At 42.7% G+C, this 43,398-nt stretch carries 38 protein-coding genes and 2 pseudogenes; 21 read left to right on the top strand and 19 right to left on the bottom strand.

Annotated features, from left to right (window positions below):
- The 3 genes from V7L29_RS03465 to V7L29_RS03455 form a co-directional block, all read right to left on the bottom strand.
- A partial coding sequence (locus V7L29_RS03465) for a hypothetical protein (protein ID WP_334734537.1) occupies positions 1–196 on the bottom strand: 196 nt, incomplete at its 3' end.
- Positions 197–710: 514 nt separating this feature from the next.
- Positions 711–1,358: a pentapeptide repeat-containing protein gene (locus V7L29_RS03460; RefSeq protein WP_334689567.1), complete on the bottom strand. Its 648-nt coding sequence runs from the start codon at positions 1,356–1,358 to the stop codon at positions 711–713.
- 264 nt (positions 1,359–1,622) lie between these two features.
- Positions 1,623–2,117 (bottom strand): hypothetical protein, encoded by a 495-nt coding sequence (locus tag V7L29_RS03455; protein ID WP_334734536.1) that lies wholly within the window; start codon positions 2,115–2,117, stop codon positions 1,623–1,625.
- An 893-nt stretch (positions 2,118–3,010) separates the two neighbouring features.
- On the opposite strand from V7L29_RS03455, the gene aroF reads away from it, so the two are divergent.
- From aroF to V7L29_RS03430, 5 genes are all read left to right on the top strand, one after another.
- A complete protein-coding gene (gene aroF, locus V7L29_RS03450) occupies positions 3,011–3,883 on the top strand; it encodes a 3-deoxy-7-phosphoheptulonate synthase (RefSeq protein ID WP_334734535.1) in 873 nt (290 codons plus the stop codon).
- Positions 3,884–4,234: 351 nt separating this feature from the next.
- Positions 4,235–5,656, top strand: coding sequence for an efflux RND transporter periplasmic adaptor subunit (locus V7L29_RS03445; RefSeq protein ID WP_334734534.1), 1,422 nt, complete (start codon positions 4,235–4,237; stop codon positions 5,654–5,656).
- Complete coding sequence (locus tag V7L29_RS03440) at positions 5,653–8,985, top strand: efflux RND transporter permease subunit (protein ID WP_334734533.1); 3,333 nt, start codon at positions 5,653–5,655, stop codon at positions 8,983–8,985. Before V7L29_RS03445 ends, V7L29_RS03440 begins: the two co-directional genes overlap by 4 nt.
- 591 nt (positions 8,986–9,576) lie before the next feature.
- A complete protein-coding gene (locus tag V7L29_RS03435) occupies positions 9,577–10,137 on the top strand; it encodes a DUF1269 domain-containing protein (RefSeq protein ID WP_334734532.1) in 561 nt (186 codons plus the stop codon).
- A gap of 8 nt (positions 10,138–10,145) precedes the next feature.
- Positions 10,146–11,081, top strand: coding sequence for an NADP-dependent oxidoreductase (locus V7L29_RS03430; protein WP_334734531.1), 936 nt, complete (start codon positions 10,146–10,148; stop codon positions 11,079–11,081).
- Between the two features lie 331 nt (positions 11,082–11,412).
- On the opposite strand, the gene V7L29_RS03425 is transcribed toward V7L29_RS03430, so the two are convergent.
- Positions 11,413–11,790: a nuclear transport factor 2 family protein gene (locus V7L29_RS03425; RefSeq protein WP_334734530.1), complete on the bottom strand. Its 378-nt coding sequence runs from the start codon at positions 11,788–11,790 to the stop codon at positions 11,413–11,415.
- 53 nt (positions 11,791–11,843) lie between these two features.
- Between V7L29_RS03425 and V7L29_RS35375 the strand changes: the two are divergent.
- A pseudogene (locus V7L29_RS35375) lies at positions 11,844–12,327 on the top strand (hypothetical protein); the annotation flags it as partial.
- Positions 12,328–12,355: 28 nt separating this feature from the next.
- On the opposite strand, the gene V7L29_RS03410 reads toward V7L29_RS35375, so the two are convergent.
- Entirely contained in the window at positions 12,356–12,559 is a 204-nt protein-coding gene (locus V7L29_RS03410; RefSeq protein WP_334689086.1) for a hypothetical protein, read from the bottom strand.
- 124 nt (positions 12,560–12,683) lie between these two features.
- Between V7L29_RS03410 and V7L29_RS03405 the strand changes: the two genes are divergently transcribed.
- A complete protein-coding gene (locus V7L29_RS03405) occupies positions 12,684–13,061 on the top strand; it encodes a hypothetical protein (protein WP_334689085.1) in 378 nt (125 codons plus the stop codon).
- A 16-nt stretch (positions 13,062–13,077) separates the two neighbouring features.
- Here V7L29_RS03405 and V7L29_RS03400 read toward each other — a convergent pair whose 3' ends face one another.
- Positions 13,078–13,272, bottom strand: a complete 195-nt coding sequence (locus tag V7L29_RS03400) for a hypothetical protein (RefSeq protein WP_334689084.1) — start codon at positions 13,270–13,272, stop codon at positions 13,078–13,080.
- A 305-nt stretch (positions 13,273–13,577) separates the two neighbouring features.
- Between V7L29_RS03400 and V7L29_RS03395 the strand changes: the two genes are divergently transcribed.
- The 3 genes from V7L29_RS03395 to V7L29_RS03385 all read left to right on the top strand — a co-directional run bounded on the left by V7L29_RS03395 (position 13,578) and on the right by V7L29_RS03385 (position 16,620).
- A complete protein-coding gene (locus tag V7L29_RS03395) occupies positions 13,578–14,201 on the top strand; it encodes a Uma2 family endonuclease (protein ID WP_334734529.1) in 624 nt (207 codons plus the stop codon).
- An 87-nt stretch (positions 14,202–14,288) separates the two neighbouring features.
- Positions 14,289–15,233, top strand: coding sequence for a fatty acid desaturase family protein (locus V7L29_RS03390; protein WP_334734528.1), 945 nt, complete (start codon positions 14,289–14,291; stop codon positions 15,231–15,233).
- Positions 15,234–15,360: 127 nt separating this feature from the next.
- Positions 15,361–16,620, top strand: coding sequence for a bifunctional sterol desaturase/short chain dehydrogenase (locus V7L29_RS03385; RefSeq protein WP_334734527.1), 1,260 nt, complete (start codon positions 15,361–15,363; stop codon positions 16,618–16,620).
- Positions 16,621–16,816: 196 nt separating this feature from the next.
- On the opposite strand, the gene V7L29_RS03380 is transcribed toward V7L29_RS03385, so the two are convergent.
- The 3 genes from V7L29_RS03380 to V7L29_RS03370 are packed head-to-tail and all read right to left on the bottom strand — an operon-like array spanning position 16,817 to position 17,424.
- Positions 16,817–16,987: a PIN domain-containing protein gene (locus V7L29_RS03380; protein WP_334734540.1), complete on the bottom strand. Its 171-nt coding sequence runs from the start codon at positions 16,985–16,987 to the stop codon at positions 16,817–16,819.
- 9 nt (positions 16,988–16,996) lie between these two features.
- Positions 16,997–17,203 carry a type II toxin-antitoxin system VapC family toxin gene (locus V7L29_RS03375; RefSeq protein ID WP_334734526.1) on the bottom strand — a complete coding sequence of 69 codons (207 nt, stop codon included), beginning with the start codon at positions 17,201–17,203 and terminating at the stop codon, positions 16,997–16,999.
- On the bottom strand, positions 17,200–17,424 hold the full coding sequence (locus tag V7L29_RS03370) for a type II toxin-antitoxin system Phd/YefM family antitoxin (RefSeq protein WP_334734539.1): 225 nt from the start codon (positions 17,422–17,424) through the stop codon (positions 17,200–17,202). Before V7L29_RS03370 ends, V7L29_RS03375 begins: the two co-directional genes overlap by 4 nt.
- Positions 17,425–17,519: 95 nt before the next feature.
- On the opposite strand from V7L29_RS03370, the gene V7L29_RS03365 reads away from it, so the two are divergent.
- Positions 17,520–17,747 carry a hypothetical protein gene (locus V7L29_RS03365; RefSeq protein WP_334734525.1) on the top strand — a complete coding sequence of 76 codons (228 nt, stop codon included), beginning with the start codon at positions 17,520–17,522 and terminating at the stop codon, positions 17,745–17,747.
- 53 nt (positions 17,748–17,800) lie between these two features.
- Here V7L29_RS03365 and V7L29_RS03360 read toward each other — a convergent pair whose 3' ends face one another.
- Together V7L29_RS03360 and V7L29_RS03355 are read right to left on the bottom strand one after the other, a co-directional pair.
- Entirely contained in the window at positions 17,801–17,941 is a 141-nt protein-coding gene (locus tag V7L29_RS03360) for an element excision factor XisH family protein (RefSeq protein ID WP_334689090.1), read from the bottom strand.
- Between the two features lie 137 nt (positions 17,942–18,078).
- Positions 18,079–18,708, bottom strand: coding sequence for an NAD(P)-dependent oxidoreductase (locus V7L29_RS03355; protein ID WP_334689077.1), 630 nt, complete (start codon positions 18,706–18,708; stop codon positions 18,079–18,081).
- A gap of 366 nt (positions 18,709–19,074) precedes the next feature.
- On the opposite strand from V7L29_RS03355, the pseudogene V7L29_RS03350 reads away from it, so the two are divergent.
- A pseudogene (locus V7L29_RS03350) lies at positions 19,075–19,266 on the top strand (DUF4277 domain-containing protein); the annotation flags it as partial.
- A gap of 141 nt (positions 19,267–19,407) precedes the next feature.
- Here V7L29_RS03350 and ahcY read toward each other — a convergent pair.
- Positions 19,408–20,685, bottom strand: coding sequence for an adenosylhomocysteinase (gene ahcY, locus V7L29_RS03345; protein ID WP_334734523.1), 1,278 nt, complete (start codon positions 20,683–20,685; stop codon positions 19,408–19,410).
- A 387-nt stretch (positions 20,686–21,072) separates the two neighbouring features.
- Here ahcY and V7L29_RS03340 point away from each other — a divergent pair, with 387 nt between their 5' ends.
- The 4 genes from V7L29_RS03340 (at position 21,073) to V7L29_RS03325 (ending at position 28,495) form a co-directional block, all read left to right on the top strand.
- Entirely contained in the window at positions 21,073–22,719 is a 1,647-nt protein-coding gene (locus V7L29_RS03340; RefSeq protein ID WP_334734522.1) for a mechanosensitive ion channel family protein, read from the top strand.
- A gap of 738 nt (positions 22,720–23,457) precedes the next feature.
- A complete protein-coding gene (locus V7L29_RS03335; protein WP_334689073.1) occupies positions 23,458–24,279 on the top strand; it encodes a polysaccharide lyase in 822 nt (273 codons plus the stop codon).
- A gap of 571 nt (positions 24,280–24,850) precedes the next feature.
- Positions 24,851–25,084, top strand: coding sequence for a hypothetical protein (locus V7L29_RS03330; RefSeq protein WP_334734521.1), 234 nt, complete (start codon positions 24,851–24,853; stop codon positions 25,082–25,084).
- Positions 25,085–25,147: 63 nt separating this feature from the next.
- Positions 25,148–28,495: an efflux RND transporter permease subunit gene (locus tag V7L29_RS03325; protein WP_334693684.1), complete on the top strand. Its 3,348-nt coding sequence runs from the start codon at positions 25,148–25,150 to the stop codon at positions 28,493–28,495.
- Positions 28,496–28,878: 383 nt separating this feature from the next.
- Here the strand turns inward: V7L29_RS03325 and V7L29_RS03320 are convergent, their stop codons facing one another.
- Entirely contained in the window at positions 28,879–30,498 is a 1,620-nt protein-coding gene (locus V7L29_RS03320; protein WP_334693685.1) for an ArnT family glycosyltransferase, read from the bottom strand.
- Positions 30,499–31,094: 596 nt separating this feature from the next.
- Between V7L29_RS03320 and V7L29_RS03315 the strand changes: the two genes are divergently transcribed.
- Entirely contained in the window at positions 31,095–32,279 is a 1,185-nt protein-coding gene (locus V7L29_RS03315; RefSeq protein WP_334734520.1) for a hypothetical protein, read from the top strand.
- A gap of 59 nt (positions 32,280–32,338) precedes the next feature.
- On the opposite strand, the gene V7L29_RS03310 is transcribed toward V7L29_RS03315, so the two are convergent.
- The 3 genes from V7L29_RS03310 to V7L29_RS03300 form a co-directional block, all read right to left on the bottom strand.
- Complete coding sequence (locus tag V7L29_RS03310) at positions 32,339–32,887, bottom strand: hypothetical protein (protein WP_334734538.1); 549 nt, start codon at positions 32,885–32,887, stop codon at positions 32,339–32,341.
- Between the two features lie 89 nt (positions 32,888–32,976).
- Positions 32,977–34,293, bottom strand: coding sequence for a recombinase family protein (locus V7L29_RS03305; protein ID WP_334693688.1), 1,317 nt, complete (start codon positions 34,291–34,293; stop codon positions 32,977–32,979).
- A gap of 100 nt (positions 34,294–34,393) precedes the next feature.
- A complete protein-coding gene (locus V7L29_RS03300; RefSeq protein ID WP_334693689.1) occupies positions 34,394–34,753 on the bottom strand; it encodes a VOC family protein in 360 nt (119 codons plus the stop codon).
- Positions 34,754–34,947: 194 nt separating this feature from the next.
- On the opposite strand from V7L29_RS03300, the gene V7L29_RS03295 reads away from it, so the two are divergent.
- A complete protein-coding gene (locus V7L29_RS03295) occupies positions 34,948–35,403 on the top strand; it encodes a hypothetical protein (protein WP_334693695.1) in 456 nt (151 codons plus the stop codon).
- Between the two features lie 227 nt (positions 35,404–35,630).
- On the opposite strand, the gene V7L29_RS03290 is transcribed toward V7L29_RS03295, so the two are convergent.
- The gene (locus tag V7L29_RS03290; protein WP_334693690.1) at positions 35,631–36,035 is read right to left on the bottom strand and encodes a GFA family protein; all 405 of its coding nucleotides are present in this window, start codon (positions 36,033–36,035) and stop codon (positions 35,631–35,633) included.
- A gap of 533 nt (positions 36,036–36,568) precedes the next feature.
- On the opposite strand from V7L29_RS03290, the gene V7L29_RS03285 reads away from it, so the two are divergent.
- The gene (locus V7L29_RS03285; RefSeq protein WP_334693691.1) at positions 36,569–36,811 is read left to right on the top strand and encodes a type II toxin-antitoxin system HicB family antitoxin; all 243 of its coding nucleotides are present in this window, start codon (positions 36,569–36,571) and stop codon (positions 36,809–36,811) included.
- Positions 36,811–37,029, top strand: coding sequence for a type II toxin-antitoxin system HicA family toxin (locus tag V7L29_RS03280; protein WP_334734519.1), 219 nt, complete (start codon positions 36,811–36,813; stop codon positions 37,027–37,029). Before V7L29_RS03285 ends, V7L29_RS03280 begins: the two co-directional genes overlap by 1 nt.
- A gap of 19 nt (positions 37,030–37,048) precedes the next feature.
- Here the strand turns inward: V7L29_RS03280 and V7L29_RS03275 are convergent, their stop codons facing one another.
- Both V7L29_RS03275 and V7L29_RS03270 read right to left on the bottom strand, forming a co-directional pair.
- Complete coding sequence (locus V7L29_RS03275) at positions 37,049–38,866, bottom strand: tetratricopeptide repeat protein (protein WP_334734518.1); 1,818 nt, start codon at positions 38,864–38,866, stop codon at positions 37,049–37,051.
- Positions 38,817–40,160, bottom strand: a complete 1,344-nt coding sequence (locus V7L29_RS03270; protein WP_334734517.1) for a P-loop NTPase fold protein — start codon at positions 40,158–40,160, stop codon at positions 38,817–38,819. Before V7L29_RS03270 ends, V7L29_RS03275 begins: the two co-directional genes overlap by 50 nt.
- 1,016 nt (positions 40,161–41,176) lie before the next feature.
- Between V7L29_RS03270 and V7L29_RS03265 the strand changes: the two genes are divergently transcribed.
- Complete coding sequence (locus V7L29_RS03265; protein ID WP_334693694.1) at positions 41,177–43,081, top strand: adenylate/guanylate cyclase domain-containing protein; 1,905 nt, start codon at positions 41,177–41,179, stop codon at positions 43,079–43,081.
- The last annotated feature ends 317 nt before the right edge of the window (positions 43,082–43,398 follow it).

Raw genomic sequence — 43,398 nt, 5'->3', positions numbered from 1 at the left:
TTCTCATTTCGGTAGATTCAGCAAGCAAAAAGGCATATTGCTTTCTCAAAATGCTTGAATGCTTTCTCATTTCGGTAGATTCAGCAAGCAAAAAGATATATTGCTTTCTCAAAAGCCTTGAATGCTTTCTCATTTGAGTAGATTCAGCAAGCAAAAAGGCAGATTGCTTTCTCATTTCAGTAGATTGCGTATTCATTTTGGTGTTTTTGGTAAGCAAACAGGCATTTAGTGGTTGTCAACTGCATGGAATACAGACCTGACAATTCAGGTCATGTAGAAAAGCCCAGAAAAACCTAACCCCCATTGGTGTCAACTTACAGTGATTTTCAGGTAAATAGACCACGATGCAGGGCACAGCAGTGCTGTGCCCCTACAATGGATGTGGTTCAAATACGTGAAAACTGCTGTCAGGTGAAAACCAGTCTAGACAAAGCTTTGAGAGATTGCCTCGTTAATAGCCTCTGGCTATTAATGCTCCCTAGTAGGCTCTGTCTTCCTTACTCGCAGCAGAGCCGCAATCAGGTGCATTTCCAGCCTCTGGCTGGAAACGAGGTTTTAAAGGGGTTTGGGCTTAAGTTGACATTCATGAGCAATGCTGTACCCCTACCATGTGTTGCATCTAAACGAGAACTGTTATATTGCTTTCTCAATATGCTTGAATGCTTTTTCATACAGTAATTCATACACTCTGTGTCATAGCGCAACCTCAGTTATTCATAAATTGAACCATCAGGCATAATTGCCCCTGCTAAGTTAGTACCAATTAATTTAACCAGAAGACGCTCACCAGAGCGAATCCGCGCTCCCGTCAAGTCGGCTCCTCGCAAGTCGGCCCCACTGAGATCTGCTCCAATCAAATTAGCAGCGCGTAAATTCGCCTCCCTGAGATCCGCTAAAAGTAGGTTTGCCCGAAATAAATTTGCTTCAGATAAATTCGCACCTCTGAGGTTGACTTTGTGCATAAAAGTGTCGCTGAGATTAGCACCACTCAAATTGGCATAACTCAAATTTCTGCCAGATAAATCTTTATTGCTCAAATTTGCCCGACTGTAGTCTTTACCACTCAAGTCTGAGCTTTGCTTTGGTGGTTGCTGGGTTGTTTGAGATGGTTTTTTCTGTTGAGGTGGCGGTGAGTTAGGTGTGGTTTGAGCTTTGGTTTTTAGAGAGCGCAACTTTTCACGAGCTTCATTTATAGCTTTCAGCTTGTCTTGTGCTTTCTGCTGTAAACGGAGATTGTCTTTGGGAATGCGATCGGGATGCCAAACAAAAACTAAATCTTTGTAAGCCTGATTCACTTCTTCAAGTGTTGCCCCAGGCTCTAATTCCAAAACTCTATAGTACCGCTCCAGATCGCTCATACGATATTTTGATGGACAATCAACTTAATTATCAGTGATGAAGTCGTCTATTCGCTGCATCATTATGTCATTGATCATGGGGCATTAAGCATTAAGCATTGGGCATTGGGGAGCCACTGCGCCCTTGCGGTTTCCCGACTTGTTCGCTCTTAGCGTTCTCGCTATGATAGCAAGTGGCGTCATTGGGCATTGGACATTGGTTTCTCCCACTCCCTCATCTCCCCCTGCTCCCCCTGCCCCTCTGCTCCTCTGCCCTCCACTCTCTCATCTCCCCATCTCCCGATTTCTCCATCGAGCGATCGCTCTCAAATATGCTGCAACTGGAATCTGATAGACTTCAATAAAAATCCAAACAATAATTGATAAATGTGATAAGAAAGTTAATATCGTCCAAATATATGGCATCCAGGTAATCGGTTCCTTGAGATTAGCAGGAAAATAGTAAGCTACTATGGCAATTAAAGTAGTGGGAAGAATTACAAAAACTACTGCTGCTAGTCCATAACCCCAACCTAATTCCACACCTTCCAACTGGGCTTCTGTCCAACTAAACCCATTCCAACGCCAAATTAAGGGTGGTTGCCTAGAAGGCATCTTGATTTGCTGTAGTTCTAGGTTAACTGTAAAAATCTCATGGCAAAAGTCACAAGCCATAGCTTCCATCAATGGCATATGATAAATCTTACCTATCCGACAGACTGGGCAGGGGTAAACTCCATGATAGTCGAAAGATTGGGCTAAGATTTTGGAACTAGGCATAATGAAACTGATGATCCTAAAAAGTTGATCTGGTTAATGAGGACTTGGGTAAGAATAATGTATGGCGATTGTCAATTGTCTACAATCAGCTTTCGCAAAGTGAGGTAACAAGTCAGGAGAATTATATATTTTAACTTCTCAATCTTGGCTCTTTGAACTTTTGAGTTACGGAAGTCACCGCTTAGAGTTCTTTCGGATTACCTTGAGTTGGCTATGTTCTATTCATTAGAGAATGGGCATATTCGGAATTTTTTGATTTTTCACCATTGATTTTTGATCATTTACACTACGCATTAGTCATGACACAACAATATTTGTCAACTTATATAACTATGGTAATATTTAATGAAAAGCTGCTTTCTTAGTCTACGCAAACAAGCAACTAGTACTTCACCACACAACCAGAACAGGGCGTGATTTTGAATTTTGCAAAGCGTTACTAGTTTTGACTCCCACAGTTGTACTGAGTCTATCGCTTTTTTTATGGTTTGTGGGGTCTTGACACCGCCTACTCTTCGTGTTAATGTTACTTTATCATAGAGTATAGTTTTTAAGTTTTCCAGCAAAAGCGCCGCAAATGCTTAACACAAATTCCTATTTTTATTTTTGGTTTAGGGTGGTTCACCGGGAGTGAATCGAGTTTCCTAACGGAAACCGCCCGGTGAACCGCAGAGCGAACTCTGCGGTTTTTGTTTTTTTAAGGAGAATTTCATCGTCATGACTTATTTGAGTAGCTGGTTTTATGGCTTTTACTTTTGGCCCAGAATAAGTTCCGGGTAAATAGCGTCATGCCGATGAATCAGAACGCGCCCGGAACTGCTCAAAGGTTCCGGGCTTTTTTGTTGTGATCAAGGAATAGTGCCCAATACTTAATTTTTTAGGAGAATGAAACCATGATTAATGCCAAACTTGCCGCACAATCTCATCCGAACCACCAGACAATCGTTAAACTTTCAAAAAAAGTCGCTTTCGGGGGCAAAGAACTGGTAATTATCGGTGGGCCCTGCACCGTTGAAAGCTTAGAACAAATGGAGATAGTCGCCCAAAAGCTATCTACTGCATCCGTGCAGGCGTTGCGTGGCGGTGTCTACAAACCCCGCACATCTCCTTACGCTTTCCAGGGTATGGGAGAGCCAGGATTAGAGATTTTGGCAAGGGTGCGATCGCTTTACAATATGCCAGTTGTCACTGAGGTGATGTCAATTTCCCAAATTGAAGTAGTTGCCGCCCACGCTGATCTGCTTCAAGTTGGTAGCCGCAATATGCAAAACTTTGATTTGCTCAAAGCTTTGGGACAAGCTGGTAAGCCAATACTACTCAAGCGTGGTTTAGCAGCAACAATTGAAGAATTCGTCATGGCTGCTGAATATATTCTCAGCCACGGCAATCCTGATGTGGTGTTGTGCGAAAGAGGTATTCGCAGCTTCGATGATTACACTCGCAATGTCCTAGATTTAGGCGCAGTGGCAGCACTCAAGCAAATAACTCATCTGCCTGTGATTGTAGATCCTTCCCATGCCGTCGGTAAACGGGAGTTGGTAGCACCTGTGGCTAGGGCTGCAATCGCTTGCGGTGCAGATGGATTGATTATTGAATGTCACCCAGAACCAGAAAAATCTGTTTCTGATGCCCGTCAAGCGCTTTCTTTAGAAGATATGGTGCATTTAGTTGATAGTTTAAAGCCTGTAGCAACAGCCATTGGGCGCAGTATATCAGAAGCGATCGGGGCGGGTTTGTCACCTGCCCCGATTTTTTGTGCTGCTTAAATCTCAGTTGAGAGCGTAGTTTACCGCCGTAGGCATCGCTTGAATGTCTCAGTCCAAATATTCATTTTGGCTTAACGACAAACAGCGATCGCCTTCGTAAAATAAAGTTGTTGCTTAGGCTATTCCATTTGTTCTCAAACAATTTTTGCAACACAACCTTATAATAAAGTCACAAAGACTTCATACCAAAGTCACAGCCGTTAACAACAATTTCTTTCCAAAAGAGGTAGGCTAAACAAAAAATTATTAGTACACTAATGTTTAGATTAACTAATATTACGCTTCTCTAATTAGAATTAATCGCAACCAACCATTTTACGAAAAATGCGATGTCTAACAACAAGCTAATACGTGTCTGTGCTTTCCCCTTTCCCCCAAATTGTTGATATGCGCTGTTTAGCCCCTGTTGAGACGAGAAAGCCTTCGTCCTTGGCTGCTCAAATTGTTCCTCGTTTTCAGAGCATTATTCAAAGAGGGCGGTTCTCGCTACTGATATTAGGTCTAGCTTACTTGTGTAGTGCCTGTAATGCTTCCGAAGCCGAATCTAGTAAAAAAGAAGCAGGAAAAAAACGAGCTGTGCCAGTGGTGGTTGCCACTGCGACTCAAAAAACGATTCCAATACAGCTATCGGCAACGGGAACAGTAGAAGCATATTCCACAGTATCTGTCAAGTCTCAGGTGGACGGACAACTTACTGGCGTCTATTTTCAGCAAGGACAGAACGTTAACAAAGGAGACTTGTTATTTAAAATTGATTCCCGCCCTCTACAAGCTGCACTGATGCAAGCTAATGCTGCCAAAGCCAAAGATTTAGCGCTGGTGAAACAGACACAGGCAAATGTGCTCAAAGCCATTGCCGATGTGAACCAGGCAAAAGCGAATGTAGTCAAGGATAAGGCGCAGGCAACAAATGCAGATGTGCAAGCTCAACGTTATGCTAGTTTGCTCAACAAAGGGGCAATTAGTAAAGAACAAGCCCAACAGTACCAGACTACTGCTGAGGCTCAACAGGCAACGGTGAAAGCAGATCAAGGTGGAGTAGCAAATGCCCAAGCAGCAGTGGCGGCAGCCCAAGCAGATGTACAAAATGCCAAAGCAGCAGTAGCATCAGATGAAGCTGCGATCGACAATGCCAAAGTTCAGCTTTCCTACAGTTCCATCTACTCACCAATTGCCGGACGCACAGGTAGCTTGAAGCTAACTCAAGGCAATCTAGTACAGGCGAATGCCACTGATCCGTTAATTACAATCAGCCAAATTCGCCCGATTTATGTCAACTTTTACATTCCCCAGCGACTGCTACCAGACCTGAAAAAATACAGTGCTAACGGCAAGTTACAAGTTGATGCTTTACCTCCTAAAGATGCAGGGCATCCGGTACGAGGCGAACTCAGCTTTGTCGATAGTGGAGTCAATACCCAAACAGGCACAATTCAACTTAAAGGTACTTTTGCCAACGCTGACGATCGCCTTGTTCCAGGGCAGTTTGTCAATGTAGTACTTAAACTGAGCCAAGAACCAAATGCCATCACTGTTCCTTCTGTGGCAGTACAGAGTGGACAACAGGGGCATTATGTGTATGTAGTCAAACCCGACAAAACAGCAGAAATGCGTCAAATTACCGTCGGTGACACCGTTGGAAATGAAACGGTGATTCAGCGAGGGTTAAAATCAGGTGAACAAGTAGTCACTGATGGACAATTCAACCTAGTGCCTGGTGCCACAGTCCAAGTGAAACCGGAAGTAGGAAGCAAGAGGCAGGAAGCGCGATGAACATTTCCGAGCTATTCATCCGGCGTCCAATCATGACAACTTTAGTTATGGTTGGCATTTTGATATTTGGGCTGATCAGTTACCAACAGCTACCCGTTAGCGACCTGCCCAATGTGGATTATCCAACACTCCAGGTAACAGCTAACCTGCCCGGAGCTAGTCCAGAAACGATGGCTGCCTCAGTCGCAACCCCCTTAGAGCAGCAGTTTTCTAGCATAGCGGGATTGAGTTCGATGAACTCTACTAGCTCTTTGGGTAGTGCCCAGATTACGATGCAATTTGACCTGAATCGGGATATCGACGGGGCAGCACAAGATGTGCAGTCTGCTATTTCTAAGGCAGCGAAGCAGTTGCCCACGAATATGCCAAATCCCCCGTCTTACCGGAAGGTAAATCCGGCGGATCAGCCAGTCCTTTACATCTCCCTGAATTCGTCCATTCTGCCCCTCTCAAGTGTAGACAAGTATGCTGAAACATTGCTGGCACAACGCCTGTCAATGGTGGATGGAGTGGCGCAAGTGCAGGTGTACGGCTCCCAAAAGTACGCGGTACGGATTCAGCTTGACCCGGAATCGCTGAGTGTCAAGGGAATAGGAATTGATGAAGTAGCTGATGCGATCGCTAACGGAAATGTCAATCTGCCTACCGGGACACTTTACGGTCAGCAACAGAATTCTACGATTCAAGCAAACGGTCAACTCAACGATGCCGCAAGCTATCGCTCCCTGAATGTAGCTTATCAAAATGGCGCACCAGTGCAGCTAGGAGAACTAGGTCAAGTTTTAGACAGCGTGGAAAATGACAAAATAGCAAGCTGGTATTTTCCTGTCAAGAAGGACATTAAGGAGCAGGGAGCAGGAAGCAGGGGAGCAGGGGAGCAGAGGAGCAGGGGAGTAGGAGAGAAATCCTCAATCCAAAATTCTGGCGTTCGGGCGATCGTTCTGGCAGTTCAGCGCCAACCGGGAACTAATACTGTTCAAGTAGTGGATGCAATCAAGAAACTCCTACCCACCTTTCGGACACAAATTCCGGCGGCTGTGAACGTAGATATTCTCTACGATCGCTCCCAGTCAATTCGCGAGTCGGTGGATGATGTACAATTCACGCTGTTACTCACCATCGCTTTGGTGGTGCTAGTAATCTTTCTGTTTCTCCGCAATATCTCTGCTACACTCATTCCCAGTTTGGCAGTACCGCTTTCGATAGTCGCGACTTTTGCGGTCATGGTGCTACTGGGCTTCTCGCTCGATAACCTATCGCTGATGGCGTTGACCCTTTCAGTCGGTTTCGTGGTTGATGATGCCGTAGTCATGCTGGAGAATATTGTCCGCCACATGGAGATGGGTGAAAGCCGCATGGAAGCAGCCTTAAATGGTTCTAAAGAAATTGGTTTCACAATTTTATCCATGACCATCTCCTTAGTAGCAGTATTTATCCCTATACTGTTCATGGAAGGCATTCTGGGGCGACTGTTCCGTGAGTTCGCTGTTACTATTAGCGTTGCAATCTTAGTATCTGGCGTAATTTCCCTGAGCTTGACGCCAATGCTGTGTTCAAGATTCTTGAGTCCACCTGATCATGAACCGGAGAGTGAGGGAGATGAGGAGCAGGGGGGCAGGGGAGCAGAGGAGCAGAGGAGCATGGGAGAAATTCTTAACTCCCAGTCCCCATTGCCCCTTATCCCCAGAGGGGGCCCCGAGTTACCCAGTCTCCAGTCCCGAATCAAAAATTTTAACCGTCGTCTCTACAACTTTTCAGAAAACGTTTTTAATGTGATATTGGGCGGATACGATTGGAGTTTGAAGAAATCACTCAAGTATCACCGCACGACGATGGTGATTTCGGGAGCGATTCTTTTAGCAACAGTGTATCTATTTATAATTGTGCCTAAAGGGTTTGTTCCCAACGCAGATGTTGGACAAATCACTGCAACTACTCAGGCATCAGAGGATATATCCTTTGATGAGATGATAAAACATCAACAGGCAGTAGCTGCGATCGCTTACCGTGATCCGAATGTCGATTCCATCAACTCCAGCGTCGGGGCTGGCGGGCCAAATGCTTCCGCCAACGCTGGCAGAATTTTAATCGAACTCAAGCCTCGCGCTCAAGGCCGTCTGAGTGCTGATGAAGTTGTGCAGGAACTCCGACCTAAATTGTCACGTGTGCCTGGAATCAAGGTTTTCTTACAAAATCCCCCAGCTATTAATGTCGGTGGACAACAGACAAAAGCGCAGTATCAATTTACTCTGCAAACACCCAATATCCAGGAACTTTACCAGTACGCTCCAGCTTTAGAAGAAAAACTGCGATCGCTCTCAGATTTACAAGATGTCAACAGCGATTTGCAAATCAAGAATCCGCAAGTAAAAGTAAACATCAACCGCGACCACGCTTCGGCTCTAGGTTTGACCGCCAATCAAATCGAAACTGCCCTGAGTAATGCCTATGGTACTCGCCAAGTTTCCACCATCTACGCCCCCGATAATCAGTACCAAGTAATTATGGGCGTGGAACCAAAATATCAGCAAAATTCCAATGCTCTAGATTTACTCTCAGTTCGTGCCCCCAGTGGACAACTTGTACCTCTCAACGCTGTAGCAACTTTGACCAAAGATGTCGGCCCCTTGACCATCAACCACAAAGGGCAACTGGCATCTGTCACCTTCTCCTTTAATCTCAAACCAGGAGTGTCACTTGGTAACGTCACTGGAAAGATTGAACAACTCGCCCGTCAAACACTGCCACCTACTATTAGTACAGCTTTCCAAGGTTCAGCGCAGGCATTCCAGTCATCAATTCAAGGTTTAGGACTGTTACTGCTGGTTGCCATCTTGGTGATTTATATCGTGTTGGGGATTCTCTACGAGAACTTCATTCACCCGTTGACAATCCTTTCTAGCTTACCCTCCGCTGGATTTGGGGCAATACTGACTCTGTTGTTATTTCAAGTTGACTTGAATATTTACGCCTTTGTGGGCATTATCCTGCTGGTTGGCATTGTGAAGAAAAACGGCATCATGATGGTTGACTTTGCAATTATTGCCCGTCAAAACGGTAAAACTCCTTATGATGCTATCTATGAAGCCTGCTTGGTGAGGTTCCGTCCAATTATGATGACGACGATGGCAGCACTTATGGGGACTCTACCCATCGCCCTCGGTTTGGGAGCCGGAGCAGATACACGCCGCCCCCTTGGTTTAGCAGTAGTTGGGGGGTTAGTGTTCTCGCAATTTCTCACACTTTATTTGACGCCCGTTTTTTACACCTACATGGAGTCTTGGCAAACAAAGCTCAAAAAACACAACTGGCGCAAACAGTCAATTTAATTTGTAATTAAACGTGAGTTTGACGACTCATGTAGTAATCACCTAATTAGCTTAAATATTGAAACCTCTCCCTGGTTTTACTACGCAAAACCGTCCCTCTCCGACTCGGAGAGGGACAGACTTGAACGAAAGTTCAAGGCAGGGAGAGGTTTGTCGAACTCACGTTAACGTGAGTGTGAGTCCGAGGAAGTTAAAAGGCAGTCGCAGACAGAGTGCGTAAATCTTTTGGGTGGATATCTCAAGAAGGTTTCTTCTCTTGATAAGTGTAATACCATTTCACGAAATGCCTGATACAAATGATTAATCTCTAATTCTTTCCCCATGCCCCCTGCCCCCTGCTCCCTGCCCCCCTGCTACCTATTTGTATCAATCTGAAAGTGAAACGGTATAAGTCACTAATCGAGCTAAAAGGTTGACCATAAAGTTAAGTACACTCAGATGCCATCCTTGATCCGCATTTGGCTTTAATATAACTAACAGTAATCAGTAAACCCAAGGAGGTTTTTTGCTTACTGATTTCCTTACCTCGAAAAGTAGTTCGTAAGCATAAATTGGGCTTGTGACCGCAAACTTTCAACCAGGACATTAAATATGGCGCTAGAACATAAAAATGCAGCCGGGATATTTCCTGATCGCCAACACACTGAGTCAGCCCTTGATCAGCTTAAAGCGGCTGATTTTCCGATGAACAAAGTTTCAGTTGTTGGTGAACACGTCAACTCAGAAGATGTGACGCTTAAAGCAACAGAGGCAACTGTACAGTCTGAAGATAAATTTGTCCGCGATCGCATGATCGAGCGGATCGAGCATGGTGCATTAGATGCTGGAAGTTGGGGCAGTATTATCGGCTTTTTAGGAGGTGGACTAATAACCTTAGCGATTCCAGGCATTAGCTCGATCGTCTTGGCTGGAGCAAGAGCTGCCTCGGTGGGACTGGCGACAGGAGCGTTTTATGGAGCTGTAGCAGGCGGCTTACTCGGAGCCGCGATCGGCACGAACATCCCAGATGAGCAAGTCAAGCTTTACAACGAGCGGTTAGCACAAGGACAGTATTTGATAGTCCTTGAGGGAACGAACGATGAACTTCAACAAGCTGAAACCGTTTTGAAAACCCAAGGGATTCAGGATTGGATCATTTTTGACAGTTTATAACAATTTGGATGAGTAATATGATACAAGCAATCCGCATTCATAACTATGGCGAGTCAGACGTGCTGACGCTAGAAACGATCGCACAACCCGAACCACAACCGAATGAAGTACTAATTAGAGTTCAGGCTGCCGGAGTCAATCCGCTCGATTGGAAAATCCGGGCAGGCTATATGAAAGAAGTTTTTCCAATGCCTTTGCCATTTACACCCGGAATGGATGTCGCGGGCATTGTGGAAGCGATCGGCGCAGATGTCAAAGCGCTCCAAGTCGGTCAAGCAGTTTATGGCGAACTGAAAATGGGAGCTTATGCCCAGTTCGCAACGGCTCCACAAGATGCGATCGCGCTCAAGCCTATGACGCTCGATTTTGTGGAAGCGGCATCAGTGCCGATGGTAGCAATGACTGCCTATCAAGCGGTGTTTGATCATGCTGATCTGAAGCCAGCTCAAACCGTACTAATTCATGCTGCATCGGGCGGAGTTGGCATGTTCGCAGTGCAATTTGCTAAATGGAAAGGAGCGCACGTTATTGGAACTGCCTCAGCTGCGAATGCAGAATTTGTTCGATCTCTGGGTGCAGATCAAGTGATTGACTACAACGCCACACCCTTTGAACAAGTTGTTGAGAATGTTGATGTAGTTCTAGATACGTTAGGCGGTGACACCCAAGCACGTTCTTATTCAGTGGTGAAGCCGGGTGGCATTCTGATTTCAACTGCCGCTCCCCCCAATGCTCAAAAAGCTGAAGAACGAGGTATCCGTGCAGAGATGATGAATATGAAACCCTCTGCCTCGCTGCTGGAGGAGATTGCTAGTTTACTCGATTCTGGGCAGGTTAAGACGCTTGTTGCTCAGACGTTTTCTTTGTCTGAAGCCCGTCAAGCTCAGGAATTAAGTCAGGGCGGTCATGTCCGAGGCAAAATCGTGCTGCAAATCAATGCTTAATCCTCTATAGCCATTGGGAACAAGTTAAAAGTGAGTGAATTTTGTCAATATATCTTTGAACAGACCCAGTTAAGTGTTTTGCATCTCCTGAAAACTAAGATTTGGGAATTGTTAAACAGCAGCGAGGCTCGGATGAATTTTTCTTTCAAGCGTCTTCTAAAAGTCTCTTGACAACTGCTTTACAGCCTTAACTTGTTACCAATGGGCATAAGAGGTGTGGTGAAGGACATGCAGCAGGGCCTACGGCTGGAAGTTCAGCGACGGCGGGAGGAAAAGCAACCTCTTTGTGACAAGACACTACCCCGCCGTTTGTTGCAGCGCCTTGTTAGGCTCAGTGGCCGGACAATGGAGGTGGACAGATTTCCATAGTTTGAATCAAGCCATGCTCAATGGTAAAGCGATGACCAACGTGCTCATCGGAAAGAACGGCTCCAGCTAGGTCGCGCACGACCTGATGCACATCGACTAAAATACGCCCGGCATCCTCCGGGTGAAAGGCAATCGGCTCCACGTGCGGATTGATCTCAGACCATTGCTCCGTCCAGTAAGCGCGGACTGCTTGATGTCCAAGGACACAACCGCCTTTAAACGCTTTCGGCCAAGCCACGTTAGGAGTCATTGTAGCGAGGGCAGCGTCAATATCTCGCGCGTTGAAGGCAGCGTACGCTGCGCGTATCAGTTCAATTTCTGGTGCAGGTTTATCTGGCATAAGAGGTGTGGTGAAAGACATGCAGCAGAGTTTAACAATTATTATACAGAACGCTTCCGCCCTATGTAGTTGCAGATTTATATCGAAGAAGGTGGAGAATTGAATCTCGCTTTTTATTCGGTTAAACGTTTATTGGGCTTGTCTTATTTGTGGACTAGTGAGCCACTGCGTTGGACGGGTTCCCCGGCTTGTACTCCTACAAAGAAGCAAGCTACGCGCAGCGTCTCCCTTAGGAGAAGCAAGTGGCGAACCCGAAGGGCTCTATTAATGGTGTCAAATTACAGCGTCTGAGCTACTTGGTTATTTTATGCTGTCTTAGGTGATTTGGGAGATGCTGTTGCAGATGAATTATCCTTACCATTTGACCGTATTTTTCTAGAGATGATTTATCGCGGGTTGTACCATTTCAGTGTCGCTTTTGACAAAGGTAAAGCTGATGACCCCATTAAGTACTTTGCAGCCAAAGAAAATCAAGATTTAGGAGTAGTCAAAGCCCTGCGAAAACCAGTCTCTAAGCTCGATTTATCTCCTTTTCCTGCTCCCTCTTGACAAAAGTGCAATTACCTTAACCGTCACGGATGCTCTTACCCTTATTTCTATCTAGCTTCTCTTGAATAGCTTCTCTGCAAAACTCAGGAGGGTTCTCTTGTTGCTGTACCTCTTCCTTCATTTCCTTAGTCATACGTATATTCATTTTCTCAGTCAATGGTTCTTCTCTATCTGTGGTAAACGGTTTTAAACTCTTCGGGTTCCCTTTGGGATTAGGCATTGTATATAAATATGAAAATAATCTTTGAAACACAAGGAAGCAAGTGTTTAATGATTAATCAGTGGGTATGTAAGCCAACGAAACTTGTTACCCACTGATACCACTTTTGAGAAATGGTAATTCCATGTTTACACGATCGCAACTTGAAATCAAAACTGTTCCAGAGTTACGTGACTTATGCCGTCGATACGGTATCAAGCCAACAGGAAACCCCGGATACAAAGTTTCCTATATCACATCTTTGCTGGTATTCCCCCAAATAGCATTACAGCAGCTAAGACAAGGAAAGGGATTAAAATCTCCCGGTTTGAGTGTTATCCAGTTTTTTGAGGGAGTGATAGATGAGATGAACTCACCCACTGATGAGCAAGCAGCACTGATCAAAATCACAATGGAAGGTCAAAAAATGAATTACCCAGATAGGTATGACCAAGAGAACCTGCTGAACTTACACAAAGCTAAAATTCACTTGGAAATAGCTATTGGATTACTCAGTCAGTAAAGCTAATTTTTAATCACTAACTTTTGACTCCCTTCATTTTAGAGGGGAGTTTTTTATGTATCATAGGAATTTGGGATAGTTCACTTCTACTAACTTCCCCATGATTGCGATCGCCTGGGTTGGGTGGTTGGTGCGATCGCAAATCCACAGTCTCCAAACGTCGAAAATCCCTAGTGTGACACTTGAGAGTGTAGGAACTAGAATATTCCATACAAAAACTCCGTTCACGAGTATCAAAGACTCGTTAATGGAGTTCAAAGACTCATTCACGAGTATCAAAGACTCGTTAATGGAGTTCAAAGACTCATTCACGAGTATCAAAGACTCCTCAGCGAATATTAAAGACTCATTCACGAGTCTTATTAATTACTGATTGTAAATATTCTCTGCATCCTTGTGTCCCCACCTCTGGTGCAATACGCTTAAAATAAACCTTTTTTCTTGCCCTCTGCCTCCCCTGCTCCCTGGTTACTGAGCGCAGTCGAAGTATGCTCTCACTCCCTGAGGAATAAAGCCATGACTCAAGCTTTACGCAAACTAGTTACATTCGATGAATTTGTTGCTGAATACCCAGACAACCCACAACGACGTTATGAACTGCATGATGGAGTAATTGTTGAGATTGCACAACCAACAGGCGACCATGAAGAGGTCGTTGGATTTTTAGCAAGAAAACTTATTGTTGAATTAGACCGATTAAATCTTCCCTATCTCATCCCAAAAACAGTATTCGTTAAACCACTCGAAAACGAATTAGCTTATTCACCAGATGTCCTCATACTAAATCAGCCTAATTTAGTAAACGAACCTCTATGGAAAAAAGTATCTACTGTAAGCCTTGCCGCATCTATTCCTTTAGTGGTGGAAGTAGTGAGTACTAATTGGCGTGATGATTACCACAAAAAATACGCTGACTATGAACAAATGGGAATTCCTGAATACTGGATTGTGGACTATGCGGCATTGGGCGGTAGGGAATTCATTGGCAAGCCAAAACAACCTACTATTTTGGTTTGCTGTTTGAAAGAAGGTGAGTATCTAATTAATAAATTTCGAGGTAATGACCGTATCCAATCACCAACATTAACAGAGTTGAATTTAACCGCAGAACAAATTTTTTGCGCTGGTGTGGTCAACTAAATTCACGGTATCTATTAAAATTACAGCAGGAGTCAGAAGTTAGAAAGGAAGCCACGCGCAACTGTTCACGCCGACCTACTTAAAATTATGTCTAATGACGCAATTGTTCAATCTGAATTATTGGATCACAAAGCTGATAACGAGCAAAACCTCTACCAAATTCTCACTGTACAGGAATTAAGTCTTGTAAACGAACGCTCCAACAGTAAAGCACTAGTTCAACTGGCTTTTCATCTCACTGTTATGGGTTGTAGTGGCTATTTATGGGGAACAAATTTTGGCAATTGGTCGGTGGCTATACCAGCACTGGTAATCTACGGCTTCAGTCTGGCTTCGATGTTTGCACCGATGCATGAATGCGTTCACAGAACGGCTTTTGCTAACAATCGTTTGAATGATGCTGTAGCTTGGTGTTGCGGCTTGCTCTCATTTTACAACAGCACGTTTTTTCGTCGTTATCATAAGTGGCATCATCGCTATACTCGCGTTCCTGACAAAGATCCAGAACTGACCGATCTCAAGCCGAGCAACCTGGGCAAATACTTGTTGATAATTAGCGGTTTACTGTGGTGGTGGGGTAAAATACGTGGGCATTTTCAGGTTGCAACTGGTCAATTTGACGATTTTCCATTTGTATCAGAAGCAGCACGAGCCGAAGTTATTCGCTCTACACGTTGGCAATTAGGTATTTATGCAGGTGCGATCGCTCTTTCAATTGCAGTTGGTCAGCCTTGGTTTTTCCTCTATTGGCTGCTACCACTGTTTGTCGGTCAGCCGATTCTCCGGTTTATTCTGTTAGCAGAACATACAGGTTGCACTCTTGACGCCAATCTGCTTACGAATACACGCACAACCCTGACTCTCTGGCCTGTACGATTTTTCATGTGGAATATGCCATTTCATGCAGAGCATCATTTGTACGCATCAATTCCGTTCCACGCCCTACCAAAAGCACATCAGCAGTTGAGCAAACACTTTACCCATATTGAACCTGGCTATCTGAAAGTCAACTGGGATATTGTGGCTAAATAGGGGTAATTGGTAGGATGACAATAAGTCTATTTGATTTTTGTTTGCTCTAGGCTCGACCTTAATGCACCTTTATCAGATGATCATGAAGAATGATTAAGAAAAACGAGTATAGACAAACGTGATAAAAATGCTATCTGAAAACTTGATTGGAATTGAAGCAAGATTACAAATTAATTGGGTTTGGCTAAATGCCAGCTTACAGTTTGCTAGTTGGGGACTTTTTTCACTTTTACTCGCTGAGGTCTTGAGAGACAGCTACCATGTTTTGTGTCACCAAGTCAATTGGCTTGCTAAATGGCACAACAAGCACCACATGGCCTATCGCCGGGATTTATCGATAGTTTCCCTGAAAGTTTACCAAGAATCCCAGCTCTATCACGACATTTTAGAGTCGAGTCTACTGCTGATAGTATTGGTAGTCATTGCCTTAATTGTCCAGCAAATGGGGTTATGGCTGGGAGTAGCTTATGCTTGCACCTTCTTATATGGGGCGTCTGTGCGATATTTTCAGGGAAAAATTGATACAGACTATAACCACCTACCCGGCCCTTTAGAGACAATTCCATCCATTTGGTGGGTGAATCGCTCTTACCATTGGCGGCATCATTTTGATGATGTCAACGCTTACTACAGTGGTGTCTTTCCCCTAGTGGATAAAATTCTTGGTACAGGACTGTCTCTCAAGGGTAAAACCGTCGCTTTAACCGGAGCATCAGGAGCGCTGGGGCAAGCATTAACGGCTGAACTTTTAAAGAATAATGCTAAAGTCGTCGCATTAACCACTAATCCAGAAAAATTAGTAGGGCAAGTTGGGGTAAAGGTGGTTCCCTGGCAGTTGGGTAATGAAGCCGAACTGAGGGATAGTTTAGAGAAAGTAGATATTTTGATTATCAACCACGGAATCAATGTCTACGCCAGCCGCACATCGGAGGCTATCAACTCTTCTTATGAAGTGAATACCTTTTCAGCATTGCGGTTGATGGATATATTTTTGACAACTGTAACAGGGCCACAAGCAAAAGCAACTAAGGAAATTTGGGTAAACACTTCTGAGGCCGAGGTGTCTCCAGCGCTGAGTCCGCTTTATGAACTCAGCAAAAGAGCGTTAGGAGATATTGTTACCCTCAAACGTTTGGACGAGGATTGTGTAATTCGCAAGTTAATTCTTGGCCCGTTTAAGAGTCAACTGAATCCTTATGGAGTGATGTCTGCACAACAAGTTGCTCGTGCGATCTTATTTTTGGCACGGCGAGACTTCCGCAATATTATTGTGACTATAAATCCTCTCACCTATCTGCTGTTTCCCTTAAAGGAAACTAGTACGTGGCTATACTATCGAGTCTTCAGCCGAACAGCGAAAAGTGAACACGACTTACACAAACAATAGCCGAAAAAAAAGATTTTCTTCTTAGGGGCAATTCATGAATTGCCCCTGAGCGCGTATAGTATTTATTGCGTAGGCGTAGCCCGCCGCAGGCATCGCTCCAAGTGAGTGCTGATTATTTAATGTTGAAAAAAGCCTATGCTTATGCACTTTTAAAATGGAAAGGCTATTCTATTCCAGATTTTGAGCAATTATTACCCTAATATAAAACACTGACCGAGTAGGAACGAATTACCGCATCTACAGTTACAATTGTTAAATTATGTTGTAAAGCTTGACAAATTAACATTCTATCAAAAGGAGCACGATGTAATAATGGTAAATTCAAGAGTTGAGCAACACTTTCTTCATCTAGGTTAAGACTACTGATTAGATGCTGCTAACGCTGTTTGGGAAGGTAGATTTCAGATGATTCTGGTAATGGTAATTTACCTAATTGATATTTAACAGTTGCTTCCCAAACTGAAACGCAACTTAAATATACATCGTTATTTAAATCACGAATGCTATTTTGTAAATGAATTGGTAATTTTTGACCACCATTAATAAACCATAAGAAAATATGAGTATCTAATAATAGTTTCATCTACCCTCAAAACTATTCAAAATCTCTTCAGGTAAGGGACTATCAAAATCATCTGGAACAATGAACTCTCCAGCACATAAGCCATAAGGTCTGATTTGTTGAAAAGTGGCTGAAACTGGTTTAATTTCTGCAATAGGTTTACCTGCTTGCGTGATAATAATACTTTCTCCTGCTGCTACTTGGTGAAGATAGGTAGTTAGATTTTGCTGGATTTCATCAATTGTTACGGTTAATATGAGATGTGTATGTAGGAATATTTTTAGTATATCAAGTTGATGGGAACGCTATCATAATTATAAAATTTAGGCTTAATTAAGTGACTGCAAATTCAGTATACTGTCTGATATCAGCTGGCCTAGAGTTAAAAAAGAAATTTAAACTAGCTGAAGCTGGGAATAATGCTTGTGGACGTAAACCAATTAAAGAGTATCACCCAAAAATCAGAAATGAAGATGCTACGTATTATGTTGGTAAAAGTCATAGTCTGACGCAATACTTCAAATATTTACCAGAGTTAGTCAAAAATGGTTTATGGACTATGTGAAAATGCCAGCTTGGTTCAAATACAAGTAACTTTAATTTATGTTCAGCAATAACTTATTGAAGAAACTGGATCAGAAAAAATTCCCGGTACACTTCAGAAGGAACTGCTAGATATAAAAGGCGATCGGGTTGTTTTCTTCTCAAGGCGGAGCCACCCTCGACAAACTCAACGGCTTTCGCCTTTAAGTTATCCAGCTTGTTACTATCAGAACGTACAAGTCCTCATATTTGCATTTCGCCTTTGTTCAGAATCGTGTTGGCGATCTTGGTGCATAATTCGCCGCTGATGCCAGCAATCAGCACTGTTGGGTTTGCCATATTTTTTGGCTCCCTTAATAACAAATGAGGGGTGTTTGGTTCAGATAGCGATCGCTGGTGAGTTGCTGTAGGACAAAAGCCGCCACATCCGCCCGCGAAATTTTTCCTGCCGTAACCCCCGTTAAGTCAGTCAGAACTCGGTAATTCCCTTTTGCAGGGTCATTGGTTAATATTCCTGGACGAACGATCACCCAATCCAGATTGCTCTGACGAATCTCGGCTTCCTGACGATCTTTGTCGTCGTAGATTCGCTTCAATATCAGCGGTAGAATCAGCTTGTCATAGAGCAAGCCGCCGTGACCTTTACTATCGCCTGCTCCAAGTCCGGTGATACAAATTAATCGCTTGACGCTGTGACGCTTCATTGCCTGAAGCAACTTTTTTGTGCCTTCCGAAAACAGTGTCACGGATTCAAGACTGATTTTTTTAGTGCCTAATGAGCTAATGACTGCATCTTGCTGCTGCACCGCATCTAGCGAGGCGGGGTCAAGGATATCCCCCTTCACAATTTGAAGGGAGTTGTGCTGCATTTCAAACTTGTCGGGATTACGAACTAACGCAGTTACTTCGTGTCCTTGGGCTAAACCTTGCTCGACAATCTGCTGTCCCGTCGGTCCCGTTGCCCCAATGACTAAGATTCTCATCTCTGTTTCTCACTTACAAGACTCACAACATTTATCCCACATTCCGCACCCTCAACTGTCACACAGCCAAAATATAGTACAGAGGAACTAAACAAAGAACAGCAAGCAGAGGCTTAATGATCAGAAATAGCATTGAGTCCAGCAACTGTTCATTAGCGCTCTTTTATTACTCTGAAAAAATAAAATATTTGTCAAAGGTTTCTGATTTTTATCTCGTGAAAGTTATAGAAGAGCGTTAGAAGGACTTTTGTGGTGAAATTGGATTCAAGCCAAAATAAGAAAATGTAAAAAGGGCAATGAAAATTAATTTATTTAAGAAATAGAGATGAGAGAATTGAAGCAGAATTTGTGCAGAATCATGTTGAAATGTTGAGTAAACAAGAAATTGATATTCAGAACATAGACCATTTAGGCATAGTAGCAAAAATAGTAAATGCAATTGGATTGGTAGAAATAATTAATAATTTAATAGGTGAAGAAAAAGGAGAAAAAATTAACCCTGGTCATGTTGTTAAAGTCATGATTTTGAATGGATTAAGATTTATCTCTAAGCCGCTATGTATAACTACTACAAAATGAAGTACAGAATGTTGGTTGTATCTCGTATTGCATTTAACCTGCGGGTTTGCAGTATGCACGAAACACAAAAAAAGGGATAAGCCCAAAAGCCTATCCCCAAAAAAATCAATTAATCAATCATCAAGTTCCAGTAGTCCAAGAATTGATGTACTCAATTTGATCTGGTGTTAGGCTATCAATCTTAATTCCAATCGCCTCCAACTTGAGTCGAGCGATTTCTTTATCCACATCAACGGGAATTGAGTGCAAGCCAGGTTCTAACTTACCTTTATTCTTCACTAGGTATTCAACAGCTAAAGCTTGGTTGGCAAAGCTCATATCCATAACCGCGCTGGGGTGTCCTTCCGCAGCAGCCAGGTTAATCAAACGTCCTTGTCCGAGAACGACAACTGATTTACCACTTTGCAGTTTGTACTCTTCAGTGAAGGGACGCACTTCCTTGATTTCCTTAGCTTGAGAAGCTAAGTATTTCAAGTCAAGTTCAATATCAAAGTGACCGGAGTTACAAACGATCGCACCGTCTTTCATCACATCGAAATGCTCGGCGCGAATTACGTGCTTGTTACCAGTAACTGTGACAAACAAGTCGCCAACTTTAGCAGCTTCTGCCATTGGTAAGACGCGGAAACCATCCATCACGGCTTCAATTGCCTTGATCGGGTCAATTTCGGTAACAATCACGTTACCACCCAGACCACGGGCGCGGAGGGCTGTACCTTTACCACACCAGCCGTAACCAACTACGACAATGTTTTTACCAGCCAGCAGCATATTTGTGGCGCGGATAATGCCATCTAGGGTCGATTGCCCAGTACCATAGCGGTTATCAAAGAAGTGCTTGGTATCAGCATCGTTGACATTTACTGCGGGGAAGGTGAGAACGCCATCTTTGAACATAGCCCGGAGGCGGACAATTCCTGTTGTCGTTTCTTCAGTAGTGCCAATCAAATCAGCAATTTGGTGTTGGCGCTCTTGGACCAATGTCGCAACCACATCGCTACCGTCATCAATGATGATGTTGGGGCGGTGATCAAGAGCGATTTGGACGTGGCGGCTATAAGTTGCGTTATCTTCGCCTTTTTGAGCAAAGACGGGAATTTCATGATCGGCGACGAGGCTAGCTGCTACGTCATCTTGCGTTGATAAAGGATTGCTAGCAATTAAAAGCGCGTCTGCACCACCGGCTTTCAGAGCGATCGCCAAATGTGCTGTTTCGGTTGTAATGTGGGCACAAGCCACAAGCTTTAGTCCTGCAAAGGGCTTTTCTTGGGCAAAGCGATCGCGGATTTGCCGCAATACTGGCATCTCGCGTCCAGCCCATTCTATGCGCTGTCTTCCCAAGGCAGCTAGGCCGAGGTCTTTAACCTCGTGCTTTAATCGGGGAGAAGTTGCGGTCATCAAAAGTTACCTCAAAAAATTAAAAAAGCTACGTAAAGTTTACGCACTCTACTAGGTTATTCTACTACTGGCAATTTTTGCTTGTAATTAGCAAACTACTAGTCAATAGTCTTCAAAACTAGCTTGACGTTTGATCAGCGGAATGTCAACTTCACCCCCAGCTTCTTCCTTTTTGTTTTATCTTTGGTAAGAGTAAGACTCTCTCTGTCTACATAATTATTATAAATATATTGTCATCTGTCTAAAGATAGATAATAGCAAAACACATCAAAATTTAATCATCTAAAGGGAAAACCTCAACTTTAGATAGGTACATTTACAGAAAGTAATTGCGGAGGATGGCTATAGAAGTAGTCAATAGTAGATTTTACTTAAGGAGGTGTTTGAGTGCGCTTTCAATTTTTGGCGATCGCTAGTTCAATGGCTATAGCCGTTGTATCTGTGCCAAAAGCCACAGCCCAGATTCCTTTTTTACCGCAGCTGCAAGCTCCCAGCAGTGTGAGTAATGATTCAGATAACAAAATTGTTTCAGGCTGGATTTATTTAGATGGTCGTCCGTTATTTCAGATAGCGGCATCAAAAACCAACTTTCCTGAGCGTTCACAAGACATCCAAAAGAAGTTGCAGAAAATTAGCCAAAATTACTTTCAGTCACCACCAAAAACAGCAGTCGAGGTAAAAGTGCGGAAAGTAAACGAATTACCAGTGGTTTATGTCAACGACCAATACCTGATGACCATCACTTTTGAGGATGCCCGACTGCGACAGGTAGATATGTCAACATCGGCAGATCAAATCGCCGACTCATTAAAAGAAGACTTGCAACAAGCAAAACAAGAAAGACAAACTCAATTTTTAATTGACCAAGGTAAAATTGCTGCGGCTACTGGACTGGCAATGATTATCATGAGTTGCGGGGTATATAGCTGGCAGAGGCGTTCCAGAAAGGATTCAGTACACTCCATTGCCTCCCAACCCCAAAGGGAACTGTTCAACCCTTTAACACCAGCAACTCAACCAATTACAACACAATTAAATCAACGGCAACAGCACCATGTCCAAGAAGCTAAGAAACGATTGTTTGAGCTAATTCAAGCCGGAATTTGGGGAGGTGGAAGTTTCTTTATCTTGGGTTTATTTCCCTACACGCGAGCATTTCAAGTAACGATTCTCACCGCTGCCCAATTCCCTTTACGATTAGGTGTTGTGCTACTGATAACTTATGTAGCTATTCGTCTCAGCTATGCTCTGATTGACCGCTTTGCATCCACTCTAATCAGCAGTGGTGCTTTCCTAACCCCAGAAAGTTCTGAACGGCTGCAACTGCGAGTTTCCACATTTTCTGGCGTAACTAAAAGCATCGCTACTATTATCTGCATAGGAGTAGGCTTCTTGCTAGCGCTGGTGTCATTAGGGATAGATATTGTTCCCTTGCTAGCGGGTGCCAGTTTAGTTGGTGTTGCGGTGTCTTTAGCTTCGCAAAACTTAATTAAAGATGCAATTAACGGTTTCTTGATCATTATAGAAGACCAGTACGCTTTAGGGGATGTAATTTCTGTGGGAGACGTGGGAGGCTTAGTAGAAAATCTGAATCTGCGGATAACCCAACTGCGGGATTCGGAAGGGCGCTTGATCACGATTCCCAATAGTGAAATTAAAGTTGTTGCCAATCTTTCTAGTCGTTGGTCACGAGCCGATTTAACAATCCCGATCGCCTACCAAGCCGATACAGAAGAGGCTTTGAAGTTGATTGAAACTGTTGGTTCCCAGATGAATCAAGAAATGCAATGGCAGTCTCAAATTTTGGAACCGCCGCAAGTTTTGGGAATAGATCAATTTGGCGATCGCGGTTTGATTATTCGTGTATGGATTAAAACACAACCTCTCAAACAATGGGATGTAGCACGGGAGTTTCGCCGCCGCCTGAAAGTTGCCCTAGACGAAGCTGAAATTTCTATTTCTGTGCCTCAACAAGCAATTTGGGTCAATGATGATCAGTTGTTAAATTTTCACGGGAATGGCAAAGCTAATTAATAATTTTAATTTGTTAATCTGCCACTTATAAATGTACGTGGGTTACGGCAAGTCGTGATCCACCTTTCGAGATTAACATTAGACCTCTTGCAAAAGTTGGTCACTGAACAGGAAAAGGGGCAGTTCTTGCAGGGGGCAGGGGAGAAAACCCCATACATAAATGTATTTGCTCTGAAACAAGAACCGGAGGCGTAGCGGCTCCGGCTCCGCGCATTATTTCTCTGTTGCGTTTGCCCGCAGTAGGATACCTCTACCCTTATGGGGAAGCAAGCTACGCGTAGCGTCTCCTGTCTTGAGAAGGGCTGTAGGGCAAACGCGCTTTGCGTCTCGAAATAAATATTTTTACTTTGAGCAGAAATAAATAATAGTGCTTTAAACTCTTGTGGCAGGGTAATTTAAATATCTTTCCCCCTGCCCCTACCTCTTTGGTCAGCAAGATTGGGTTTGGGGGAGATAAAGCTCGTATTGTAGAGAGCAGCAATCAGATTAAACCTCACTCCCGATCTGTTAAAGGCGATTTATATAAGTAAAAGACAAAATTTTAAACAGCTTAAACTTCCGATTTATATGCTCCCTTAAAACTCTGATTCTGGCTATAACTCCTAACTAGAAAAATTCCGTAGTAGTGCAGCTAAAACTGTCCGAAATGTTGTAAAATCTCCTTAAGAAAATTTTCATGTTAACCGATGATGGTAACATAATCATAAACATAACCGTACAATCCTTGGAATGTAATATATGAGTATTTTACGCTCACGCTATTTTCACTACCTCCTGATGTTTCTCATCACCCTCTCTTTTTTAATCGCTCAAAATTTAGCATTTGCCCAGCAACTACCGTTGTTTGATGGTGATTTTGAACAAGGCTTAGGTAGCCTGTTGCGGCTTGAATCTTGTTGTTCTTATTCATTCACTAGAGTACCGATGATTGCTCGACATGGGCGTTATGGAGCACGATTTGAGTTGAGAAGAAGCGATCCTATTGTAGAAACCAGTAAGAGAGCCGAAGTAAGAACAGCTTTTCCTTTTGTTCAAGAGATGTGGTTTAATATTAATTATTTGTTTCCAGAAACTTACACACCTGATCGGTCTGCTGAAATTGTCGCCCAGTGGCATGATATTCATGATCAAGGGGAGCCTGGGCAAAAGCCATCGCTTTCTTTATGGGTTTTAAATAACAGACTTAACCTGACAAATCGATGGCAGTTTAAAAAAATTGGTGATGATAAGTTTGATGGTGAATTAAATTATGATTTAGGAAGTATCAAGCTTAATAGTTGGACAAATATTGTTGTTCATGTTCGATGGGCACTTGATAGTAACGGATTAATTGAGTTATGGCAGGATGGTGTTCAGAAGATTAAAAAAATAGGTCCTAATCGCTATAATGATGATCGCTATCCTTATTTCAAATTTGGAATTTATAAATATGATTGGAAAATCAAACCTGAAGCTTCAACGCTAAATACTCGAGAACTTTATATTGATGATGTTCGAATTGGTTCAAATAACTCAAGTTATGCCCAGATAAGTACCTTGACGAATCCCCTCCCTAAATAATATATTCACTTCAACAATAAATCCGTTTGAGGTAATAACAGGAGGGACGTGGACTCGACGTTTAGAACATTATAATCTTGTCTCGCCTGTACATTAAACGGATTACTGACTGCTAACCTTGCTATTGATAAAAAAACTATTCCTACTAATTTCAATTTAAAGATAAATGTACAAGTTAACTTCACTAATAGTGTAAGAGATTATTCAATAGTGTAGGATTTAGTAGTTCTACAAGTAGTGTGTTATTTGATAATTTATTTGTATATAAGCTTCCGTAATAAAATTCGCTTATTGGGCTGGAATAGTTGCTTTCAAATTTGCTATTCATGAACTTACTTTTTTAGGGCAAGTATTTAAAGATTTATTACCTCAGTTACAACTCAATTGGCAACAAAGACTCAGGCGACTATTGCCAGATACGTGAAATTTGGACTCTGTAATTTTGAATGCATCTGGATAGCTAAGGGATCAATGGGGAATCCGGCACTTGTACTGAGCATCTCGGCTTCGCTTGATGGAGCCGCAGCCGAAGTAACGTTGCCGTAAAGCCTGCGGCATAGCTACGCTTAGGGTGCAGCCCAAGGTAGAGAAGTATGGGGCATGGGGAAGAAGTTATCAATGCTCTATTCCCGAAGCCTGTCACCCGAAGCGACGGGGCGACTATCCCGAGACACCCGCGATTCGATTGAGTTTCCCGTCGCTTTCAATGAAAACTGCTGTAAAAGTCCCCATTGCCCCTTATCTTCAGAGAGCGTTACGTGTTCCCCAATCTCCAATTTGCGTGATCGCCTACACTAAACCTTAATAAATTCTTATATTAATAAAAAGCTACTACCTGACTAACCTGTCTTGAACTTTTTACTGATTTATGTTTGTCAATACCTTCATTAGACGTCCAGTCCTGACGACGGTCTGTACGTTCATCATTTTGCTGCTGGGAAGCATCTGTATTCCGATCCTGCCAATTTCTCAGCTACCAGACCTCGCCCCGGTGCAAATCACGGTTAGCTCCAACAATATTGGTGCGGATGCTCAAACAACAGAAAGTACTGTCACAAACATTATTGAGCGACAAATTAATGGTGTTAAAGATGTATCTTATATATCTTCTAATACGGGTAATGATGGTTCCAGCAATATAACTGTCTCTTTCCCAACTGATGTCAATAGCGATATTGCTCAAGTAAACGTTCAAAATAAAGAAGGACTTGCTGACCCTCAATTGCCAGATACTGTTCAACGAACAGGTGTCACCGTTGAAACGGCATCAAGCAGTCTCCTTCTCGTTTATGGGTTTTACTCAGAGAATAATGAGTATGACAACATTTTTATCAGCAACTATGTCGATCTGTATATTCTTGATCAGATCAAACGGCTTCCTGGTGTAGGAAAAGCGACGATTTTTGGAGAGCGCAAATATGCCATGCGTCTTTGGCTTGATCCTAACAAGCTTGCCCAACATCAACTAACTCCTCAAGATGTGACAACTGCCCTGCAAGAACAAAATATTCAGGTAGGTGCAGGGGCAATTGGTAAGGAACCAGCACCAGATAATCAAAGCTTTGAATTTGCTTTACGGGCAACCAGTCGATTTAAAGATGCGGCTGAATTTGAGGATATGGTGCTGAAGGTAAGTCAAGGTGGCACTAATAGCACTACTAATAGTACCAGCACCACTAATAGTATCAGTAATAGCACCCGCAATAGCACCCTAGTTAAGCTCAGAGATATCGGTCGAGTTGAACTAGGAGCAGAAAGCTATTTCGCTGATGCCAAATTCACCATCCCAGGAAATGCTCCCAAGCCAGCAGTGGGTTTGGGGATATATCAACTTCCTGGTAGTAATGCTCTGGACGTTGCCCATGCAGTTGAAAACCAGATCGAAATACTAAAGAAGAGTTTTCCACCTGGACTAAAAGGACAGGTGGCATTTGATACCACTCCATTTGTAGAAATTTCTTTAGAAGAAGTTATACATACTCTGGTTGAAGCGATTATCCTGGTGGTCTTGGTAATTTTTGTCTTTTTACAAGACTGGCGTACCACAATCATTCCCACTGTGGCGATCCCTGTTTCCCTGGTTGGGACGTGCGCAGCTCTGTTGGTTTTAGGATTTCAGATTAATACACTGACCTTGTTTGGTTTTGTCCTGGCCATCGGTCTTGTTGTCGATGATGCCATTATTGTCGTGGAGGCAGTTGCAGTCAAACTGGAGCAGGGCTTGAGGCCCTTGGAGGCTGCGATGGAAGCCATGAAAGAGTTAACTGGGGCAATCATTGCCACTTCACTTGTACTTATGGCGGTATTCATTCCAGTTACATTCATTCCGGGCACAACTGGGATTGTTTACAAACAATTTGGGTTAACCGTTGCTTGCTCTATTGCCATTTCGACCTTCAATGCTTTAACTTTCTCTCCAAGTATGGCAGCCATTCTCATGCGCCCTGCTCAGACTCCACAGGGCCCTTTGGGGTGGTTTTTTACGCAGTTTAATCGGGGATTTAGCTGGTTTACGCGCCGCTATGTCGGGTTTGTTAGCTACCTTACCCATATCAAGCCGATTGTAATTGGGGTTTTCATCACTGGTTTATTAGCAACGGCTTTGATGTACAAAGCAGTGCCTACTGGGTTTATTCCAGAGGAAGATCAGGGTTACTTCTTTGTAGTTGTCCAAGGGCCTGATGGGGTTTCTTTGAAATACACCGAATCTGTGATGGATCGGGTTGTTAAAGAAGTAACATCGCTTCCTGAAGTTCAAGCTAGTTTTATGATCAGTGGCTTTGGTTTTGATGGCAATGCTTCTAATTTAGGCATTGCCTTTGCTAACCTGAAATCCTGGAAAGATAGACCTAAAGAATCTGAGTCTGTCTATGGAATACTTCAGAGGATAAACAAAAAGCTCTCTGCAATTACAGATGCTAGAGCGATCGCTGTGAATGCTCCTCCAGTTAGAGGGTTAAGTACTACAGGTGGTTTTGAGTTTATCATTCAAGACAAAACCGGAAGTGCGCCGATTCAAACCTTGGTTGACACTGCTCAAAAGTTCATTGAGGCGGCCAATAAAAACCCTGCTCTTCAAGGAGTCTTCACTCAGTTCACCGCAGACACTCCTCAGTTTGACATCCAAGTGAACCGCAACCAAGCCAAAGCTCTCGGCGTTGAACTCAACGACATCTTTGGAGCGTTGCAAAGTTACTTGGGGTCGCAATATGTGAATGACTTTGTGCAGGGACAGCGACAGTATCGAGTGTATGTTCAAGCAGATGGGGTTTTCCGCTCTAATCCAGATGATATTGGCAAGCTGTATGTTCGCTCTGCAAGTGGGGCGATGATTCCATTGAGCAATCTGGTGAAAGTTACTCCCTTTGTAGGGCCAAAAACCATCGCCCATTACAACTTGTACAGGTCAATCAAAGTCCAAGGCGCTCCGGCTCCCGGTGCTAGTTCTGGACAGGCGATTAAAGCGATGGAGCAACTAGCAGCAGAGGTCTTACCTGAAGGGTTTGGTTATGAGTGGACAGGGACTTATCTCCAGGAAAAGACATCTGGGGGATCTACGGGCTTGATTTTTGCCTTCGCCTTCATTATTGTCTTTCTGGTGCTGTCAGCTCAGTATGAAAGCTACATTGACCCGCTGATTATTTTGCTGACAGTTCCCTTAGCAGTCTTGGGAGCGATGACGGCGATTTGGCTACGTTCCAATATTTTCATGGCAAGTAGCCTTTTCCCCAAAGTAGTGGATGATATCTATTGCCAGGTAGGTCTGGTGACTTTAATTGGTTTAGCCGCCAAGAACGCGATTTTGGTTGTGGAATTTGCCAATCACCTGCATGAGCAGGGCATGAGCTACACGCGGGCGGCGGTGAAAGCGGGACAAGAACGTCTGCGACCGATCTTAATGACTTCCTTTGCAGCCCTGTTAGGATTTTTGCCCTTGGTGATCTCTCAAGGGGCTGGAGCCAGCAGCCGTTGGTCTTTAGGAACAGCGCTCTTTGGGGGGCTGATGCTTTCGACGTTCTTGAGTTTGTTCTTAGTACCAATTCTGTACATTTTAGTCAAGACTTTGGCTGAGGCTATATTTTCTCGGAAGCGATCAGGAGGTTCAAAGCCTCCAGATTCTCCTAATGGAGCTTCGGCATCTGAACATCGGGCTTTACCTGCTGACTCAAGTCAGCCAGAGACACAACTTAGGTCTCAACAGGATGGGATAAGCTAATTTTTGCCGTTAAGTTTTTATTTCGGCTCTGCCGCAAGTCAAAGGGCTGCCGCCTCCTATCAAGTTAAGAGGCGGCAGCCCTTTTATTAAGCATTCCTAGTCAAAGACTCTTAACGAAATAACTTTAGGGGCTAAACGGCACTCTTAACCCACATTCTGCAAGTGCGATGGCGTACCCGCCCTTCCCGGTGGCGATCGGACTTTATTAAGCGACAAGTCTAATGACCAACCCAATACGCTTGGGTTAAGGAAATTTATCTGTTTAGGCAGGCTGTTCTTGAGCTGGCGTTGCAGGGAGGCAGGGAGAGATGAGGAAGATGAGGAGCGGGGGAGAAATTGTAGTAAGTCTTTCTCTTCTGCCTCTTCTGCCCCATGCCCGATACTTACAATCGATTTATATCTTTTGTAACTAACTTCCAGCCTTCAGCTTGGTCAATTAGCTTTATCGACTCTAGTTGGAGATTGTTGAAAGCAGATGCATGAAGCAGGAAATAGGGTTGTCCGTTGTAGTGCCAATAATATTCCAGTTCGCCAACAGAAGCGGGAATGATGGTGCGATCGCTATAATAATCCAACGACGGACGATGAAAAGGAAAAGATGTATAAATCTTCCTCGTAGCTGGATTTGCCCGCACGATCATGGCGGCGACTGGTTTAACTGGATAGGCTTCAGATAATTCCCAAACCCAGTAGTTAGATTTCATTAACAGCAGCAGCGAAATATAACTTCCCCAAAACAAAATCTTCAGAAATTGCCCGTCGCCTCGTTCTGCCAAAATAGCTGCCAAGGTCATAGTTAAAGCTATTGCGGCAAAAATCAGTTGTAAGTCTGTTTTCGGTATCGTACCCCAACTAAAATAAATGCTACCAGCAGAAGCGACTACAGCAAGTATCGCCAAACCAGCGACCCAAGCACGGGGATAGGATGAGAGTAAAGGCGAATTTTCCGTCTCTGATAACTGGATACCAAAAGCTAAGGCTAAACTTGGGTAAATCGGGAATAGATACCAGGGAACTTTGGTAATCATGAAAGAAATTACCAGCAGATAAACGCCACTCCACGCCATTACTAGTTTTGCCCAGCTAAGGTTACGATTTTCCCAGGTTAAGCGGACAGTTTGCGGTAAGAATAATAACCACGGCCATGTGTACTTAAGAAGTTCGATAACATAGTACCAAGGTGGTTCAGAATCCCCTTCTACAATAGGGCCAATTCGGTCTAGTGATGGGTTTGCAAGGCCAATTTGAGCGAAAGTGTAACCATAGTGAATTAGTTGGGCACCATACCAACCAGCTACAGGCAGAATGCCAATGAAGATTGCTATCCACAGATAGTAACAGGTGAGCAGTCGTGGCGTATCCCAAAACAGAAATACGATCGCGATCGCACCTAGTAATACGCCTAGCAGTCCTTGAGTCAGGCAAATTAACCCGAAACTAATACCAACACCCAAGCAATAACGTAAATCTCGGCGCGATCGCAACACGCACAACATCATCACCATCAAAAAACTTACCATCGCCCCATCCAACATTGCCAACCGCCCATGACGCACCACAGGTAGCATTGTTAGATAAATCAAAGCGCTATAAATAGCAGCCCAACGTTGGCGAAATATCTCTCTAGCAATGCAATACAGTAAAGGTACAGATGTCGCTGTTAAAATTGCTCCAGGTAGGCGCGTTGTTAACTCATTTTCGCCTCCTAGAGAATAAGCCCAAGCAATTAGTAAATGCATCAAAGGCGGCTTGTTATAGTATGGTTCGCCTCCTAGCGTTGGGTAAAGCCAACGCATTGAACCTGCTGGTGCGTGCCAAATTTCACGAGCAACCTGTGCCACAGTCCCTTCATCCCAATCTCGCAGCGGCAATCCTCCCAGATTGATGCTAAACAGTAACACTGCTGCCAACAGCAATACTATTAGCCATACCCAATCAATCCATTTGCCACCCGTGCGATGCTGTTTTTCTAGATGACTCCAAATAAAGCTTCCTTCTTGCATATTCTCTGGTAATCATTTTACTTGCTGGTTTGATTACATAGAGATATCTAGCGAATCTCCAATGTTGCCACCCAGTAGCAACGTATATTCTTAACAATTGCTAGTTTCCAAGATTAACTCAACTTTCTCTAATTAGCGCTATTTTTTGAAAAATTTATCTTAGTTAGTTAAAGAACATTTAAGCTGTTCAATGATAAAAATAATACAAATAAAAAATATTTTTTATCTGTACAATAGTCTGTAAATTAACTTGTATTTTTTTTTAATGTGACGCTTAGTTAAAATTTAATCTCCTTATTTTTACTTTGACTTAATTTATAATTATCAGAAATAATTGCTACATAGTTTCCATGACATGCTGAATACTAATATTTTTTAATAATAACTTATCCTAATTAACATAATTATTTATTATCTAATAGTATTTTAATAATAAATAATTGGAACCAACTATTAAATAAAATTATTTAAATGAGTAAATTTTAGTATTTTAAATTTAATGAAGAAACTATTTAATTGGAATATATGTGTTATAGACTTCTATTAAAGCACTTGATGACAATAAGAAATAGCTAGTAAATTATGGGAGCCTTTCAATGAATTTACCTGTAGTTGTGGATATTACTATTGGCTTAGTTTTTATTTACTTGATTTTGAGCTTAATAGCTTCCGAAATTCAGGAACTGATTACCACATTTTTACAATGGAGAGCTAAACATTTAAAACATTCAATTGAATTACTTTTGGCAGGTGGTAGCGAAACTGAAGAATCAGAGTTTGAGAAGGCACAAGAGTTAGTGCAGGAGCTTTATCAAGATCCTTTAATTAATACTTTAAATCAACAAGCCAAGGGAAAAGTAGAATATCTGTTACGGGAGAATGCTAAAAATAGTGGCAAAAAAACCAAAAAAGCATTAGGAAACAAACAAAGCGCCCCTTCCTATCTTCCTTCGGAAACATTTGCAAGTAGCTTATTAAATGCTTTAAAAATTCCCCAGTTAATTACTTATGTGAAACATCCTAGTGAGGAATTTAAAACTAACTTGTACATGATTTTAGCATCTTATAAGGAACTGAAAACAGGAATTAATGATCCCAATAGTGAAAGTTACAAAAAAATTAAACAAGTTTATGGAGATATTGATCAAAAGTTTATAGACTTTGTTAATAATGATTTACCTGATTATGTACCTAATAATTTAATTACGAGTCTTGGGATTATTGGTCAACGTAGTCGGATAAAAATTGATGACCTCACAGAAGAAGTGAATCAGTTTAAAAATGAAGTTGAAACATGGTTTGACCGCTCTATGGATCGAGCCAGTGGTGTTTATAAGCGCAATGCCAAAGGAGTTGCAATTTTAATTGGAATATTAGTTGCAGTATTAACCAATACTGATACATTTCACCTCGCTAAAAGACTGTCGCAGGATTCGGTTATCCGCTCTGCCATTACTCAAAGGGCAAATCAAAAAGAAGATTTTATCACAAATCGAGATACCAGAAGGGAAATTGAGAAAGTTTTAGGAGATGCTTCTATACCCATTGGATGGCAAAATATCAATCAACAGTTTGAGCTAGATACTAAAGACTCGAATAGGGGAAACGTTTTATTAATCATTTGGCAGGGTTTTAAATTAATTTGCGGTTGGATACTGAGTGGTTTAGCTATTGCTATGGGTGCGCCTTTTTGGTTTGATATCCTTAATAAACTTATCAATGTGCGGAATGCAGGACCAAAACCTGTTGCATATACTAAGGATCAACCTTCTCAGAAATAGAGTTTTACAGCAGTTTTCATTTATTTGAACCACATCTGTGGTAAAGAACATTGCTGTTCTCACCTACAGACCAAATTGGGCTGACTACCGTACAACCGAAACAACGGCTGGTGACTGGCTTTTACATTACTATGCCGCAGATTGAAATCTGTCGGTTGGAGTCGATACTCGGCAAAAAGCCTCAGCAGTTGGGCTTCGTGTTCGACGGCAAACACCAAGAATAGATCCGGTCGGCGATCGCCAGTCAGAACATTGATCGCCTGATGTACTGGCTCAGGGATGAAGAACGGGGGATCAACGACAATCACATCAAATTCCCGGTTAATCGGCTGCGGCTCCCGCAAATCATAAAGGAGGAACTCCGCAAATTCGGCAAACTTCGGGTCGATGTCTAGAAGCGTCACCCGGCGCCCTCGTCGATACCATTCGGCTGCAAGCCGAGGCGTACAAAGGCAACAGGGATTCGCATATACATCCAGCGCGCACACGAGCGCAGAAGCAGTTTGTTGTGTGAAGAAAATCTGGCTGAGTGTGAAGTCAGGAGGCACGAATTGGTCGATGGGGTCTACCCTAGACTCAAACCACGGCTGACCAGGACCGATCGCCATCCGCTCCGTCAAAACTTGCTTGAGTTGGTCTTTGTCCATATGTAAACCTCTTTATTGTGGAATTATTAGTCGGTACTGACAAAAAACGCTTAAAAAATAAAAATAACTTCTAGTTTTAATTCTTTATTCTGAAGAGTAATCTCAATTTGCCTGATGAATTCTCGAAAGTAAAATCGTCGCTCTGTTTCCGACAAATCTAACCAAAATTGTGGTATGGAAACAGCTTGAGCGACAGAACGCAAGTTAACTGGGGGAAGAGTTGCCAACTTTGCTTCAAGTACAGAAATTTCTGTGCGGAGTTTGTAAGCCCTTAACTTTGCTGTTTCAACATCTAAAATTCCAGTTTCAATTAAAGCGGGTAACTGAGCAAGTATTTCTTGCTGACGAGCGATCGCTTGCCCTAAACTATTCTTGACTCCATCCAATTGGGGAAAATTCATCCCCGCTACAGCTAAGGGTAAGTCACGGCAAACCGTTTCAATTGTATGTTCTAAAACCTCTTGGTAGGGAATAGCCTTACACTTGGGGCTTTGAGGACAGCTAGTAGAACGTAAATAAAGATACTCCTTATCTTGATTGCGTTGGGTGACACGAGTAACTGTCATGTGTGACTGACACTCAGCACAGACAACCAACCCAGCTAAAGAACGCCTAGCACTAGCAGTTCGGGATGGTAAACGGCTGTTACGGCGTAAAAGTCGGTCAACTTGGGCTGCTTCTGACTTAGAAATTATCGGAATATGGGTATTGGAGATAATTTCACCATTTTGGTAAGCTGTATTGCCGCGATAAACTGGATTAGTTAGCCAGCGTCTTCCTGTGGTGACAGAGATTTTTTTGCCGTATTTTTTCGCCAAGTAACGAACTGAACCCCGCAGGGAACCATAGAGTAAAAAGTGTTCAAAAAAATCTTTGACTACTGGTGAAGTACTGCGATCAATAGTATATTTTCCCTTACCTCTGCGATATCCGTAGGGAACTTTGCCCGGTGGCGGTGCAACATCGAGACGATTACGGGCATGTCCTTCACGGATGCGACGACTACGTTGTTGACGTTGGATTGCGTGTAGCAAATTCAGCAAGTCAGCGCCCAGAGGGTAATTCTCGGAAGTGTAGGGCTGTTCAGTAGCAATTATCGCTACTCCCATTGCTTCGAGTTCATGCAAGCGATCGCTAATTTCCTCTACAGTATCCCCTAATTCTTCCAACCGACGAATCAGGAGATAATCTGCTGCTTCAGTTTGGCAATCGGTAAATAATTGTTGTAATTGCGTTCGCGTAGCGTGTCCAAAGGACTCTGGCTTACCCAAATCTTCATAAACCCGATCCACCTCCCATCCCCAATCGGCTTGATCGGGAGAAGATTCTAATAGCGGATTAGTATAAGAGTAGGCAATGATTTTCATTAGTCATTAGTCATTAGTCATTGGTCATTGGTCATTGGGACAAAACAAGGTAGAGACTTTTTCAATAATTCCCCCTTGTCTTTTTGTCCCCCACTCCCCCTCACTGCTGACTCAACTCAATAATATTTCCATCAGGGTCTTTAGTGAACAGGGCAGCGCGACCGGAAGCACTGGCTTGAATGGGATAATTATGATTAAGGAATTGCTGTTTGGCAGCGTCTAAGTCAGTTACTGAGAAAGCGACGTGGGGATTACGTCCCCATTTTTCGTTGGGGTTTTCGGTGGGGACAGTGGTTGCGACTATCAGGTGAATTTGATAGTCGCCGACTTGATACCATGCACCAGCGTATTTCAGGGAACGATCTATTTTAGATAATCCCAATACTTTGCCATAAAAGTGTTCGGAGCGTTCTAAGTCAGTGACAAGAATTGCTGTATGGAGATTTTGGGTAATTTGCATTGTTGGTAAGTGTGATCGCGTTTATTTAAATTTTGACGTAATTTGAACTCTTGCGGAAAGTGGGGAGTGGGGGACAAGGGGACAACGAGGAATTATTGAAAAAGTCTCTACCTTATTTCGTCCCAATGCCCGATGCCCAATGCTTGATGCCTATGCTCAATGAGAAATGACAAACTAAAAAATGAGGATAAATGATGGATGCTCAATTAAGTCATACGGAAATGAGTGTTGCACGAGAGATTTTACAAGATTATGACCCTGCACAACACGCTTTGAATCACTTGGAAAAACACAATGGCAAAGTTGAAACTGCTTTTGAGGATTTGTGGAATGAGAAAAATGGACAACCGTTGATGCAGCAAGGTAAATCACTTTGGCAAGTAACACTAAAGGTATTGCGTGAGGAACTCTGTGGCGATGAAGGTTTTCGCGGTCAAATTAAAGATTACACGAAGAATCCAGGGAGTTCGCCCTTGCTGACAGGGTTGATTATCTCCCTTGTTGGTGTAGCGACGGCACACGGTTTGCCAATTGATCCAGCGATCGCAACTGTTATTGTTTTATATATCCTCAAAATCGGCTTGAATATTTTTTGCGAATACACCGAACCATCTGTTGGCAATTCTGCAACTCTAGCACCAGGAAACTGATGTGCTACCTTGCAAATCATTGCCCTGGATGCTTTGTGTATAGCGTATACTCTGACCTCTCTCCAAACCTCTCTCCTAAAAGGAGAGAGGCTTTGAATCTTACTCCCCTTCCAGCAATAAAAGTTTTTCCGCTTCCCTGTCCTCGTAGGAGAGGGTTAGGGAGAGGTAGGGAAGGGGTTGGGGGTTAGGTCTGTATTGGATTACCGTGATAAGCGGCGTCTACGCTCCTATAAGTGCCTTGTCTCGGTTGGAGGCGCATCCCAGTTGTTGTTACGGCCATCAGCAAATCGAATGGGCGCTTCAATGAGTTCCGTTGGTTCGGCGTTGTCAAGGGCAGCCAATTGGACTGAAACGTAGTCACCGCCAATTTCTTCAACGTGCCCACGAGCAAACGATCGCACGCCGCAGTGCTTGCAAAAGAGATGATGTCCAACCTTTGAATTGAACTGGTAATCGCTCAAATCGCCCTCGCCGGATAGCAATCGGAATGCGTTGGGCTTGATGATTGCGTTCCAATTCCGCGTTTTCGTGCAGATCGAGCAGTTACATTTGTTTGTACCCAAGCTCAGGTCAATGTCGGCTTCAAATCGAACTGCGCCACAATGGCAGCTTCCTATAAAGGTTTTGAGCATCACAATTTCCCAAGAGATTGTCGTCCGAAAAACGTGCAGGCTTTTGTACAGTGACAAATTAAATGGCGTTGAAACAAATTCTTATCATCAAGCTGGGTCTAACCTCTTGCAATTTGATTGTATCAACTAACAATGCCATTGTATCGACTGAAAATGCCATTGTATCGACTGACAATGCGATTGTATTGACTAACAATGCGATTGTATTGACTTGCTACACTTGCCTAATGAGTATGATCTGGTCGCGCCACTGTTAAATGCCATCACTCAATCACTCTGGTAATCCCTCTAACGCCTCCCGTGCGTAGGCGCAGCCCGTCGTAGACATCGCCCCCCGATATTCATCTTTATACTCAACGTATATTTCCAACGCTGTCTACAAATGAACCCTTGCCTTTGCGTATGTTTTCTTCTGCTTCTGCAAGCGTTGCTAAACTGTGGTAGGTGAGTGTTGGGAATAGCGATCGCTAATCTAAACTTTGATTTTTAGCTTACAATTTAGTAATCTAGCCAGTTTTGTACAAAATCTCCAAATGCTGACAGAGTATATTCAAGCAGCTTTGCACAGAGCAAACTATGAAATTTTAGAAGATGGTACTTTTTATGCAGAAGTACCTGAATTGCAAGGGTTATATGCGAATGCGTCTACACTGGAAGCTTGCAGAGAAGAGTTAAAACAATCTTTAGAAGAGTGGATTGTTTTAGGACTACAGTTAAGGCATAATTTACCGGAATTAGACGGAATCTCTCTTGCTTTGAAAAAGGATGCGGCTTAATGCCAAACTTTGGGCCGATTAATCGCAGGGATTTAATTTATTACCTGAAAAAGCTTGCTTTTGAGGGCCCTTACTCAGGTACAAAACATCAATTTATGGTTAAAGATGAACTGAGATTAATTATTCCTAACCCCCACGAAGGAGATATCAGCAAAAGCTTACTGGTAAAAATTTTAAAACAAGCTCAAGTTAGTAGAGATGAATGGGAAGCGCTTTAAACAAGCGATCGCCTTGCCATCACTCTGGTAATCTCTCTAATGCCTCACGTGCGATCGCCCCCCAATATTCTTCCTTATATTCAACATATATCTCCAACGCTGTCTGCAAATTAACCCTCGCCTCTGCGTAATTTTCTTCTGCTTCTGCAACCAGTCCTAAACCGTGGTACGTGCTAGCTTGGGAATAGCGATCGCCAAATTCGATTTTGATAGCTAAAGCTTGTTGGTAACTGCGCCGCGCCTCCTCAAATTCCCGCAATTTTTGGGCAACTCTTCCCAACTCGTGGTAGGTACTGGCAGAAGAATAGCGATCACCAAATTCGATTTTGATAGCCAAAGCTTGTTGGTAATTGCGCCGCGCCTCCTCAAATTCCCGCAAATCTTGGGCAACATATCCCAACTGGTGATAGGTGCTAGCAGAAGAATAGCGAGCGCCAAATTCGATGTAGATTGCTAAAGCTTGTTGGTAATTGCGCCGCGCCTCCTCAAATTCCCGTAAATCTTGGGCAACTCTTCCCAACTGGTGATAGGTGCTAGCAGAAGAATAGCGATCGCCAAATTCGATTTTGATAGCCAAAGCTTGTTGGTAATTGCACCGCGCTTCCTCAAATTCACGCAAATATTGGGCAATTATTCCCAATTGGTGGTAGGTGCTAGCTGAAGAATAGTGATCGCCAAATTCGATTTTGATAGCCAAAGCTTGTTGGTAATTGCGCCGCGCCTCCTCAAATTCCCGCAAATTTTGGGCAACTCTTCCCAACTCGTGGTAGATGCTAGCAGAAGAATAGCGATCGCCTATTTGTTGCTCAATTTCTAGACGCTGTTGAAAGAAAGTTGTCGCCTGTGTAAATTGTCTCAATTCTCGGTAAGCATTCCCCAGGTTAAACAAAGCAGCAATTTCGCCGCGAGGATTCTGAAGTTGCTGTGAAATACTTAAAGATTTTTGATAATAAGTGATCGCTGTATCAAATTGCCTTTCCTGAGAATAAGAATCTCCTAATGTGTTGAGGACTTCAGCATGGAATGTGGAATCTGGAAACTCACTAGCTATTTTTTCGGCTTCTTCTAAATATTCTCTAGCTTTGATAGGTTCTATCTTACTTATATACGCGACTCCTAGCTGATGCAAAATATTACTACAGTTGCAGAGGTTTTCTCCTATTGGATGATGTCCAGTAGGTTTATATTCCATTAGCAGGCGGTGTAATAAATCGATCCGCTCTTGCTTTTCTGGTGGTTCTAATCTGTTTATAATTCTCTCAGTAGTTTGAGCCTCATTAATCGCATTATCTTTAGTAATTTGAGGTGTTTGAAACCGAAACATCCCCGATTGCCAAGCCCAAAAATCAGGAGCAAATTTGGCTAACCGAGTTAGGGCATAATCTGGCAGAATAAACAGAATCGGATAAGGAACAGTTCTTTTATAAGCATCTCGGACAAAATTGAGGTCTTGTAAAACTGGCGGATAGTCTCCATAAACGCCAATAGATTTTTCTAAACCTTGTACAATCAAGACTAATTTTTTGTGAGATTCTATCTCAAGAGTCGGTAATATCTTGACAATTTCATCTCTGATAAATCGCAAATTGGCATCAGGTAAATTCAAAGTAACAAACTGAATATCCCGACACTCAGGATTTGTCTTTAGCGCCTCAACTAATATTTCTGCATCTGGGGGAAAATTAATTTCTATAAAACCAATGGTAAACTTTTCAGCAAAGTCTGCAAAGGTGAGTAATTGAGCAAATACCTCTTGATTAAGGGCGATAAACGGCCCGATTTCTGAGCTAAGGTTGCGCTGCAAGTGCGGATGCGAGGGCTTTCTGGAAGAATTCATTTTGCTTCACCACTGGATTGGGATAATTCCACCGTTTATCGCCGTTGTATTCCAAAACTGAAGTGTTAAACAGCATTAACTGACCGATATCATCTTTGCTGACATTCTTAGTGATACACACTTGGGCTAAAAACGCATAATGTTCTTCAGAAATAAACCTTTCAAAACTAAATTGCTGTTGTTTCACAGCATAGATAATATCTTCGGCAATAATTTTGGGGTGTTTGCGAGTACTAGCAGTTTGGCAAGCAGTCCGCATCATCTGCATTAATTGGCGGACATGTCCTCCACTGGCTTTGGCTAAATCTAGCAATTCCTGGCGAGATGCAAATACAGCATCAATATCTACCCGCTTTTCAATCACACTGGCGACTGCTTCTAGTCCGGTTTGATTGTAGTTTAAATGGCAGCGATCGCGTTCAAATTTATAAATATTCACCATTGGGACAATATGAGGATTACCATCAAACTGATTGAGTGGGTTTTTAGGCGAACAAAGCACAGAAATTGGAACTGTATAAATTATCGTGCAGTATAATTCTTGTAACTGAGCCGCATAATCAAAAAATAAATGTTCTGCGATCGGTGGTGGTACGCGATCCATATTGTCAAAAATAATCAATAAACCTTTACATTGAGGTAATTTTTTTCGGAGTTTAACGTAGGCATCTCCTAATAAAAGGTTAATATCTGCCTTCAGACGTGATAGGTCTTTTTCTAAAGTTTGGCGAATAGTAGTTTTTTGTTTATCAGAACCTTTAATTTGTGCCAGTAATTTAACCATCAATTTAGCGATAAATGGAGCTTCTGGTTTCAGAGTCGCTTCTCCCTGAATACTGACAGACTTTTCTACAGTTTCTTCGGTTTCTTTAGTAATATCCTTAAACCAAGATTCAAAGTTTTCCAGAAGTTGAGGATCAAATTTTAAACCTAATTTCCGCAACTCAAATTCTACTTGTTTGATGACGATTAAATATAAATCTGTATAATTAGCATCATTAATATCTGTTTCTTCGTTCACTTCTAAATAAATTACGTGGTATTCTTTTTCCCATTGGTTCTGAATACGTTTTAACTCTGTACTTTTGCCACAGCCGCGATGTCCGGTAAACAAAATTGTGCTGAAATCTGCGGGTTCTTGAAAGTCTAAAATCGTACTAACGCTGTCAATTGCTGAAGTTTTACGGACTGCTAATAAATCAACATAGTACCGCTCCATGTCTGCACCCTCTAGCGGTTCAACATTACAAACTTGAAATGCAGCTTTGAGAGTATTAGCACGCTGGTGATTCATTGGGTTTTGACTAACTTTATAGATATGACTTTCTCAATCTTAAATTTTAGGCGATCGCAGTGCGATTTTACATCTGATCAAAGTTTACTTCTTAGTATTACATTGTAGTATATTATACATAAATAAACTAGATAACAATATAACCTAAAAAATTTTTACCGGATGGCTGCGATCGCGCTATCTTGAAAAATGAACTTTCAAGTATGTAAAACTGATGAAAGGCTAAAATCCATTTATATATAGATATACATCATCAACTAACAGCATGAAAATAAATTAATTGTCTTGATTGAGGATGTTTCCGATAGGCTAGTACCGCAGGGCGGAAGTCAAAAGGAGCCAGTGCGTTGGGCGGGTTCCCCGACTTGTTCGCTCTTAGCGTTCCCGCAGGGTAGCAACTGGCGTTCAAAAGTCACTCATTCAAAAGTATTATGGAATAAGCTCTTTAGGGATTTTAAATGGTTGCTCTATTTCCGCCGTGGCCTACTAGTACCGCAAGGCGGAAGTCACTCATTCAAAAGTATTATGGAATAAGCTCTTTAGGGCTTTTCAATGGTTGCTCGTCTTGCAAAGTGACGCTCCTCTGTTATAAAGTTCTGCTCCGATAGCGCAGCGTAAAGCCTTCTCTTCTCTTTCAGAGACGCTAACGCGAACGAGAGGCTTGTCTGCGACACGCTGTTCGCGAACGCCAACGGCATAGCTTCTCTACGAGACGCGAGTCCGCGAGCGTCGGAAGCCTGCTATCAAGCAATACGCTTGAGTTAAGGATATTTGTAGTTGGGTTGAACCTAGACGCCGGAGGCGGCTTAAGGCAGGGTAATGAAATCCAACAAACCACAAAAAATGTTGGGTTTTGTTCCTCAAACGCCACTTGCTATCATAGCGGGAACGCTAAGAGCGAACATCTCTTGGAAAATACGCAACGCAGTGGCTCCCCAACCTACGCTGGTTTTGGTTTTTGGCTTTAACCTAAGCTTATTGTGCTATCAAGTGCTTTAGTATTATACAAAAATTACATGGAACAAGTAATCACTGCAATGGCAGATGCTTTGTTTGTAACCAATAATTTAGGAAAAATCAAAAAAGTAAATCGTGCTGCTCAACAATTATTTGGTTTTAGTGAAAAAGAATTAATTAATCAACCAATATCACTGATAATTGATGATGATCAAGGATTAATCCCAGCCATTTACCAGCATTCTTATTTTCAGAAAAATTTTCAGAATTTTGAGGTAGTTTGCCGAACAAAAACTAGAGAAAAGCGGCTGATTGCTTTTTCTTGTTCAGTGATTCCGAAAAAAATAGCAGGACTAGAAGATATTGTCTACATTGGTCGGGATATTACTGCTCGGCAGCGCCGGGAACAGCGTACAAGTACCCAGTATGCTATCACTCGTAGATTATCAGAATCCGAGAGCGTAAAGCAGGTAATTCCGCAAATTTTGCAGTCGATTTGTCAAAACTTGGGATGGGATTTAGGCGAACTTTGGACAGCAAGTCAATATATTGGCACTTCGGTACAGAGACACAGCAGCAATGCATTACTAAGGTGTGTGGAAATTTGGTCAAGTCGAGTAATTTCTGTCCGAGAGTTTAAAGCAATCACCTGGCAAACTACCTATACACCGGGTATTGGCTTACCTGGTCGAATTTGGAGCAGACGTTTGCCCTTGTGGATTCAAGATATCACAGAAGATGGAGACAAAAAGCGATCGCAACCTGCTGCTGAGGCAAGATTGCACGCAGCTTTTGGCTTCCCCATCTTAGAGGATAGTGAAATCTTAGGAGTGATGGTTTTCTTTAGCCGGGAGGTACAACCAAAAGATAAAGACCTATTGCAATTGGCGGGTTCTATTGGTAGTCAAATCGCCCAGTTTATCAAACGCAAACAAGCAGAAGATGCACTTGTAGAAAGTGAAGAACGATATCGAGATTTATTTGAAAATGCTAATGACCTGATTCAATCCGTCAATGCCTATGGTCGTTTTTTGTATGTCAATCGTGCATGGCAAGAAACTTTGGGATATAGCGAAGCTGAAATTGCGAATATGACTGTTTTTGATATAATACATCCAGAGTGTAAACAACAATGTTTACAAAGGTTTTATCGCCTGCTGTCAGGAGAAAAGTTTGCTCAAATAAAATCCGCATTCGTTACTAAAGATGGTCAAACAATCTTTCTAGAAGGTAATGTTAACTGTAAATTTGTCGAAGGTTATCCAGTTGCGGTTCGCGGCATTTTTCGCAATGTCACTCAGCGACTAGCAGCAGAAGAAGCGCTGCGCCGTCAGCAAGAAGAAACCGAACGTTTATTGCTGAATATTTTGCCAGCCGCAATCTCTAAACCCTTGAAAGAAGAACCAGCTAACATTGCCGAAGACTTTGCTGATGTCACAGTTTTATTTGCAGATATTGTCGGCTTTACCGAAATTGCTGCTTCTATGAGTGCAATTCAAGTAGTAAACTTACTCAACCAAATTTTCTCAGCTTTCGATTACCTTACTGAACAAAATGGTTTAGAGAGAATCAAAACCATTAACGATGCTTATATGGTAGTTGGTGGCTTACCCACACGCCGCCCAGATCACGCTCAAGCGATCGCCCAAATGGCACTGCACATGCAAACTGCGATCGCTCTATTTAATACTGAGAATAACCAAAATTTCAATATCCGTATCGGTATCCATAGCGGTTCCGTAGTGGCGGGAGTAATTGACCTCAACAACTTTACTTATGATCTCTGGGGAGACACAGTAAATATCGCTAGCTGCATGGAATCTCAAGGTCTTGTTGGTAAAATCCAGATTACAGAAGATACTTATAAGTGTTTGTGTGATGAATTTTTATTTGAAAAGCGGGGCGAAATCGAAGTTCAAGGCAAAGGGAAAATGACAACTTATTTGTTGATTGGGCAAAAGTGAAAAAACGGGAGTGGAGAGTGGTGCATATAGCGATCTGACCTCACTTCCATTCCTCTCTCCTTTTAGGCTACGGTGTACACACAAGTATGACCAGCATAGGTTTCAACTCTTTTAGTTGTTTCGTAGGGTGCGTTATGGAGCAATACGCTTGGATTAAGGAAATTTATCTGTTAAGGCAGGCTGTTCTTGAGTAGGGGGAGAGAAAAAAGCTTACAGCAATTTTCAGTTAAATAGACCATGCGGTAGGGGCACAGCATTGCTCATAGGTGTCAACTTAACGTGAAAGCTAGATTTGGCGAACTTTCCAGGTTTGGGCC

The organism is Nostoc sp. (assembly GCF_036916575.1).
Classification (GTDB): domain Bacteria; phylum Cyanobacteriota; class Cyanobacteriia; order Cyanobacteriales; family Nostocaceae; genus Nostoc.
Note: the sequence above shows the minus strand (reverse complement) of the source record. Positions and strands in the feature narration are given on the sequence as shown.

Excerpts from the sequence above, each read along its gene's own strand:
- V7L29_RS03335 (WP_334689073.1), top strand. The coding sequence starts at position 23,458 with ATGAGTATTTTACGCTCACGCTATTTTCACTACCTCCTGATGTTTCTC.
- V7L29_RS03325 (WP_334693684.1), top strand. The coding sequence starts at position 25,148 with ATGTTTGTCAATACCTTCATTAGACGTCCAGTCCTGACGACGGTCTGT.
- V7L29_RS03405 (WP_334689085.1), top strand. The coding sequence starts at position 12,684 with ATGTTTACACGATCGCAACTTGAAATCAAAACTGTTCCAGAGTTACGT.
- V7L29_RS03440 (WP_334734533.1), top strand. The coding sequence starts at position 5,653 with ATGAACATTTCCGAGCTATTCATCCGGCGTCCAATCATGACAACTTTA.
- V7L29_RS03295 (WP_334693695.1), top strand. The coding sequence starts at position 34,948 with ATGGATGCTCAATTAAGTCATACGGAAATGAGTGTTGCACGAGAGATT.
- V7L29_RS03430 (WP_334734531.1), top strand. The coding sequence starts at position 10,146 with ATGAGTAATATGATACAAGCAATCCGCATTCATAACTATGGCGAGTCA.
- V7L29_RS03460 (WP_334689567.1), bottom strand. The coding sequence starts at position 1,358 with ATGAGCGATCTGGAGCGGTACTATAGAGTTTTGGAATTAGAGCCTGGG.
- V7L29_RS03290 (WP_334693690.1), bottom strand. The coding sequence starts at position 36,035 with ATGCTCAAAACCTTTATAGGAAGCTGCCATTGTGGCGCAGTTCGATTT.
- V7L29_RS03385 (WP_334734527.1), top strand. The coding sequence starts at position 15,361 with ATGCTATCTGAAAACTTGATTGGAATTGAAGCAAGATTACAAATTAAT.
- V7L29_RS03305 (WP_334693688.1), bottom strand. The coding sequence starts at position 34,293 with ATGAAAATCATTGCCTACTCTTATACTAATCCGCTATTAGAATCTTCT.
- V7L29_RS03275 (WP_334734518.1), bottom strand. The coding sequence starts at position 38,866 with ATGAATTCTTCCAGAAAGCCCTCGCATCCGCACTTGCAGCGCAACCTT.
- V7L29_RS03310 (WP_334734538.1), bottom strand. The coding sequence starts at position 32,887 with ATGGCGATCGGTCCTGGTCAGCCGTGGTTTGAGTCTAGGGTAGACCCC.
- V7L29_RS03390 (WP_334734528.1), top strand. The coding sequence starts at position 14,289 with ATGTCTAATGACGCAATTGTTCAATCTGAATTATTGGATCACAAAGCT.
- ahcY (WP_334734523.1), bottom strand. The coding sequence starts at position 20,685 with ATGACCGCAACTTCTCCCCGATTAAAGCACGAGGTTAAAGACCTCGGC.
- V7L29_RS03300 (WP_334693689.1), bottom strand. The coding sequence starts at position 34,753 with ATGCAAATTACCCAAAATCTCCATACAGCAATTCTTGTCACTGACTTA.
- V7L29_RS03435 (WP_334734532.1), top strand. The coding sequence starts at position 9,577 with ATGGCGCTAGAACATAAAAATGCAGCCGGGATATTTCCTGATCGCCAA.
- V7L29_RS03395 (WP_334734529.1), top strand. The coding sequence starts at position 13,578 with ATGACTCAAGCTTTACGCAAACTAGTTACATTCGATGAATTTGTTGCT.
- V7L29_RS03285 (WP_334693691.1), top strand. The coding sequence starts at position 36,569 with ATGCTGACAGAGTATATTCAAGCAGCTTTGCACAGAGCAAACTATGAA.
- V7L29_RS03375 (WP_334734526.1), bottom strand. The coding sequence starts at position 17,203 with ATGAAACTATTATTAGATACTCATATTTTCTTATGGTTTATTAATGGT.
- V7L29_RS03400 (WP_334689084.1), bottom strand. The coding sequence starts at position 13,272 with ATGGAATATTCTAGTTCCTACACTCTCAAGTGTCACACTAGGGATTTT.
- V7L29_RS03320 (WP_334693685.1), bottom strand. The coding sequence starts at position 30,498 with ATGCAAGAAGGAAGCTTTATTTGGAGTCATCTAGAAAAACAGCATCGC.
- V7L29_RS03355 (WP_334689077.1), bottom strand. The coding sequence starts at position 18,708 with ATGAGAATCTTAGTCATTGGGGCAACGGGACCGACGGGACAGCAGATT.
- V7L29_RS03270 (WP_334734517.1), bottom strand. The coding sequence starts at position 40,160 with ATGAATCACCAGCGTGCTAATACTCTCAAAGCTGCATTTCAAGTTTGT.
- V7L29_RS03265 (WP_334693694.1), top strand. The coding sequence starts at position 41,177 with ATGGAACAAGTAATCACTGCAATGGCAGATGCTTTGTTTGTAACCAAT.
- V7L29_RS03280 (WP_334734519.1), top strand. The coding sequence starts at position 36,811 with ATGCCAAACTTTGGGCCGATTAATCGCAGGGATTTAATTTATTACCTG.
- V7L29_RS03315 (WP_334734520.1), top strand. The coding sequence starts at position 31,095 with ATGAATTTACCTGTAGTTGTGGATATTACTATTGGCTTAGTTTTTATT.
- V7L29_RS03455 (WP_334734536.1), bottom strand. The coding sequence starts at position 2,117 with ATGCCTAGTTCCAAAATCTTAGCCCAATCTTTCGACTATCATGGAGTT.
- aroF (WP_334734535.1), top strand. The coding sequence starts at position 3,011 with ATGATTAATGCCAAACTTGCCGCACAATCTCATCCGAACCACCAGACA.
- V7L29_RS03410 (WP_334689086.1), bottom strand. The coding sequence starts at position 12,559 with ATGCCTAATCCCAAAGGGAACCCGAAGAGTTTAAAACCGTTTACCACA.
- V7L29_RS03425 (WP_334734530.1), bottom strand. The coding sequence starts at position 11,790 with ATGCCAGATAAACCTGCACCAGAAATTGAACTGATACGCGCAGCGTAC.